This window comes from Bacillus sp. EU52 (genome assembly GCF_037964975.1).
Taxonomy (GTDB): domain Bacteria; phylum Bacillota; class Bacilli; order Bacillales; family Bacillaceae; genus Bacillus; species Bacillus subtilis.
Genome location: NZ_CP150177.1, coordinates 2,681,306 through 2,738,976, shown reverse-complemented (window position 1 = coordinate 2,738,976; position 57,671 = coordinate 2,681,306). Strand labels below are relative to the sequence as shown.

Here is a 57,671-nt window from a genome sequence, read left to right as displayed (position 1 = left end):
AGGCGCCAGTGTTATCAATCTTCCGGACACTGTCGGCTACCTGGCCCCGGCGGAATACGGAAATATCTTTAAATACATGAAAGAAAACGTTCCGAACATTCACAAAGCAAAGCTTTCAGCCCACTGTCATGATGATTTGGGAATGGCAGTCGCAAACTCTCTTGCTGCGATTGAAAATGGCGCTGATCAAATCGAATGCGCTGTGAACGGGATCGGTGAAAGAGCCGGAAACGCGGCATTAGAGGAAATTGCCGTAGCCCTCCATACCAGAAAAGATTTCTACCAAGTCGAAACAGGTATTAGACTGAACGAGATTAAGAGAACAAGTGATTTAGTAAGCAAACTGACAGGCATGGCTGTCCCGCGCAACAAAGCGGTTGTTGGAGATAATGCATTTGCTCATGAATCAGGCATCCATCAGGACGGCTTTTTAAAGGAAAAATCGACTTATGAAATTATTTCACCGGAGCTTGTCGGCGTAACCGCAGATGCGCTTGTCCTAGGTAAACATTCCGGACGCCACGCATTTAAAGACCGGCTGACTGCTTTAGGATTCCAATTTGACAGTGAAGAGATTAATAAATTCTTTACGATGTTCAAAGAGTTGACTGAGAAGAAAAAAGAAATCACTGATGAGGATCTTGTTTCTCTTATTTTAGAAGAAAAAGTAACAGATCGCAAGATTGGGTATGAATTTCTTTCTCTGCAAGTACATTACGGAACAAGTCAGGTCCCTACGGCTACTCTATCTTTGAAAAATCAAGAAAACGCAGAGCTTATTCAGGAAGCTGCAACTGGAGCTGGAAGCGTGGAAGCAATCTACAATACGCTTGAGCGCTGCATCGATAAGGACGTGGAGCTCTTAGACTACCGCATTCAGTCTAACAGAAAAGGCGAAGATGCATTTGCCCAGGTGTATGTAAGAGTTTTGGTGAACGGAAAAGAATCAGCAGGGCGGGGCATAGCGCAAGACGTATTAGAAGCATCAGCGAAAGCCTATTTGAACGCAGTCAACCGTCAATTGGTTTTCCAGTCGAATATGAGCGGATTGAAAAACCACACAGCTGTCGGATCATAAAAGAAAGGAGAACGGTTAACTTGAAGAAACGTATTGCTCTATTGCCCGGAGACGGGATCGGCCCTGAAGTATTAGAATCAGCGACAGACGTACTGAAAAGTGTTGCCGAACGCTTTAACCATGAATTTGAATTTGAATATGGCCTGATTGGAGGGGCGGCTATTGATGAACATCATAACCCCCTCCCGGAGGAAACCGTTGCTGCTTGTAAAAATGCAGACGCGATATTGCTTGGTGCTGTCGGCGGACCGAAATGGGATCAAAATCCTTCGGAACTGAGACCGGAAAAAGGGCTGCTCAGCATCAGAAAACAGCTTGATTTGTTTGCGAATTTGCGGCCTGTGAAGGTATTTGAAAGCCTTTCTGACGCTTCGCCTTTGAAAAAAGAATATATAGATAATGTTGATTTCGTTATCGTTCGTGAGCTCACAGGCGGCTTGTATTTCGGCCAGCCGAGCAAACGTTATGTAAACACTGAAGGTGAGCAGGAAGCAGTAGATACACTGTTTTATAAGCGAACGGAAATTGAACGAGTGATCAGAGAGGGCTTCAAAATGGCGGCAGCCAGAAAAGGCAAAGTGACCTCTGTAGATAAAGCGAATGTTCTTGAATCAAGCCGGCTGTGGCGTGAAGTGGCTGAGGACGTTGCACAAGAGTTTCCTGATGTGAAGCTTGAGCACATGCTTGTGGATAACGCGGCCATGCAGCTAATTTATGCACCGAATCAATTTGATGTCGTGGTGACTGAAAATATGTTCGGTGATATTTTAAGCGATGAAGCGTCCATGCTTACAGGCTCGCTCGGAATGCTCCCGTCAGCCAGCCTATCAAGCTCTGGCCTTCATCTGTTTGAACCTGTTCATGGCTCCGCGCCTGATATTGCCGGTAAAGGGATGGCAAATCCGTTCGCAGCCATATTGTCAGCGGCAATGCTTTTGAGAACATCTTTCGGGCTTGAAGAGGAAGCGAAAGCTGTAGAAGATGCGGTAAACAAAGTCTTGGCTTCCGGAAAAAGAACAAGAGACTTGGCACGGGGTGAAGAGTTCAGCAGCACTCAGGCCATTACAGAGGAAGTTAAGGCAGCAATCATGAGTGAAAATACAATTTCTAATGTGTGACAGCTTACGTTAAGCGGTCTTAGCTCTAGGTAGAGGGAGGAAATAAAAGATGATGCCTCGAACAATCATCGAAAAGATTTGGGATCAGCATATTGTAAAACATGGTGAGGGAAAGCCGGATCTTCTCTATATTGATTTGCACCTCATTCATGAGGTGACGTCTCCTCAGGCATTTGAAGGCTTGAGACAAAAGGGAAGAAAGGTCAGAAGACCCCAAAACACATTTGCGACAATGGACCACAACATCCCGACTGTCAATCGTTTTGAGATAAAGGATGAAGTTGCGAAACGCCAGGTAACGGCGCTTGAAAGAAACTGTGAGGAATTTGGCGTGCGCCTTGCCGATCTTCACAGCGTGGATCAAGGGATTGTCCATGTCGTCGGCCCTGAACTGGGCTTAACGCTTCCAGGGAAAACGATTGTGTGCGGTGACAGTCATACATCAACACATGGCGCTTTCGGCGCTCTTGCATTTGGAATCGGGACGAGTGAAGTTGAACATGTCCTTTCCACACAGACACTTTGGCAGCAGCGCCCAAAAACACTTGAAGTGCGCGTAGATGGAACGTTGCAAAAAGGGGTAACGGCAAAGGATGTCATCCTTGCTGTCATCGGCAAATACGGTGTGAAATTCGGCACGGGCTACGTCATTGAATACACTGGGGAAGTATTCAGAAATATGACGATGGATGAACGAATGACTGTTTGTAACATGTCAATTGAAGCAGGAGCAAGAGCTGGTTTGATTGCACCTGACGAGGTGACGTTTGAATATTGCAAAAATCGCAAGTATACGCCAAAAGGCGAAGAATTTGACAAGGCCGTAGAGGAATGGAAGGCGCTGCGCACAGACCCGGGCGCTGTTTATGATAAATCTATCGTCCTTGACGGCAACAAAATTTCCCCTATGGTGACATGGGGCATTAACCCGGGAATGGTTCTTCCTGTCGATTCTGAAGTTCCTGCGCCGGAAAGCTTTTCTGCAGAAGATGATAAAAAAGAAGCGATTCGCGCTTATGAATATATGGGACTGACTCCTCATCAGAAAATTGAAGACATTAAAGTGGAGCACGTATTTATCGGTTCCTGCACGAATTCCCGCATGACTGACCTTCGACAGGCTGCTGATATGATCAAAGGGAAGAAGGTAGCTGACAGCGTAAGGGCCATCGTCGTGCCCGGATCCCAAAGCGTGAAGCTTCAGGCTGAAAAAGAAGGGCTTGACCAGATTTTCTTGGAAGCTGGATTTGAATGGAGAGAGTCAGGCTGCAGCATGTGTTTGAGTATGAATAATGATGTTGTTCCTGAGGGAGAGCGCTGTGCATCAACCTCTAACCGCAACTTTGAGGGCAGACAAGGAAAAGGTGCAAGAACACATCTCGTCAGCCCGGCAATGGCTGCGATGGCTGCCATTCACGGACACTTCGTTGATGTCAGAAAGTTTTATCAGGAAAAAACAGTTGTGTAAGGAGTGCGCGAGATGGAACCTTTGAAATCACATACGGGGAAAGCGGCCGTATTAAATCGGATCAATGTGGATACAGACCAGATTATTCCTAAGCAATTTTTGAAGAGGATTGAAAGAACAGGCTACGGGCGTTTTGCATTCTTTGACTGGAGATATGATGCGAATGGTGAACCGAACCCTGAATTTGAATTAAACCAGCCTGTTTATCAAGGAGCTTCCATTTTAATAGCAGGAGAAAACTTCGGCTGCGGGTCATCGCGTGAACACGCTCCGTGGGCACTTGATGATTATGGGTTTAAAATTATCATTGCGCCGTCATTTGCTGATATTTTTCATCAGAACTGCTTTAAAAACGGCATGCTTCCGATCCGCATGCCATATGACAATTGGAAACAGCTTGTCGGCCAGTATGAAAACAAGTCATTGCAAATGACTGTTGACCTTGAAAATCAGCTGATTCATGACAGTGAAGGCAATCAAATTTCATTTGAAGTTGACCCGCATTGGAAAGAGATGCTGATCAACGGATATGATGAAATTTCATTAACGCTGCTGCTGGAAGATGAAATCAAGCAATTTGAATCACAAAGAAGCTCTTGGCTTCAAGACTGAAAAAGCGGCCGGTATTTGTCCGGCGGCTTTTTTTGCCTGGTGAAACCTTTCATTTCTTGTGTTTGTTCACAGGTGTTGATACACTTGAACAAAATAAATGCCTGAAAGGAATATAGGTATGACGCATGACAAGAAAAACGCAAAAATTATTCCTTTTCCTCATCTGAAAGACCGCCTTGTGGAAAAAGGGATGTCATCACTCAAGGAAAAAAAGTATCAAGAAGCGCTTGAACTGTTTTCAGAAGCGATGAAATATGATGATACTGAATCCGATCTTCACTTAGGGATGGCCATCTGCTTTTTAGAGCTGGGCGAGCTGGAAGAGGCAGAAAGCGTGTGCGAGAAGATGCTCAAAGAAGGTTATGGCCATTATTTTACGGTTTTGCAGGTGTACATGACCATCTTAATTCAGCTCAAAAAATACGAGGAAGTCAAAAGCACCATTGAAGCCGTTTTGGAAGAAAATCAGCTGCCTGCAGAAAGCGCCGAGCAATTTTATAAGCTGCTGGATTTCAGCCGGAAAATGACCGATCCGGATCGTGAGGACGAGGCTTGGGCCGAAGAATATGAGGATACAATTGACACCGAGAAAGTGCTGGCAAGCCCTGAGGAGCAAATGAATCTCATTCATTCCTTAAAAGACCGTAACGTAGCAAAGTATACAGGATTGCTCAAAACAATCCTCCAAGACCCCTCAGCCCATCCGATTATCAAAACGATGATTGTCATGCTGTTGGCTGAGCATGAGTACAGTAAACCTGTACACATTAGTAAATTTGGCGAGTCGTTGACAATTGAACCGTCTGAGATTGTTCCGCCTGATGCCGCGCCGATTCTTCACCGTGTTCTCAGGGTGCTGGATGAGACACTTGGAAATGAAAATCCAACCTTATATGCGGCAGTAGAAGAATTGTGGAGAAGACATTTGTACGTTTTATATCCGTTCCAGCCGAAATTGCTGTCGGCTGACCTTTGGGCGGCTGCCCTTCATAAAGTCGGTTACGAGATGCACGGGATTGAAATTGAAAGCGAAGAACTTCATATGATGTATGAATTTACAGACAGAGAACTCGATGAAGCTTGCACAATGTTAAAAGATATTGAAGAAATTTCTTATTTGTAAATCGCGCCATATAGTTGAAAGCGCTATGTGTTATGTTATAATATAGTGGTTGTATTTGTGTATAACGGGTTATAAGAAATACGGTTGGACAGGCTTTGCAGTTCATTATTAACATCTATACATAATGATTCTGATCTTTGGCAGCTTTGTTTTTGTTGGACGAAGCCGAATGATTGCTTTAGAATGGAAGACCGACACAACCTGAATAGATTTTTGGAGGGAAACACATGTCTGTAAAATGGGAAAAACAAGAAGGCAACGAAGGCGTTTTAACGGTTGAAGTTGATGCTGAAACGTTTAAAACAGCACTTGATGATGCATTTAAAAAAGTAGTAAAACAAGTTTCAATTCCTGGATTCCGTAAAGGTAAAATTCCTCGCGGATTATTCGAACAGCGCTTTGGCGTAGAAGCTCTTTACCAAGATGCTTTGGATATTCTTCTTCCTGTAGAATACCCTAAAGCGGTTGAAGAAGCTGGAATCGAGCCTGTAGACCGTCCTGAAATCGATGTTGAAAAAATCGAAAAAGGCGAAAGCTTAATCTTCACTGCGAAAGTAACAGTAAAACCTGAAGTGAAGCTTGGCGAATACAAAGGCCTGGGCATTGAAAAAGACGACACAACTGTAACTGACGAAGATGTTCAAAACGAACTAAAAGCCCTTCAAGAGCGTCAAGCTGAGCTTGTTGTAAAAGAAGAAGGCACCGTTGAAGAAGGAAACACAGTTGTTCTTGATTTCGAAGGATTCGTTGACGGCGAAGCATTCGAAGGCGGAAAGGCTGAAAACTACTCTCTAGAAGTAGGATCTGGCTCATTCATCCCTGGCTTCGAAGATCAATTAGTTGGCCTTGAAGCAGGTGCTGAGAAGGATGTTGAAGTGACATTCCCTGAGGAGTACCACGCTGAAGATCTTGCAGGCAAACCAGCTGTGTTCAAAGTGAAAATTCACGAAATCAAAGCGAAAGAGCTTCCTGAGCTTGACGATGAATTCGCAAAAGATATCGATGAAGAAGTGGAAACACTTGCTGAATTAACTGAAAAAACAAAGAAACGTTTAGAAGAAGCAAAAGAAAACGAAGCTGACGCTAAATTGCGTGAAGAGCTTGTTCTGAAAGCTTCTGAAAATGCTGAAATCGATGTTCCGCAAGCAATGGTCGACACTGAGCTTGACCGCATGCTGAAAGAATTCGAACAGCGTCTGCAAATGCAAGGCATGAACCTTGAGCTTTACACTCAATTCTCAGGTCAAGATGAAGCTGCGCTTAAAGAGCAAATGAAAGAAGATGCTGAAAAACGCGTAAAATCTAACCTGACTCTTGAGGCGATTGCGAAAGCGGAAAACCTTGAAGTATCAGATGAGGAAGTTGATGCTGAGCTTACTAAAATGGCTGAAGCATACAACATGCCTGTTGAAAATATTAAACAAGCCATCGGTTCTACTGACGCGATGAAAGAAGATTTAAAAGTTCGCAAAGCAATTGATTTTCTTGTAGAAAACCGTTAATATGGTGCATAATAATAGTACTAATAAAACAGGGCGCGAATCATTCGTGCCTTGTTTTGTACAATTATGAGTTATCTCTTTTTCTTGGGGCAATATAGTTAATGCAGGGCAGTTTTTTGTCATACATATAGAATGTGCAAGTCAGAAACACATTGTTACCGTCTTTTTGGAAAGTATGGTAAAATGCAATACATACTCGTTCGTTTCAAGAATCATTTTCTTTTGCTCTGCCGGTAAAAGAAAAAGTGAGACAAGATTAAGGGGTGAAAGAATGTTTAAATTTAACGAGGAAAAAGGACAATTAAAATGCTCGTTCTGTGGAAAAACACAAGATCAGGTTCGTAAGCTTGTAGCTGGACCTGGTGTATATATATGTGACGAATGTATCGAACTCTGCACTGAAATTGTAGAGGAAGAACTCGGAACAGAAGAAGAAGTAGAATTTAAAGACGTACCAAAGCCTCAGGAAATTCGTGAAATTTTGAATGAATATGTCATCGGCCAAGATCAAGCGAAGAAATCACTTGCTGTTGCTGTGTATAACCACTATAAGCGCATTAACTCTAACAGCAAAGTTGATGATGTTGAGCTTTCAAAAAGTAATATTTCATTAATCGGCCCTACGGGAAGCGGTAAAACCCTTCTGGCGCAAACATTGGCTCGCATTTTAAATGTGCCGTTTGCGATTGCAGACGCTACATCTTTGACTGAAGCTGGATACGTGGGTGAAGATGTAGAGAATATTCTCTTGAAGCTCATCCAAGCTGCTGATTATGATGTGGAAAAAGCCGAAAAAGGCATTATCTATATTGATGAAATCGATAAAGTGGCTAGAAAATCTGAAAACCCGTCTATCACACGTGATGTGTCAGGTGAGGGTGTACAGCAGGCATTGCTTAAAATTCTTGAGGGTACAGTGGCAAGCGTGCCGCCTCAAGGTGGACGTAAGCATCCTCATCAAGAATTCATTCAAATTGACACAACAAATATTTTGTTCATTTGCGGCGGAGCTTTCGATGGTATCGAACAAATCATCAAACGCCGTTTAGGCCAAAAAGTGATTGGATTCGGTGCCGACAATAAAGCTGCTGATCTTGAGAAAGAAGATCTTCTTTCAAAAGTGCTTCCTGAAGATTTGCTCCGTTTCGGGTTAATTCCTGAATTTATCGGACGTCTTCCGGTTATTGCAAGCCTTGAAAAGCTTGACGAAGAAGCATTGGTTGCGATCTTAACAAAACCGAAAAACGCTCTTGTTAAGCAATTCAAGAAAATGCTTGAGCTTGATAACGTTGAGCTTGAGTTTGAAGAAGAAGCGCTTTCTGAAATTGCTAAAAAAGCAATTGAACGCAAGACTGGAGCACGCGGACTCCGTTCTATCATTGAAGGCATCATGCTTGATGTGATGTTTGAGCTGCCTTCTCGTGATGACATTGAAAAATGTGTAATTACCGGGGCAACTGTGACACACGGAGAGCCTCCTCGCCTCTTATTAAAAGACGGCACTGAGGTAAGCCAAGATAAAACATCTGCATAAAGATAAGCACAAACCTCCTGAGTGGTAACACTCAGGAGGTTTTTTTTGCATGCAAACTCTTCCGGAAAAACGTTTATTCCCGCCTCCTATGGGAGATACTAGCAATCAGAGGAATGAATTGGATACATAAATTGTTTTTCAGGAGGGACCACCATGAGTTGGACAGGGATTGCGTTATTTATTCAGCTGTTTTTTGGGATCATCATCGGTTTGTATTTTTGGAATTTGCTTAAAAATCAAAGGACACAAAAGGTCACGATAGATAAAGAATCAAAGAAGGAAATGGAGCAGCTTCGGAAAATGCGCGCTATCAGCTTGTCCGAGCCATTATCTGAGAAGGTCCGCCCCAAAAGCTTTCAAGATATCGTCGGACAGGAAGACGGCATAAAAGCATTAAAGGCGGCTTTATGCGGGCCAAATCCTCAGCATGTGATTGTCTATGGGCCACCGGGAGTTGGGAAAACGGCTGCTGCGCGGCTTGTGTTGGAAGAAGCAAAAAAACATAAACAATCACCGTTTAAAGAGCAGGCTGTCTTTGTGGAACTCGATGCGACAACAGCCCGTTTTGATGAAAGAGGAATTGCCGATCCGCTCATCGGCTCTGTCCATGACCCGATATATCAAGGGGCCGGAGCGATGGGACAGGCTGGGATTCCGCAGCCGAAGCAGGGAGCTGTCACCCATGCCCATGGCGGTGTGCTGTTTATTGATGAAATAGGGGAGCTGCATCCTATTCAAATGAATAAAATGCTGAAGGTGCTTGAGGACAGAAAAGTCTTTTTAGACAGTGCGTATTACAGTGAGGAAAATACACAAATTCCGAATCATATTCATGATATTTTTCAAAATGGGCTGCCGGCTGATTTTCGCTTGATTGGCGCGACCACGAGAATGCCAAACGAAATTCCGCCAGCTATCCGGTCCCGCTGTTTGGAGGTTTTTTTCCGCGAGCTTGAAAAGGATGAGCTGAAAACGGTTGCTAAAACAGCAGCGGATAAAATTGAAAAAAATATCTCCGAAGAAGGACTGGATCTTTTGACCAGCTACACGCGGAACGGGCGGGAAGCCGTCAATATGATTCAAATCGCAGCGGGGATGGCTGTAACGGAGAATCGGAAGGACATTACGATTGAGGATATTGAATGGGTCATTCACTCCAGTCAGCTTACTCCAAAGCACGAGCAAAAAATCGGTGTTGAACCACAGGTTGGCATTGTAAATGGGCTTGCAGTCTATGGGCCTAACAGCGGATCGCTTCTGGAAATCGAAGTAAGTGTAACCGCGGCTCAAGATAAAGGATCAATTAACATCACAGGAATAGCTGAAGAAGAAAGCATCGGCAGCCAATCAAAATCGATCAGGCGAAAAAGCATGGCGAAGGGTTCGGTTGAAAATGTATTAACCGTGCTCCGGACAATGGGAATGAAGCCTTCTGATTATGATATTCACATCAATTTCCCAGGAGGGATTCCGATTGATGGGCCGTCAGCAGGCATTGCGATGGCGGCGGGGATTTTCTCGGCGATACACAAAATTCCTATTGACAATACCGTTGCGATGACGGGCGAAATCAGCCTGAACGGTCTTGTGAAACCCATCGGAGGCGTCATTCCGAAAATAAAAGCGGCCAAGCAGTCCGGTGCGAAAAAGGTGATTATCCCATATGAAAATCAGCAGGCGATCTTAAAGCAGATTGACGGGATCGAGATTATTGCAGTGAAGACGTTCCAAGAAGTGCTTGATGAAATTTTGGTGAATCCGCCAACGGAACAAAAACCGTTTCATATCGAAATCAATAAAGAATCCGTTTAAACCCTATTTTGATAATAGGGTTTTTTTCATGAAGGACATCTTTTCCTTTTTCATATCAGAAAGAAAGGGTATACTACGAGGAGACTGTTTTATAGAAAATGGAACCATGCCGTTTATTGTACAAGGATGAAAAAGTTGTATTATAATGGTTCATACTAAAGTCACGGAGGTGTCAGTCACATGGCAGAAGAATTAAAACGCAGCATCCCGCTCCTCCCTTTAAGAGGTTTATTAGTGTACCCGACGATGGTTTTGCATTTAGATGTAGGACGTGACAAGTCGGTTCAGGCTCTTGAACAGGCAATGATGCATGATCATATGATATTTTTAGCCACTCAGCAGGATATTTCGATAGACGAACCTGGTGAAGACGAGATTTTCACTGTCGGCACCTATACAAAAATTAAGCAAATGCTGAAGCTTCCGAACGGTACGATTCGTGTGTTGGTGGAGGGCCTCAAGCGCGCCCATATCGTCAAATACAATGAACACGAGGATTACACGTCGGTCGACATTCAACTTATTCATGAAGATGATTCAAAAGATACAGAAGACGAAGCATTGATGCGGACTTTGCTAGACCACTTTGATCAGTACATAAAAATTTCTAAAAAAATCTCGGCCGAAACGTACGCCGCGGTTACTGATATCGAAGAGCCGGGGAGAATGGCAGACATCGTTGCTTCTCACCTGCCCCTTAAACTAAAGGATAAGCAGGATATTTTAGAAACGGCTGATGTCAAAGACAGGCTGAACAAGGTCATTGATTTTATTAATAATGAAAAAGAAGTGCTGGAGATTGAGAAAAAAATCGGCCAGCGCGTCAAACGTTCGATGGAGCGTACGCAGAAGGAATACTACTTACGGGAACAAATGAAGGCGATCCAAAAAGAGCTTGGCGATAAAGAAGGCAAAACTGGCGAAGTTCAGACGCTGACGGAAAAAATCGAAGAAGCAGGCATGCCTGATCATGTGAAGGAAACAGCGCTTAAAGAATTAAACAGATATGAAAAAATTCCGTCAAGTTCTGCGGAAAGCTCCGTGATCCGCAACTATATCGACTGGCTGGTTGCTCTTCCGTGGACGGATGAAACAGATGATAAGCTTGATTTGAAAGAAGCAGGACGTCTCTTGGACGAAGAGCACCACGGGCTTGAAAAAGTAAAAGAACGTATTTTAGAATATTTGGCTGTCCAGAAGCTGACCAAATCCCTGAAAGGCCCGATTCTCTGTTTGGCAGGACCTCCAGGTGTCGGAAAAACGTCTTTAGCCAAATCAATTGCAAAAAGCTTGGGACGCAAATTCGTCAGAATCTCACTCGGAGGAGTTCGGGACGAATCAGAGATACGCGGACACAGACGGACCTATGTCGGAGCAATGCCTGGACGTATTATTCAAGGGATGAAAAAAGCGGGCAAGCTGAATCCGGTCTTCTTATTAGACGAAATTGACAAAATGTCATCTGATTTTAGAGGAGACCCATCATCCGCTATGCTTGAAGTGCTTGATCCAGAGCAAAACAGCAGCTTCAGTGATCACTATATTGAAGAAACCTTTGATTTATCCAAAGTGCTGTTTATCGCAACGGCGAACAATTTGGCCACAATCCCGGGCCCGCTCAGAGACAGAATGGAAATTATTAATATCGCAGGCTACACAGAAATAGAAAAACTTGAAATCGTAAAGGATCACTTGCTTCCAAAGCAAATCAAAGAACACGGGCTGAAGAAAAGCAATCTTCAGTTGCGTGATCAGGCGATTCTTGATATTATCCGCTACTATACGAGAGAAGCTGGTGTGAGAAGCCTTGAACGCCAGCTTGCCGCGATTTGCCGTAAAGCTGCAAAAGCCATTGTTGCTGAAGAGCGAAAACGGATTACGGTTACTGAGAAGAACCTTCAAGACTTTATCGGAAAACGTATTTTCAGATATGGACAAGCTGAAACAGAGGATCAGGTTGGTGTAGTGACAGGGCTTGCTTATACAACCGTTGGCGGAGATACGCTGTCGATTGAAGTATCGCTTTCTCCGGGGAAAGGGAAATTAATCCTGACAGGAAAGCTCGGAGATGTTATGAGAGAGTCTGCTCAGGCTGCATTCAGCTATGTGCGATCCAAAACAGAAGAACTTGGCATTGAACCTGACTTTCATGAGAAGTATGATATTCATATACATGTACCAGAGGGTGCGGTGCCAAAAGATGGTCCGTCAGCCGGTATTACGATGGCAACAGCGCTTGTTTCTGCTTTAACGGGACGGGCGGTTTCGCGTGAAGTCGGCATGACTGGGGAAATCACGCTTCGCGGGCGCGTGCTGCCGATCGGCGGCTTAAAGGAAAAAGCGCTTGGCGCACATAGAGCGGGATTAACGACCATTATTGCGCCTAAAGATAATGAAAAAGATATAGAGGATATTCCTGAAAGCGTCAGAGAGGGGCTGACATTTATATTGGCGTCCCACTTAGACGAGGTTTTGGAACATGCCTTAGTAGGAGAGAAGAAATGAAAGTCACAAAGTCAGAAATCGTGATCAGTGCAGTAAAACCGGAACAGTACCCTGAAGGAGGGCTACCGGAAATTGCATTGGCTGGAAGATCAAACGTAGGAAAATCGTCTTTTATCAATTCATTAATCAATCGCAAAAATCTTGCGAGAACATCGTCAAAGCCTGGAAAAACACAAACGCTTAATTTCTACATTATCAATGATGAACTGCATTTTGTGGATGTGCCGGGGTACGGTTTTGCCAAAGTGTCAAAGTCTGAGCGTGAAGCTTGGGGCAGAATGATTGAAACCTATATCACGACACGTGAGGAATTAAAAGCAGTGGTACAGATCGTTGATTTGCGGCATGCGCCATCCAATGATGATGTGCAGATGTATGAATTCTTAAAGTATTACGGCATTCCTGTTATTATTATCGCTACAAAGGCGGATAAGATCCCGAAAGGAAAATGGGACAAACACGCGAAGGTTGTCCGACAAACATTAAATATTGATCCGGAAGACGAGCTGATTCTCTTTTCTTCAGAAACGAAAAAGGGGAAAGACGAAGCTTGGGGAGCGATCAAAAAAATGATAAACCGGTAGAGAATCCTCTACCGGTTTTATTTATCGTATAGATTTTTTCCGTTTTATCAATAATAACAATAAACTGATTCCAATAAAGACAAACGGCCAATACTCCTTCAGAAGTGCTGTTGGAATATGCGCAGACTCAAGCCATGCCATTATTTGTTTGAAAAAGTACAAAAACAGGGAAAAACAAATCATCGACACAGCTTCATATACATATTCTTTTTTTTGAACGGTTGAAACGAGAAGTGAGAAGCCGATCATAAAGAGGAGCATTTCAAAATCATCCGGCCACCATACCCATTTCGGCTTGGCAAAAAAGTGTAAACCGATCCCGAAGAGAAGCAAACCGATAAAAAAATGGGGTGTGACGGCTTCTTTTTTTCCTTGATATACAAAGGCTGCGCCTAACAGCATGAGGAGAACAGGCCATTGATCCTGCCCTGAAAACAGTTCGGCTTGGCCGCTTTCTAGCCATGCATATACAGAAGCGGCAAGCAGCAGACAAGGGAATAAAATTGATTTTTGTTTCATGATATCACCTTCTTGTTTTTTAGAGCTGATGTGTAGTAAATTTCTGCTGTTTTTGGTATTGTCAATAGGAATGCTTCTTTTCCCTGAAGCTTTTTCTAATATAGCATAAGAATTTTAAAATCTGTTCACATTTTGTGAAAGAAACTATGTTATAATTATTATAAATAATGAGTTCTATGTTAGAATGATTATAAATTAAGATTGGGTGTTGGGGGTGTAATTAGAGCGATGCATATACTTGTTGTGGGAGTAGATTATAAATCCGCCCCTATTGAGATACGTGAAAAAGTAAGTTTTCAGCCGAATGAGCTGGCAGAAGCAATGGTGCAGCTGAAAGAAGAGAAAAGCATTCTTGAAAACATCATTGTCTCAACCTGCAACCGCACTGAAATTTATGCGGTAGTCGACCAGCTCCATACCGGCCGTTATTATATAAAAAAGTTTTTAGCTGATTGGTTTCAATTAAGCAAAGAAGAGCTGTCACCGTTCTTAACGTTTTATGAGAGCGATGCCGCTGTTGAGCATTTATTCCGTGTAGCCTGCGGACTTGACTCTATGGTGATTGGCGAAACGCAGATTCTCGGACAGGTACGCGACAGCTTTAAAACAGCTCAGCAAGAAAAAACGATCGGGACTATTTTTAATGAGCTGTTTAAGCAGGCGGTTACAGTGGGCAAACGGACTCACGCCGAAACAGACATTGGCTCAAATGCGGTGTCAGTAAGCTATGCTGCAGTTGAACTTGCCAAAAAAATCTTCGGAAATCTTTCAAGCAAGCACATATTGATTCTCGGTGCGGGAAAAATGGGCGAGCTTGCTGCGGAAAACCTGCACGGACAGGGAATCGGCAAGGTCACTGTCATTAACCGAACATACTTGAAAGCGAAGGAGCTTGCAGACCGTTTCTCAGGTGAAGCGAGAAGCTTGAATCAGCTTGAAAGCGCGCTTGCGGAGGCTGATATTTTAATCAGTTCAACCGGTGCAAGTGAATTTGTCGTGTCCAAAGAGATGATGGAAAACGCGAATAAGCTTCGCAAGGGACGTCCGCTGTTTATGGTCGACATTGCCGTGCCTAGAGATCTTGATCCGGCGCTGAATGATCTTGAAGGTGTTTTTCTTTATGATATCGACGATCTGGAAGGCATTGTAGAAGCGAACATGAAAGAGCGGAGAGAAACAGCTGAAAAAGTTGAACTGTTAATTGAAGAAACCATTGTGGAATTTAAACAATGGATGAATACACTTGGTGTTGTGCCGGTTATTTCTGCATTGCGCGAAAAGGCGCTTGCCATCCAGTCAGAAACGATGGACAGCATTGAGCGTAAGCTGCCTCACTTAAGCACAAGAGAGAAAAAACTGTTGAATAAACACACCAAAAGTATTATTAACCAAATGCTTCGTGATCCGATTTTAAAGGTGAAAGAGCTTGCGGCAGATGCTGATTCTGAAGAAAAGCTCGCGTTGTTTATGCAGATTTTTGATATTGAAGAAGCTGCGGGCCGTCAAATGATGAAAACCGTTGAAAGCAGCCAGAAGGTCCACTCTTTTAAGAAGGCTGAATCAAAAGCGGGCTTTAGCCCACTTGTAAGTGAGTGAAAGCTGAATGATTGATACTGCAATGGCAAGACTTAATGAGGGGACAATCGTCATTTACGCGTTAAGTGTACTCTTTTATTTTATAGATTTTCTTCAACACAACCGGAAGGCTGGAAAAATGGCCTTCTGGTTGCTTTCTATTGTCTGGACTCTGCAAACCGTGTATTTGGCCTATTTTATGTGGGTGACGGGGCGGTTTCCGGTATTAAATGTGACGGAGGCGCTTTATTTTTATGCCTGGGTGCTTGTCACGCTGTCACTTGTACTGACAAAGCTTTTACGTGTTGACTTTATCGTGTTTTTTACAAATGTTATAGGATTTTCTATGATCGCCATTCACACATTTTCACCGACAGAGCAGCAGTCAGCTGCTTTTTCCGGGCAGCTTGTATCCGAGCTTTTGGTGATTCATATTACAATGGCGATTCTTTCATACGGCGCTTTTTCCCTTTCTTTCGTTTTTTCTGTGCTATATATGTTTCAATATCATCTGCTGAAAAAGAAAAAGTGGGGAAAATGGCTGTTGAGAATAGAAGATTTATCTAAGCTTGATTATATGGCGTATGTTTTAAATGTCATCGGGGTTCCGATGCTGCTGCTGAGTTTGATTCTCGGCGTCATATGGGCATATGTCTCACTAGAAACGCTGTATTGGTTTGACGCCAAAGTGCTTGGTTCGTTTGTCGTCCTGCTGCTGTACAGCTATTATCTTTATATCAGGCTGATTAAAGAGCTGCAAGGAAAGGTCGCTGCACTGTGGAATACGGCTTGTTTTCTGGTGCTGATGATCAATTATTTCCTGCTTGGAAGCCTGTCGCAATTCCATTGGTTCAGTTAAACGATGTCCCAAGCAGATTCGGGAGGAAAGAAATGATGAGAACGATTAAAGTAGGTTCCAGACGAAGCAAACTCGCTATGACTCAAACAAAATGGGTTATTCAAAAACTGAAGGAAATCAATCCTTCGTTTGCTTTTGAAATTAAAGAGATCGTGACAAAGGGCGACCGGATTGTAGATGTTACACTCTCAAAAGTGGGTGGAAAAGGGCTGTTTGTCAAAGAAATTGAACAGGCGCTTTTAAACGAAGAGATTGATATGGCAGTGCACAGCATGAAGGACATGCCTGCTGTTTTGCCTGAAGGTCTTGTGATCGGCTGTATTCCTGAACGGGAGGACCCGCGTGATGCCCTTATTTCAAAGAATCGCGTAAAGCTTTCAGAAATGAAGGAAGGTGCTGTCGTTGGCACAAGCAGTTTAAGAAGAAGCGCGCAGCTTTTGATTGAGCGCCCTGACCTTACAATTAAATGGATTAGAGGTAATATAGATACAAGACTTCAAAAGCTGGAAACAGAGGATTATGACGCAATTATTTTAGCGGCTGCCGGCCTTTCTAGAATGGGTTGGAAGCAAGATGTCGTAACCGAATTCCTTGAGCCTGAGCGCTGTTTGCCTGCTGTGGGGCAGGGAGCACTGGCGATTGAGTGCCGAGAATCGGATGAAGAGCTGTTGGCGTTGTTTTCTCAGTTTACAGATGAATATACAAAACGGACTGTCTTAGCGGAACGTGCTTTTTTAAACGCGATGGAGGGCGGCTGCCAGGTTCCGATCGCAGGCTACTCCGTGTTAAATGGACAGGATGAAATTGAAATGACAGGTCTTGTCGCTTCACCTGACGGCAAAATCATTTTTAAAGAAACCGTCACCGGAAACGATCCGGAGGAAGTAGGAAAGCGCTGTGCCGCTCTTATGGCTGACAAAGGAGCAAAAGATTTAATTGATCGTGTAAAACGGGAGCTTGATGAGGATGGAAAATGATTTTCCGTTGAAAGGAAAAACAGTGCTTGTCACCCGGAATAAGGCACAGGCAACATCATTTCAGCAAAAAGTGGAGGCGCTTGGCGGTAAAGCGGTTTTAACCTCTTTGATTACGTTTCGCCGCGCTTTGCCGAATGATGTTGCGGAACAGGTAAGAGAGGATCTTGCCGCGCCAGGCTGGCTTGTTTTTACAAGTGTGAATGGGGCAGACTTCTTTTTTTCTTATCTGAAGGAAAATCAGCTTATTCTCCCTGCGCATAAAAAAATTGCAGCCGTTGGTGAAAAAACCGCCCGCCGTTTAAAAACGCATAACGTATCGGTTGATGTGATGCCACAGGAGTATATTGCTGAACAATTGGCTGACGCTCTTAAGCAACATGCTGAACCGGGGGAGCCCATTACCGTGATGAAAGGGAATTTGTCACGTGATGTGATAAAACAAGAGCTTGTCCCGCTCGGTTTTGAAGTAAAGGAATGGGTTCTCTACGAAACGATTCCGGATGAAGAAGGCATTGAGGCACTGAAAGACGCTGCGGGTCAATATTCCTTTGACTATGTAACATTTACGAGTTCATCAACCGTACATACGTTTATGCATGTCTTGGGAGAAGAATTAAAAAAGTGGAAGGCGAATGGGACGGCCTGTATCAGCATTGGACCTTTAACAAATGATGCCCTTCTGAAGTACGGCATCACATCGCATACGCCTGATACATTTACAATAGATGGCATGCTTGAATTAATGTGCAGCATGTCAAGAGAGGAAGAGAGAATATGAGTCAATCATTTAATAGACACCGCCGCCTGCGAACATCAAAAGCAATGAGAGAAATGGTAAAGGAAACACGTTTGCATCCATCAGATTTTATTTATCCGATTTTTGTCGTTGAAGGGCTGGAAGGCAAAAAAGCTGTTCCGTCAATGCCTGATGTTTACCATGTATCATTAGATTTATTGAAGGATGAAGTAGCGGAGCTGGTCAAACTGGGCATTCAATCTGTTATCGTGTTCGGCATCCCGGAAGAAAAAGATGATTGCGGAACACAAGCGTACCATGATCACGGAATTGTCCAAAAAGCCATCACAGAAATTAAAGAACACTTCCCTGAAATGGTTGTTGTCGCTGACACGTGCCTGTGCGAATATACAGACCACGGCCATTGCGGACTTGTCAAAGACGGAGTCATTCTCAATGATGAATCGCTGGAGCTTTTGGCGCAGACAGCTGTCAGCCAAGCGAAAGCAGGTGCGGATATCATTGCGCCATCAAACATGATGGACGGATTTGTTACAGTGATCAGAGAAGCACTTGATAAAGAAGGATTCGTCAATATTCCCATCATGTCTTACGCTGTTAAATATTCAAGTGAGTTTTACGGTCCGTTCCGTGATGCAGCAAACAGCACACCGCAATTCGGAGACCGCAAAACATATCAGATGGACCCTGCCAACCGTATGGAGGCACTCCGCGAAGCACAATCAGATGTTGAGGAAGGCGCGGACTTTTTGATTGTCAAACCTTCGCTTTCTTATATGGATATCATGCGTGACGTAAAAAATGAGTTTACTTTGCCGCTCGTCGCTTATAATGTAAGCGGAGAGTATTCAATGGTGAAGGCTGCAGCGCAGAACGGCTGGATCAAAGAAAAAGAAATTGTGTTGGAAATTTTGACAAGCATGAAGCGCGCGGGTGCCGACCTGATTATTACGTATCATGCGAAAGACGCAGCGAAATGGCTTGCGGAGTAATTTTATTCAGTTGACAGGAGTTGAGGCAGATGAGAAGCTATGAAAAATCAAAAACGGCTTTTAAAGAAGCGCAAAAACTCATGCCGGGCGGTGTGAACAGTCCCGTTCGCGCATTTAAATCGGTAGACATGGACCCGATTTTTATGGAGCGCGGAAAAGGCTCGAAAATCTTTGATATTGACGGGAATGAATATATTGACTACGTCTTGTCATGGGGGCCTTTAATTTTAGGGCATACAAATGACCGCGTCGTAGAAAGCCTCAAAAAAGTGGCTGAATACGGGACAAGCTTTGGTGCTCCGACTGAAGTAGAAAATGAACTGGCTAAGCTCGTCATTGATCGTGTGCCATCTGTAGAAATTGTACGAATGGTAAGCTCCGGAACAGAGGCTACAATGAGTGCCCTCCGTTTGGCAAGGGGCTATACGGGCCGCAACAAGATTTTAAAATTTGAGGGCTGCTACCACGGACACGGCGATTCTCTCTTGATTAAAGCTGGTTCAGGTGTTGCCACTCTCGGTCTGCCTGACAGCCCGGGGGTGCCTGAAGGCATTGCGAAAAACACCATCACCGTTCCGTACAATGATTTAGAAAGTGTAAAGCTTGCTTTCCAGCAATTCGGTGAAGACATTGCGGGAGTCATTGTAGAGCCAGTTGCCGGAAATATGGGTGTTGTTCCGCCGCAAGAAGGTTTCCTTCAGGGTCTGCGTGATATCACTGAGCAGTACGGCTCCCTGCTGATTTTTGATGAAGTGATGACTGGCTTCCGGGTCGATTATAACTGCGCTCAAGGCTACTTCGGCGTAACGCCTGATCTGACTTGTTTAGGAAAAGTAATCGGGGGCGGACTTCCTGTCGGCGCTTATGGCGGAAAGGCAGAAATCATGGAGCAGATCGCTCCAAGCGGTCCGATCTATCAAGCTGGTACATTGTCAGGCAACCCGCTTGCGATGACGGCTGGCTTAGAGACATTGAAACAGCTGACACCTGAATCCTACAAGAATTTCATCAAAAAAGGCGACAGACTGGAAGAAGGAATTTCAAAAGCCGCCGGGGCTCATGGCATTCCGCATACCTTTAACCGTGCAGGTTCGATGATCGGTTTCTTCTTTACAAACGAACCAGTCATCAATTATGAAACAGCGAAATCATCTGATTTGAAGCTGTTCGCAAGCTATTATAAAGGGATGGCAAATGAAGGGGTATTCCTTCCGCCATCACAATTCGAAGGTCTTTTCCTCTCAACGGCCCATACTGATGAAGATATTGAAAACACAATCCAGGCAGCTGAGAAAGTATTTGCTGAGATCAGCCGCAGATAAGAGTGAAAACCGGTATCAAGGACTCCTTGTGCCGGTTTTTTCGTGCTCTCCCACTCATATTTTCTCCAGTTCATACATACACCTTTAGTGACATCTAATTTTAAGGATTAGATGAAAGGAGGATATGAACTTGCCGCAAAATCATCGATTGCAATTTTCTGTAGAAGAATCGATCTGTTTCCAAAAAGGACAGGAAGTTTCTGAACTGCTTTCTATTTCATTAGATCCTGATATTAGGGTTCAGGAAGTAAATGATTATGTATCAATCATAGGATCGCTTGAACTTACAGGTGAGTACAACATAGATCAAAACAAACATACCGAAGAGATTTATACAGATAAGCGGTTTGTTGAACAAGTCAGAAAGAGAGAGGATGGAAGTGCGGAACTGACTCACTGTTTTCCTGTGGATATTACCATTCCGAAAAATAAAGTGAGCCATTTACAGGATGTCTTCGTCTTTATTGACGCATTTGACTATCAATTGACGGATTCGCGCATTTTAACAATTCAAGCTGATTTAGCGATTGAAGGGCTTTTGGATGATACGCAAGACAAAGAGCCGGAGATACCTTTATATGAAGCTCCTGCGGCATTCAGGGAGGAAGAGCTTTCAGAGCCGCCGGCACATAGTGTAGTAGAAGAACCGGGTGCATCATCGGCAGAGGAAGCAGTTCTTCAGCATGAACCGCCAGCCGAACCGCCAGAACTTTTTATCTCAAAAGCGGGGCTCCGTGAAGAACTGGAGACAGAAAAAGCAGAATCTGAGCCGCCTGAATCGGTTGCTTCAGAACCAGAGGCCAGAGAAGATGTAAAAGAGGAAGAAGAGTCAGAAGAGCTTGCTGTGCCGGAAACGGAGGTTCGTGCTGAATCGGAAACAGAAGAATCTGAGCCAGAACCTGATCATTCAGAAATAGAGATTCAAGAGATCGTTAAAGCAAAAAAAGAAACGGCAGAGCCGACAGCTGCAACAGCGGATGTTCGTGAAGAAGCAGACTCTCCAGCGGAGACTGAGCTTCGTGAACACGCTGGAGCAGAAGAATCGCCTGCTTTGGAAGCTGAGCTTCATTCAGAGACTGTGATTGCAGAGGAAAAAGAGGAAACAACAGTGTCTCCTAATCATGAATATGCGCTGCGCCAAGAGGCTCAAAATGAAGAAGCAGCTCAATCGGATCAGGCTGATCCTGCGCTTTGCCATGAAGAGGCGGAACCGGATGAAGCTTTGGAGAGTGTATCAGAGACCGCTCTCTCCATAGAAGATAGCAGAGAAACAGCTTCAGCTGCATATGTGGAGAATGACAAAGCCGATTTACATTTCCATTTCAATCAAAAAACAAGCTCGGAGGAGACATCTCAAGAAGAATTGCCTGAACCGGCATACCGTACCTTCCTGCCTGAACAAGAAGAGGAAGATTCTTTTTATTCAGCGCCTAAGCTGCTGGAGGAGGAAGAACAAGAGGAAGAGAGCTTCGAAATTGAAGTGAGAAAAACACCATCAGCTGAAGAGCCTAAGGAAGAAACACCTTTTCAATCCTTCCAGCTGCCTGAATCTTCTGAGACTGAAAGGAAGGAAACGGATGCTGTTCCTAGGGTTGCTCCTGCTCCTGAAACGAAGGAACCTCAAACAAAGGAAAGTGATAATTCTCTTTATTTAACAAAACTCTTTACAAAAGAAGCGGATGAGTTTTCGAGAATGAAAATATGCATTGTACAGCAGGAAGATACGATCGAGCGTTTATGCGAACGGTATGAAATTACATCCCAGCAGCTGATCAGGATGAATTCTTTAGCATTGGATGATGAATTAAAAGCAGGACAGATTCTCTATATTCCTCAATATAAAAATAGCCATGTGTAAACCGTAAGCGATCGGAAAATGTGGTGAATGAAATGGAAGATACCCAATCGGTTCTTCGGGAATACGGACTGACTGCTCAATTTATTGAGCCTGTCAGTCCTCTTGTTTGGAAAGTGTATACAGACTACGGCGTATTTGCCCTGAAAAAATTGAAAGAGGGTCGCGGCAAGCATTTTACAGATCATATGGTGGCGATTGAGGAAAAAGGCTTTCGTTCATTCGTTCCTGTTTACAGAACAAATAGCGGTGAGTTTTTCTCAGCAGGCATACAATACGGAGATACCTACTATTTAATGCCTTGGCTCCAATTTGACCAAGAGGAAGAACGGGATCAGAAACATGCTTATTTATTTAGAGAAACAGCCCGTCTTCACGAGAGAACCGCGCAGGAACTAAAGGTTAGACGTGATGAGATTGAACGTTATTACGGGCAAACGAAAAAAAAGTGGGAACAAGATAAAATTTTCTATGAGCAGTTTGTGGATAGAGCGGAGAAGGAATGGTACCTTTCTCCCTTTGAACTCCAGGCCATAACCTATTTTTCTGAAACCATTTCCGCGGTGAACTTTGCGCTGGAACGGCTGGAGGACTGGTATGAGTCCGCAAAGGAAAAGGACGTTTCAAGGGTTGTAATGAACCACGGCAGCCTGTCTATACACCATTTTCTGTATAATGATGCCGGGACCGGATATTTTACAAACTTCGAAAGAGCATCTGTCGGTCCTCCGCAAAACGACCTGCTCGGCTTTTATACAAAAATGTTCAGAGGCTTTCCGAAAGCTTGTCCGGAATGCGTCGAATGGTTTTATGGATATACGAAATCATTCCCTTTGCGTGAAGCGGAAGTCAGCCTTTTCCTCAGCTATATGGCATATCCGGCAGCCATGTACAAGGTGCTGAACGGTTATCAAACTGGGAAACGACAGCATGAAAAAGAGGAATGTACACAATTATTAAAGGCTTATTGGCAAATGAAAAATATAGAGACGTTTGTGATGAAAATTCATCAGATTGAACAAGAGAAAAAATTTCAGGCTGAAAACGAGTCCACGTCTTAATGGCGCGGACTTGTTTGTTTATATCCATTCTAAATGAAGGGCGCAAGCTAAAAAGATTAGGATTGCGAGCAGCAAAACATCAAAGGTTGTCGGAAAGAAAATGGTTCTGATTCCTTGAAAAATCGTAATGGGAATAATCACTTGTGCGGATACAAGCCGAATTTGCCTTACCCATGGCGGCAGTGAATAAGAGCTGAAACGTTTCTTCACGGTGCATCCTCCTCTACGCATTTACAAGCATCATATGTAAACTTGGGCAATAGGTGCCTGCCCATCTGTATAGAAAGCGGTGTTTTTGGAAAAGATGATTGACGAATCAAAAACACTTTTACTATAATAAAGAACATAAATAATGTATACAATGAGCTGATAAATACACCTGCTTAGAACGGGAAGAGTACAAAAAAGGCGCATGCAGAGAGAGAAGCCGTTTGCTGAAAGGCTTCTTATGTTGTCTGATTGGAAGGTCGCCCGGGAGCATAATTTCTTGAAAGAAGAGTAGAGAAATTCGGGAAACACCCGTTATCCGTTATAAGTGCATGAACTGATAGAGTTCATGAAAAAAGGTGGTACCGCGAAAGAGCTTTTCGTCCTTTTACAGGGATGAAGAGCTCTTTTTTCGTTCTCAGCCATTTTTAAACATGCTGGAGGGTTATGATGGAAACGAATGAACAAACAATGCCGACGAAATATGATCCGGCAGCGGTTGAAAAAGACCGATATGATTTTTGGCTAAAAGGCAAATTTTTTGAAGCGGGCAGTGACCAGACAAAAGAGCCATACTCTGTTGTCATCCCGCCGCCAAACGTAACAGGAAGACTTCACCTTGGCCACGCATGGGACACAACGCTGCAAGACATTGTAACGAGAATGAAACGCATGCAGGGCTATGATGTGCTGTGGCTTCCTGGCATGGACCACGCCGGCATCGCGACACAGGCTAAAGTAGAGGCGAAACTTCGTGAAGAAGGCAAATCCCGCTACGATTTAGGCCGTGAAAAATTCCTCGAAGAAACGTGGAAGTGGAAGGAAGAATATGCTGACTTTATTCGCAGCCAGTGGGCGAAATTAGGTCTTGGCCTAGATTATTCCCGTGAACGTTTTACGCTGGATGAAGGCTTGAGCAAAGCGGTAAGGGAAGTATTCGTTAAGCTTTATGAAAAAGGCCTGATCTACAGAGGCGAATATATTATTAACTGGGACCCAGCGACAAAAACAGCCCTATCCGACATTGAGGTGATTTACAAGGATGTTCAAGGCGCATTCTATCATATGAGCTATCCGCTTGATGACGGTTCAGGCTCAATTGAAATTGCGACGACACGTCCTGAAACAATGCTCGGTGATACAGCTGTTGCCGTTCACCCTGAAGACGAGCGCTATAAACACCTTATCGGAAAAACGGTGATCCTGCCGATTGTAAATCGTGAAATTCCGATTGTCGGTGATGACTATGTTGATATGGAATTTGGTTCAGGTGCCGTGAAAATTACACCTGCTCATGATCCGAACGACTTCGAGCTTGGCAACCGCCACAATTTAGAACGCATCCTTGTCATGAATGAAGATGGCACGATGAATGAAAATGCGCTCCAATATCAAGGTATGGATCGTTTTGAATGCCGCAAAAAGCTCGTGAAAGATTTACAGGAGGCGGGAGTTCTCTTCAAGATCGAGGATCATATGCACTCTGTCGGCCATAGTGAACGAAGCGGGGCTGTTGTGGAGCCTTATCTTTCTACACAATGGTTTGTGCGCATGCAGCCGCTTGCTGATGCAGCGATTGAGCTGCAAAAGAAAGGAGAAAAGGTCAACTTTGTGCCTGACCGTTTCGAAAAAACGTATTTACACTGGATGGAAAATATCCGCGACTGGTGTATCTCCCGTCAATTGTGGTGGGGACATCGTATTCCTGCCTGGTATCATAAAGAAACAGGCGAGCTATATGTTGGGCTTGAAGCGCCGGAAGACAGCGAAAATTGGGAACAGGATACAGACGTACTGGATACATGGTTCAGTTCTGCGCTATGGCCTTTCTCCACAATGGGCTGGCCTGATGTAACTGCTGAAGACTTTAAACGCTACTATCCGACAGATGTTCTCGTGACAGGGTACGATATCATTTTCTTCTGGGTATCACGCATGATTTTCCAAGGCATTGAATTTACAGGCGAGCGCCCGTTCAAAGATGTTTTAATCCACGGCTTAATCCGTGACGAGCAAGGCCGGAAAATGAGTAAATCTCTTGGCAACGGTGTCGACCCGATGGATGTGATTGACAAGTACGGAGCCGATTCTCTGCGTTATTTCCTTGCGACTGGAAGCTCTCCTGGTCAGGATCTGCGCTTCAGCTATGAAAAAGTGGAATCGACCTGGAATTTTGCCAATAAAATTTGGAACGCCTCCCGTTTTGCATTAATGAATATGGATGGCATGACGTACGATGAGCTTGATCTGTCAGGCGAAAAATCAGTCGCTGACAAGTGGATTTTAACGCGGTTAAATGAAACGATCGAGCACGTGACCCAGCTTGCTGATCGATATGAATTTGGTGAAGTAGGACGCCATTTATATAACTTTATTTGGGATGATTTCTGTGATTGGTATATTGAAATGGCGAAGCTTCCGCTTTATGGAGAAGACGAAGCGGCTAAGAAAACTACCCGTTCCATCCTTGCTTACGTACTTGATCAAACGATGCGTCTGCTCCATCCGTTTATGCCATTCTTAACGGAGGAAATTTGGCAGCACCTTCCTCACCAAGGGGAATCGATTACAGTAAGTCAATGGCCTGTAGTAGTGCCGGAGCATACCGATACTGAAGCGGCAGCTGACATGAAGCTTCTTGTTGAGCTGATCCGTTCTGTGCGCAATATCCGCAGTGAAGTCAATACGCCAATGAGCAAGCAGGTTGAACTGTACATTAAAACAAGCACAGACGAAATAGCAGCCCGCCTCGAAGCAAACCGTTCATATGTTGAACGCTTTACGAATCCGAGTGTGCTTAAAATTGGCACCGATATTGAGGCTGTTGATAAGGCGATGACGGCCGTTGTCTCAGGAGCAGAGGTTATTCTTCCGCTTGAAGGCTTAATCAATATTGATGAAGAAATTGCCCGTCTGCAAAAAGAATTTGATAAACTGACAAAAGAAGTTGAGCGTGTCCAAAAGAAACTTGGAAATGAAGGATTTATGAAAAAAGCGCCTGCACACGTAATTGATGAAGAACGTGAAAAAGAAAAAGATTATGTGGCGAAGCGTGACGCTGTTCAAAAACGAATGGCTGAGCTGAAGGGTTAATGAAAAGCCGGGGCGGTTTCTAGAGAAACCGCCTTGTCTTATAAAAGAGGGGATTATCATTGTTTACTGCATATCAAGATGCGCGCAGCTGGATTCACGGGAGGCTGAAATTCGGGGTGAAGCCCGGACTTGGCCGAATGAAACAGCTGATGGCGCGGTTAGGACATCCTGAAAAAAAAATCCGAGCGTTCCACGTTGCAGGAACAAACGGTAAAGGATCAACTGTCGCTTTTATCCGTTCTATGCTGCAGGAAGCCGGATATACGGTTGGAACATTTACATCGCCTTATATTATTACGTTTAATGAACGGATCAGCGTAAACGGGATACCGATTTCTGATGAGGAATGGACAGCACTCGTCAATCAAATGAAACCGCACGTTGAAGCCCTTGATCAAACGGAATACGGACAGCCGACAGAATTTGAAATTATGACAGCTTGTGCATTTTTATATTTTGCAGAGTTTCATAAGGTCGATTTTGTTATTTTTGAAACAGGTCTGGGCGGTAGATTCGATTCTACTAATGTGGTTGAACCGCTCTTAACTGTGATTACAAGCATCGGACACGATCATATGAACATTTTGGGAAACACCATTGAAGAAATTGCAGGAGAAAAGGCCGGTATTATTAAAGAAGGTATTCCAATCGTTACAGCAGTTACCCAGCCGGAAGCGTTACAGGTCATCCGCCACGAAGCCGAACGGCATGCTGCGCCGTTCCAGTCATTGCATGATGCATGTGTTATTTTCAATGAAGAGGCTCTGCCTGCAGGAGAACAGTTTTCATTCAAAACGGAAGAGAAATGCTATGAAGATATTCGGACATCTCTGATTGGCACCCATCAAAGACAAAATGCTGCTTTGTCCATTTTGGCTGCGGAGTGGCTCAATAAGGAGAATATCGCCCATATCAGTGACGAAGCGTTAAGGAGCGGGCTTGTGAAGGCTGCTTGGCCGGGACGGTTAGAGCTTGTTCAGGAGCATCCTCCGGTATATTTAGACGGTGCGCATAACGAAGAAGGTGTTGAAAAGCTGGCGGAAACGATGAAGCAGCGTTTCGCCAATTCACGCATTTCTGTGGTGTTTAGCGCGTTAAAGGACAAACCGTATCAGAACATGATTAAAAGACTGGAAACCATTGCTCATGCGATTCATTTTGCTTCTTTTGATTTCCCGCGTGCTTCTCTTGCAAAAGATCTCTATGATGCAAGTGAAATCAGCAATAAAAGCTGGAGTGAAGATCCAGACGATGTGATCAAATTCATAGAAAGCAAAAAGGGCTCAAATGAAATTACGCTGATTACCGGATCTCTTTACTTTATTTCTGACATTCGAAAAAGGTTGAAATAAAAGCATCCGGCTCCGGCAGAATCAAAAAAAGATTCTGCCGTTTTTTTCATGTGTAAAATTGAATATTCCCAATTGGAGCTCAGGATGTCCATTTTGCTACAATCCATACCAGAACTCAATGAATAAAGGTGTGTTGTCTATGCTATCCATTCTTTTTATCTTCGGGCTTATCCTTGGTTCTTTTTACTATACGGCCGGGTGCCGTATCCCCTTACATCTATCTATTATTGCGCCCCGTTCATCATGCCCGTTTTGCCGGCGAACATTAACTCCTGCAGAATTAATTCCCATCCTGTCATTCCTATTTCAAAAAGGTAAATGTAAAAGCTGCGGGCATAGGATTTCTTTTATGTATCCCGCAGCAGAGCTTGTGACAGCGTGTTTATTTGCCGCCGCAGGAATACGCTTTGGCACATCGCTGGAACTGTTTCCCGCTGTGGTGTTTATCTCTCTTCTCATTATTGTTGCAGTGACAGATATTCATTTTATGCTGATTCCAAATCGAATATTGATTTTCTTTCTTCCCTTTTTGGCGGCCGCGAGATTGATTTCTCCGCTTGATTCCTGGTATGCAGGCCTGTTAGGTGCGGCAGCCGGATTTTTGTTTCTGGCTGTAATTGCCGCAATCACCCATGGGGGAGTAGGGGGAGGAGATATTAAATTATTTGCGGTGATTGGCTTTGTGCTTGGTGTGAAAATGCTGGCAGCTGCCTTTTTCTTTTCAGTTTTGATAGGTGCATTATATGGAGCGGCAGCTGTTCTGACTGGTAGACTCGCTAAAAGGCAGCCGCTTCCCTTCGCCCCCGCTATAGCCGCAGGGAGCATTTTAGCCTATTTATACGGTGACTCTATCATTTCTTTTTATATCAAAATGGCATTGGGCTGACTGCTGAAAAATTTGACGAACGTTTTTTGGACAAGGCGACAAAAGTCTTGTTCTTTTTTTCTTTGCCTGTGCTAAAGTGTGTAGCATGAAAAGCCGACAAAAACGGTCAAGCAAATGAAGGGAGGAAGCGGAATTGAAAAAAAGAAAGAATAAAAAAAACAGTAAAGCCGCAGAAAAAGCCCTCAAGGTGACGATTAATGGAAAAGAAGAGACGGTTTACGAACAAGAGACGCCTGAGACAGAGGCGAATAAAAGCATGACATTTTCAAATTGGGAGGAAAAAAGACAGGCAGAACAAGAGGTTGCGGCATCCCAGGAACACCCTGATGAAGATGAATTCAATTGGGATTCCGAGGAGGACAAGGTGTTTAAAGAGGACCCTAAAGTTGTTCCTCCTTTTCAAAAGAAAAAAACAAAGCTTTACGCAAAAGGAAAGACCGGGGCTGCCAAACCGGTAAAAAGAGTGGCCGCGACGATTGCCTTCGCGGCTGTCATTGGCACTGGATTAGGGTTATTCGCGTTAAACATATCGGGGAATAAAGAAGCGTCAGCACCGGCCTCTTTAGAGGATTCTTTAGGCAGCCAAACGGCAAAAGCAGGGGATACTTCTGCTGATAAACAAACCTCAGGCGCAGAAAAACAAGCGGCACAAACTGAAGGTACATACAAAACATACGCTGTGCAAGCCGGAAAATTTTCAAATGAAAAGGGCGCCGAAACGTTAACAGAACAATTGACCGAAAAAGGATATTCCGCCGTGTCACTGTCAAAGGATGACGGGTATACGTATGTCATCGCGGGCTTAGCCAGTGATAAGGAGGTCTCACAGCAGTTAGGACAGGTTTTAATCGACAGTGATTTTGAAGCCTGGGGAGGCAAGGAGCTTTCCTTATCAATAGAGTCAGATATGACAGATTCTTTTAAGGAAACAGCGGAGCTTGCAGCAAAGGCGATTCTCGGCGAAGACATTACAAAAGCGAGTGTAGAGAAAATAGAAAAGTCGCTTGGTGAAACAAAAGCGTCAGAAACAGGAGAGAAAAAAGCGATTTTGCAGGCTTTAAAGGAATTAGAGGATCCAAGTGCTGAAGCCGGGTGGAAGGCTCAGCAGGAGCTGTTAGCCGTCGTAAAATAAGAGATAGTGCCCTGAGCCTTCGTCCTTTAGTGACAGGCTTTTTTTATTTTGTCATGAAAAAGTTATTTTTCTGAAATTGTGACAAGCCTCGTGATTTGGTAGGATAAACGAGTATCTTTTTTTCTTAAGCAAACCCTGAAAGGATGACGAACATGACAAAACCGCTAATACTTGCATCACAATCTCCGCGCAGGAAAGAACTCCTCGATCTTCTCCAGCTGCCCTACTCCATTATTGTCAGTGAAGTAGAAGAAAAATTAAATCGAAACTTTTCACCAGAAGAAAACGTCCAATGGTTGGCAAAACAAAAAGCTAAGGCTGTAGCTGATCTCCACCCGCATGCAATCGTTATCGGTGCTGATACAATGGTATGCCTTGACGGCGAATGTCTTGGCAAACCGCAGGATCAAGAAGAAGCTGCTTCTATGCTGCGGAGGCTTTCAGGCCGAAGTCACTCAGTAATAACCGCGGTCAGCATTCAAGCTGAAAATCACAGCGAGACTTTTTATGATAAGACAGAAGTTGCGTTTTGGTCCCTCAGTGAAGAAGAGATTTGGACATATATTGAAACAAAAGAGCCGATGGATAAAGCAGGTGCATACGGCATCCAAGGAAGAGGCGCGCTTTTTGTAAAGAAAATAGACGGAGATTATTATTCAGTCATGGGCCTTCCTATATCAAAAACAATGAGAGCTCTTCGCCATTTTGATATAAGGGCATGACGGTTCTATAAACGGGAAGGGAAAGAAAAGGAGTGCTTGGTCATACACGATCTGCCATTAAAACTCAAAGATTTCCCAATGAAAGAAAAGCCAAGAGAACGGCTCCTGAAAGTCGGAGCCGAGAACTTAGCGAATCATGAACTTTTGGCTATATTATTGCGGACAGGGACTAAACACGAATCTGTTTTGGACCTGTCAAACCGGCTGCTGCGCTCATTTGACGGGCTGCGCCTGCTCAAGGAAGCATCGGTTGAAGAGCTGTCAAGCATCCCGGGAATCGGTATGGTAAAAGCGATTCAAATACTGGCTGCAGTTGAGCTTGGAAGCCGGATTCATAAATTAGCCAACGAAGAACATTTCGTTATTCGCTCCCCGGAAGACGGCGCTAATCTTGTCATGGAGGATATGCGCTTTTTAACCCAGGAGCATTTTGTCTGTTTATACTTAAATACAAAAAATCAAGTCATCCATAAACGCACCGTATTTATCGGAAGCCTGAATTCATCTATTGTCCACCCGCGAGAGGTGTTTAAAGAAGCGTTTAAACGATCTGCCGCTTCCTTTATCTGTGTTCATAATCATCCTTCTGGAGATCCGACGCCGAGCAGGGAAGATATTGAAGTGACAAGACGGCTGTTTGAATGCGGAAACCTGATTGGCATCGAGCTGCTTGACCATTTGGTGATCGGGGATAAAAAATTTGTGAGTTTAAAGGAAAAAGGATATTTGTAACACTTTTTTTTTCGTCGAATTAAGCTATAATAGAGTTTATGAGTTTTTCCCTTTAGGGTATTTTTGCTTTAAGAAAGGAAGATACATACATATGTTTGGAATTGGTGCTAGAGACCTTGGTATAGATCTTGGAACTGCGAATACGCTTGTTTTTGTAAAAGGAAAAGGAATTGTTGTGAGAGAGCCGTCAGTTGTCGCTTTGCAGACGGATACGAAATCGATTGTCGCTGTCGGAAATGATGCGAAAAATATGATTGGACGGACACCGGGCAACGTGGTGGCTCTTCGCCCGATGAAAGACGGCGTTATCGCTGATTATGAAACAACGGCGACGATGATGAAATATTACATCAATCAAGCCATAAAAAATAAAGGCATGTTTGCCAGAAAACCATATGTAATGGTATGTGTCCCATCAGGCATTACAGCTGTTGAAGAACGCGCTGTTATCGATGCGACAAGACAGGCGGGAGCGCGTGACGCGTATCCGATTGAAGAGCCTTTTGCCGCAGCAATCGGAGCCAATCTGCCAGTTTGGGAACCGACTGGAAGCATGGTTGTTGATATCGGGGGCGGTACGACAGAAGTTGCGATTATTTCCCTCGGAGGCATCGTAACGTCTCAGTCAATCCGTGTAGCCGGTGATGAGATGGACGACGCAATTATCAACTACATCAGAAAAACGTACAACCTGATGATCGGTGACCGTACGGCTGAAGCGATTAAAATGGAAATCGGATCTGCAGAAGCTCCTGAAGAATCCGACAACATGGAAATCCGCGGACGCGATTTGCTCACAGGTCTGCCGAAAACAATTGAAATTACAGGAAAAGAGATTTCTAATGCTCTACGCGACACTGTATCTACAATTGTCGAAGCAGTGAAGAGCACACTCGAAAAAACACCGCCTGAGCTTGCAGCAGATATCATGGACAGAGGTATAGTGTTAACCGGCGGCGGAGCGCTTTTGCGCAATTTAGACAAAGTCATCAGCGAAGAAACAAAAATGCCGGTCCTTATCGCCGAAGACCCGCTTGATTGTGTAGCGATCGGAACAGGGAAAGCACTGGAGCACATCCATCTTTTCAAAGGGAAAACTAGATAATCGGGAGTTCAATAGAAGAGGTGTAACACGATGCCGAATAAGCGGTTAATGCTATTACTTCTGTGTATTATCATATTGGTGGCTATGATTGGATTTTCGCTGAAGGGCGGCCGCAATACCACCTGGCCTGAGAAAGTGATCGGCGATACGACGGGAGTATTTCAAAATATTTTTCATACGCCTGCCGAATTTTTTGCAGGAATATTTGAGAACATCAATGATTTAAAAAACACATACAAAGAAAACGAGCGTCTAAGAGAAAAACTTGACGGACAGACACAATATGAAGCCAAGCTTCAAGAGCTTGAAGAAGAAAACAAATCCTTGCGTGACGAGCTTGGCCATGTCAAATCGATTAAAGATTACAAGCCGATTTTAGCAACGGTCATCGCCAGAAGCCCTGATAATTGGGCCAAACAGGTCACCATTAACAAGGGGACTCAGCAAAACGTAGCGAAAGATATGGCCGTTACAAACGAAAAAGGCGCATTAATCGGCAAGATCAAAAGCTCCGGACTTAACAATTTTACGTCTACTGTTCAGCTTTTAAGCGATACTGACCGCAATAACAGAGTCGCGACAAAAATTTCCGGAAAAAAAGGCAGCAAAGGCTACGGCTTGATCGAAGGATATGACAAAGAGAAAAAACGTCTTAAGATGACAATTATTGAGCGTAAGGATAAACAAGACGTGAAAAAAGGCGATCTTATTGAAACATCAGGGACAGGCGGTGTTTTCCCAGAAGGGCTGACAATCGGTGAAGTGACTGATATCGAGTCAGATTCCTATGGACTGACAAAGGTTGCTTATGTAAAACCTGCGGCTGACCTTACAGATTTAAATAATGTGATCGTTGTTAACCGTGACGTGCCGACTGTCGATACAGAGGAGGAAGGATCGTGAAACGTTTCCTTCTCCCTTTCGTTATGATGCTTGTTTTTTCTGCGGAAAGCATTTTTACAGATTTGGTGCATTTTCCTTTCGTTACAGATGACCAAGTGCTCGCCCCGCGTTTTTTGATGCTTGTATTGATATTCATGTCGGCTTTTATCAACCAAAAACACGCGATGATTTACGGATTTATTTTTGGTTTTCTATATGACATGAACTATACAAGTCTATTAGGCGTTTACATGTTTGGTTTTGCAGGGCTATGCTATTTGGCTTCAAAAGCGTTTAAAGTGTTACATACAAACGCATTTGTAGTGATATTGATAGCAGTTCTGGCTGTCTGTCTGCTCGAATTTTACGTATTCGGCATTCAGTCTTTGATTCATAAAGATATTATGACGTTTAACGGATTTGTGCTTGACCGGTTTATACCGACAATTTTATTAAATATTGCAGCAGCTCTTATTCTTGTTCTGCCATTTAGATTGTTTTTTATGAGTCTAAAGAAAGAATTGAGAGATGAGTAAAAAGGATTTTATCTTTTTTTGACGAAATGAGTATGTTGTTGAGGTGAATATTGTGAAGACCAAAAAGCAGCAATATGTAACAATAAAAGGAACAAAGAATGGACTAACATTGCATCTGGATGATGCGTGTTCTTTTGATGAGCTTCTCGATGGTCTTCAGAATATGCTGTCAATTGAACAATATACCGATGGAAAAGGCCAGAAAATCAGCGTTCATGTTAAGCTGGGAAATCGCTTTTTATATAAGGAGCAAGAGGAACAGCTAACCGAATTGATTGCGTCAAAGAAAGATTTGTTTGTTCATTCTATTGACAGTGAAGTCATTACTAAAAAAGAAGCACAGCAGATAAGAGAGGAAGCCGAAATTATTTCTGTTTCAAAAATTGTCCGTTCAGGCCAAGTGCTGCAGGTAAAAGGCGACTTGCTCCTGATCGGTGACGTGAATCCCGGCGGAACAGTCAGGGCCGGAGGGAACATTTTTGTTCTGGGCTCACTGAAAGGAATCGCGCATGCCGGGTTTAATGGAAATAATCAAGCGGTCATCGCCGCCTCTGAAATGCTTCCGACACAATTAAGAATCAATCATGTGTTAAATCGCTCCCCAGACCACATTCAAAAAGGGAACGAAATGGAATGTGCTTATTTAGATACAGACGGAAATATGGTCATTGAACGCCTTCAACATTTGGCTCATTTAAGACCTGATCTAACAAGGCTTGAGGGAGGAATGTGAATTGGGTGAGGCTATCGTAATAACTTCGGGAAAAGGCGGAGTAGGTAAGACAACAACATCTGCGAACCTCGGTACCGCCTTAGCCATTTTAGGGAAGCGCGTATGCTTAGTAGATACTGATATAGGACTGCGCAACCTTGATGTTGTAATGGGTCTTGAAAATAGAATTATTTACGATCTGGTAGACGTTGTAGAGGGCAGATGCAAAATGCATCAGGCGCTCGTAAAAGACAAACGTTTCGATGATCTGCTCTATTTAATGCCCGCTGCTCAAACGAGCGATAAGACAGCTGTTGCTCCTGAACAAATTAAAAACATGGTCCAAGAGCTCAAACAGGAATTTGACTATGTCATCATAGACTGTCCTGCCGGAATCGAGCAAGGGTACAAAAATGCCGTTTCCGGAGCTGATAAAGCGATTGTGGTCACTACGCCTGAAATCTCAGCTGTTCGTGATGCTGACCGTATTATAGGGCTGCTGGAGCAAGAGGAAAATATTGAACCGCCGCGGCTCGTTGTTAACAGAATCAGAAATCACCTGATGAAAAACGGTGACACGATGGATATCGACGAAATCGTACAGCATTTGTCGATCGATTTGCTAGGAATCGTGGCTGATGATGATGAAGTCATCAAAGCTTCCAACCATGGTGAACCGATTGCGATGGACCCGAAAAATCGCGCTTCTATTGCATATCGCAATATTGCCCGCCGCATCTTAGGTGAATCTGTTCCTTTACAGGTGCTTGAAGAGCAAAATAAAGGAATGATGGCTAAGATTAAGTCATTTTTCGGCGTAAGATCTTAATGTGATAGAATTAAAGAGAAGAATCTGACAAAGCAAATGCTGTGTCAGGTTTTTTTGTTTTTGCCTGCTTTGTTCCTGACTAAACCGAATATTTGCCATGGACAAGACATATGATGTACAAACCCAACGAATGCAAAGGATGATGGCAATGAGTCACAGAGCAGATGAAATCAGAAAACGATTAGAGAAAAGAAGAAAGCAGCTTTCCGGCTCAAAACGTTTCTCTACTCAGACAGTTTCTGAAAAGCAGAAACCCCCGTCCTGGGTGATGGTAACGGATCAGGAAAAGCATGGAACACTTCCGGTCTACGAAGATAACATGCCAACATTCAACGGAAAACACCCATTGGTGAAAACAGATTCAATTATCCTGAAATGTCTTCTGTCGGCCTGCCTTGTTCTCGTTTCAGCTATAGCCTATAAAACAAACATTGGACCCGTCAGTCAGATTAAACCCGCCGTAGCCAAAACCTTTGAAACTGAATTTCAATTTGCTTCAGCAAGCCATTGGTTCGAAACCAAATTCGGAAATCCGCTTGCTTTCCTGGCTCCTGAACACAAAAATAAGGAACAGCAGATTGAAGTAGGCAAAGATCTGATCGCGCCTGCATCCGGGAAAGTACAGCAGGATTTTCAGGACAATGGGGAAGGAATTAAAGTCGAAACAAGCAGCGATAAGATTGATAGTGTAAAAGAAGGCTATGTGGTTGAAGTCAGCAAAGACAGCCAGACGGGACTGACGGTTAAGGTGCAGCATGCTGACAACACCTATAGTATCTATGGCGAGCTCAAAGATGTTGATGTTGCTTTATATGATTTTGTGGATAAAGGCAAAAAACTCGGTTCGATTAAGCTTGATGATCATAATAAAGGGGTCTATTATTTTGCCATGAAAGACGGCGATAAATTTATTGATCCGATTCAGGTGATTTCATTTGAATAAATGGCTCGACCTTATCTTAAAGATCCATGTGCATCCTTTTCTTTGGATTATCGCGGCGCTGGGATTGCTCACAGGCCATATGAAAGCATTATTATGTCTGCTCCTGATTGTATTGATTCATGAGCTGGGGCATGCTGCTCTGGCCGTATTTTTTTCTTGGAGAATCAAGCGTGTTTTTTTGCTGCCGTTTGGGGGAACGGTCGAAGTGGAAGAGCACGGGAATCGGCCGTTAAAGGAAGAGTTTGCGGTCATTATTGCCGGCCCTCTTCAGCACATCTGGCTTCAGTTTGCCGCCTGGATGCTTGCTGAAGTCTCAGTGATTCATCAGCATACCTTTGAACTCTTCACCTTTTATAATCTTTCTATCTTATTTGTCAATTTACTGCCGATCTGGCCGCTGGATGGAGGAAAACTGTTATTTTTGTTGTTTTCCAAACAGCTGCCTTTTCAAAAGGCTCACCGGCTTAATCTAAAAACGTCGCTCTGCTTCTGCCTGTTGCTCGGGTGCTGGGTTTTATTCGTGATTCCTCTGCAAATCAGCGCATGGGTTTTGTTTGTCTTTCTGGCTGTTTCCTTGTTTGAGGAATATCGGCAAAGGCACTATATCCATGTGAGATTTCTCCTCGAAAGGTATTACGGAAAAAACAGGGAGCTTGAGAAACTTCTGCCGCTGACAGTAAAGGCGGAGGATAAAGTCTATCATGTGATGGCCGAGTTCAAACGTGGCTGTAAGCATCCGATTATTATAGAAAAATCAGGCCAAAAGCTCAGCCAGCTTGACGAGAATGAAGTGCTGCACGCTTACTTTGCCGATAAGCGGACGAATTCTTCCATGGAGGAACTGCTTCTGCCCTACTAAAACTGATTGACAAACGCCTTGTATTTTGGTATATTTTTTAATGTTATGGATGTAGCACCATTGCTACAACCGCTCAGTACAGGTGTTAAGAGCTTTTACAGCCCCCTGGTATCTGGCGAGTCTTAGTCTAATAGGAGGTGCAGAGAATGTACGCAATCATTAAAACAGGCGGTAAACAAATCAAAGTTGAAGAAGGCCAAACTGTTTACATCGAAAAACTTGCTGCTGAAGCAGGTGAAACAGTTACTTTTGAAGACGTTTTGTTTGTTGGCGGAGACAACGTGAAAGTCGGCAACCCTACAGTTGAAGGCGCAACAGTAACGGCTAAAGTTGAAAAACAAGGCCGCGCGAAAAAAATCACTGTTTTCAGATACAAACCAAAGAAAAACGTTCATAAAAAACAAGGTCATCGTCAGCCTTACACTAAAGTGACGATCGAAAAAATCAACGCGTAAGCATGATTCAGGCAACAATCAGAAGGTCTCATGATAAAGGCATATTGTCTTTTGAAATGACGGGCCATGCGAATTTTGCTGAACATGGACAAGATCTTGTTTGTGCCGGAGTGACAGCCGTTGTGTTTGGAGCCGTTAACGCGGTCATTGTGCTCGCGGGCTTCGAGCCGCTTCTTGATATAGGGGAGGACGGGGGTTATTTTTATTTTGAATTCCCTGAATCTCTTGATCCAGAGGCACGCCAAAAAGCTCAGCTGCTGATTGAAGGCATGATTGTTTCGCTGGAGACAATCGAACGGGATTACAAAGACAACTTGCGTGTGACCACAAACATAATATAGGAGGTGAGCTACATGCTTAGATTAGATCTTCAGTTTTTCGCTTCTAAAAAAGGAGTAGGTTCTACAAAGAACGGACGTGACTCTGAGGCTAAACGTTTAGGTGCTAAACGTGCTGACGGTCAATTCGTAACAGGCGGTTCTATCCTTTACCGTCAACGCGGAACAAAAATTTACCCAGGTGAAAACGTGGGCCGCGGCGGAGATGACACTCTATTTGCGAAAATCGACGGAACTGTTAAATTCGAACGTTTCGGCCGTGACCGCAAAAAAGTGAGCGTATATCCTGTAGCTCAATAATGATTCAAAAAACTCCGGTCGATGATGACTGGAGTTTTTTTTGCAATATGCGGAGTAAACACCTAGAATGAAATGCAGAGTATGTGCGAGCAGACCCCGCCAAGAATGAGAATAAACATCTCAAACCCACTGGATATGTTCCCCAAGCAGTAATACATAAAATGTTCTGCCTGGCTGCAAATCAACCAAAGCCAGAAAAAAGGAACATGATATTTCTGGGAAAAACAATTGTTTTTCTAACAAAGCCTTCTCTGTTATAATTCATAATACACACTTATACAGACTCCTAAATAAGAAATTAAATGATTGGGAGTGCGAAAATGAAGGATGTTTCAAAAAATCAAGAAGAAAATATAAGCGACACGGCATTAACAAACGAACTGATTCATCTGCTTGGCCATTCCCGGCATGATTGGATGAATAAGCTGCAGCTGATTAAAGGAAACTTAAGCTTACAGAAGTATGACCGTGTCTTTGAAATGATTGAAGAAATGGTTATAGACGCAAAGCACGAATCAAAGCTCTCAAACCTGAAAACACCGCATTTGGCGTTTGATTTTCTTACGTTTAATTGGAAAACCCATTATATGACGCTTGAATATGAAGTTCTCGGAGAAATTAAGGATTTGTCGGCTTATGATCAAAAGCTGGCGAAACTGATGAGAAAGCTGTTTCATCTGTTTGATCAAGCAGTCAGCAGAGAGAGTGAAAATCATTTAACGGTTTCGCTTCAAACGGATCATCCTGACAGACAGCTGATTCTGTACCTTGATTTTCACGGTGCCTTTGCCGATCCATCTGCTTTTGATGATATTCGGCAGAATGGATATGAGGACGTTGATATTATGCGTTTTGAAATCACGAGTCACGAATGTCTGATTGAAATTGGGTTGGACTAGCGGAGTTTTTAACGGTTTAGAACGGAGGACATTATGTTTGTAGATCAGGTCAAAGTATATGTAAAAGGCGGCGACGGCGGCAACGGTATGGTTGCGTTTCGCCGTGAAAAATATGTGCCGAAAGGCGGCCCTGCCGGCGGTGACGGAGGAAAGGGAGGAGACGTCGTTTTTGAAGTAGATGAAGGTCTCCGCACCCTGATGGATTTTAGATACAAAAAACACTTTAAAGCGATTCGCGGCGAGCATGGCATGTCCAAAAACCAGCACGGACGAAATGCTGATGATATGGTTATTAAAGTTCCGCCGGGCACCGTTGTGACAGACGATGATACAAAACAGGTCATCGCTGATTTAACAGAGCACGGACAGCGGGCTGTCATTGCAAGAGGCGGAAGAGGCGGAAGAGGAAATAGCCGCTTTGCTACACCGGCTAATCCCGCGCCTCAGCTTTCAGAAAACGGCGAGCCGGGAAAAGAACGCTACATTGTTCTTGAATTAAAAGTGCTTGCAGATGTCGGACTTGTCGGGTTCCCGAGTGTGGGAAAATCTACTTTGCTGTCTGTTGTCTCATCTGCAAAACCGAAAATTGCGGACTATCACTTTACAACGCTTGTCCCGAATCTCGGCATGGTTGAAACGGATGACGGACGCAGCTTTGTCATGGCTGATTTGCCGGGGCTGATTGAAGGCGCACACCAAGGCGTCGGACTTGGCCACCAGTTTTTGCGCCATATTGAACGGACAAGGGTTATTGTTCACGTCATTGACATGTCAGGCTTAGAAGGCCGTGATCCATATGATGATTATCTTACGATTAACCAGGAGCTGAGCGAGTACAATCTGCGTCTCACTGAGCGTCCGCAAATTATCGTTGCAAATAAAATGGACATGCCGGAGGCTGCGGAAAATCTCGAAGCCTTTAAAGAAAAGCTGACGGATGATTATCCGGTATTCCCGATCAGTGCGGTGACAAGAGAAGGTCTGCGTGAGCTTCTGTTTGAAGTCGCCAATCAGCTTGAGAACACACCGGAGTTCCCGCTGTATGACGAGGAAGAGCTTACACAAAACCGTGTCATGTACACGATGGAAAATGAAGAAGTGCCATTTAACATTACACGCGATCCAGACGGTGTATTTGTGCTTTCAGGAGACAGCCTTGAGCGGTTATTCAAGATGACTGATTTCTCACGTGATGAATCGGTTAAACGGTTTGCAAGACAGATGCGCGGAATGGGTGTTGATGAAGCACTCAGAGAACGCGGAGCCAAGGATGGAGATATAATCAGGCTTCTGGAATTTGAATTTGAATTTATTGATTAATGAATGTTGGCTGAAAAGAGAGCCTGGTGTCAGGCTCTCTATTTTAAAGGGGGGATGCAAATGAAAGAGGAGACATTTTATCTTGTCCGTGAAGATGTATTGCCCGATGCAATGAGAAAAACATTGGAAGTCAAAAAGCTGCTTGATCGAAAAAAAGCAGATTCAGTAGCAGATGCCGTTCAAAAGGTCGATTTAAGCAGAAGTGCGTTTTATAAATACAGGGATGCTGTTTTTCCATTCTACACCATGGTAAAAGAACAAATTATCACACTTTTCTTTCATTTGGAGGATAGGTCAGGTGCGTTATCTCAGCTTCTTCAGGCGGTAGCTGATTCTGGAAGCAACGTTCTTTCCATTCACCAGACCATCCCGCTTCAAGGCAGAGCAAATGTGACACTGTCTATCAGTACGTCGGCAATGGAAGAAGACATTCATACATTAATGAATAAGCTCAGGAAGTTTGATTTTGTAGAAAAGGTTGAAATATTAGGTTCAGGTGCATAAGGGAGAGAAAATCGTCATGAAAGTCGGTTATTTAGGTCCAACAGCTACATTTACACATCTAGCAGTCAGTTCTTGTTTTCAAAACGGCGCCGAACATGTTGCTTACCGCACCATTCCGGAGTGTATAGATGCAGCCGTTGCAGGCGAAGTTGATTTTGCTTTTGTTCCTTTGGAAAATGCATTAGAAGGATCTGTTAATCTAACAATAGACTATTTAATACATGAACAGCCCTTGCCAATCGTGGGTGAAATGACGTTGCCGATTCATCAGCACTTGCTCGTCCATCCCTCTAGAGAGAATGCATGGAAAGAGCTCGACAAAATTTACTCACATTCACACGCGATTGCGCAATGCCATAAATTTCTTCATCGACATTTTCCTTCCGTTCCATATGAATACGCCAATTCTACCGGGGCGGCAGCAAAGTTTGTCAGTGACCATCCCGAGCTGAATATCGGGGTCATTGCCAATGATATGGCAGCTTCTACATACGAATTAAAAATCGTGAAACGGGATATACAGGATTATAGGGACAATCATACAAGATTTGTTATCCTGTCTCCTGATGAAAACATATCTTTTGAAGTGAATTCAAAATTGAGTTCTAGGCCCAAAACGACCTTAATGGTCATGCTGCCGCAGGATGATCAGTCCGGGGCGCTGCATAGAGTGCTGTCTGCATTTTCTTGGAGGAATTTAAACTTGTCAAAAATTGAGTCACGTCCGACTAAAACCGGATTAGGCCATTATTTCTTTATTATTGATATTGAGAAAGCGTTTGATGATGTATTGATTCCAGGGGCCATGCAGGAGCTTGAAGCGCTCGGCTGCAAAGTGAAGCTCCTGGGTGCATACCAGTCTTACCAATTATAAAAAAGCCCTCTAGAGGGCTTTTTTTAGTCTTTAATTAAAATGCCGGCTTCTTCGAGGGCTTGGCAAGCTTGATCGATGCGATGTTCATCAGGTGCTGTCAGTGTATGCAGGTGCACGCCGTCGGTCAGCTGTGATAAGTAGGCAGCATTCGTAGAATTGATTTTTTTAATGAAATGGCTAACTTCCTTCCGGGTGCCTACTTGGATGGCTGCAGTTAAATCTCCATACACGGGATGCTCGATTTTTACGTCTTTTACTGTAACGCCTTCGTCGACGATGAGCTGCAGTTCCTCTTCTGTCCGTTCAGGACCGTGCAGACATGCTATGATTCTTTCTGCCTGCTGGTGCTGCTGAGCGGCTGCATCCATGTATACATATCCTTGGCTTGTGGCGATAATCGGTACATTTTTCGCTTTCAAGAGCGATATATCCTGTACAATAACCTGTCTTGAAACGTTCGCTTTTTTTGCGAGTTCTCCTCCTGTCAGCGGTGATTTAGATTCCTTCAGCCACAGAAGAAGCTGGTCACGCCTGTTGGCGCCCATTAGCTTTAATTCTTCGGTCAATATCAAATTCTCCTTTCTTTTGTTCCCAAAGCACTGTAAACGTATGTAATAACTGTTCCAGCTGTTCAGCTGTTGTATGCCTGCCAAAAGAGATGCGGATAAATTGCAGAGCTTCTTGTTCGGTTTTTCTTAATGCTTTCATTGTTTCAGACGGACCGTGGTAACCTGCAGAACAAGCGCTGCCGGTTGAAATGCAAATATTACTCCGATTACATTCTAACATAACATATTGTCCTTCAAATGAGTGAAAAAAACACCCTATAATATGCGGAAGACATTCTGCTTGCGAAGTGTCTGCCGCAAGGGTTACAGGGAGAGACCGAATACGGATTTGGTCTAGAAAGTATGTTCTTAATGCCTCATTGCGGGATATCTGTTTTTCCATTTCGCTTACGATCAATTCTGCAGCGGCAGTGAAGGCACCGATCCCGGGAACATTTACGGTGCCGGCTCTGAATCCGTATTCGTGAGTAGTCAGAGGATAAACGGGTTTCCAAGGGACATCCGGACGGATATAGACCGCCCCTACTCCTTTTGGACCGTGGATTTTATGGCTGGACATTGAGAGTGCATCTACTCCCAGATTTTTTGTATTGATCGGGATCTTTCCAAACGTTTGAACAGCGTCGCAATGAAGAAGAATGCCCTTATTGTGCAGGTATGAAGACAGGCGGTGAATGGGCTGAATGATCCCGGTTTCAGAATTTGCATGCTGAATAGATACAAGGCCTGTTTCCGGCCGGATATGGGCTAGTAATATTTCCTCGGTAATAAGCCCGTATTCATTCGGTTCAATGACTGTTACATCATATCCCTGCTGTTCCAAAAAAGCAGCGCAATTATGAATGGACTGATGCTCCATGGCAGTCGTAATAAAATGTCTTTTCGTTTTTGGCAGGCCGTTTAGCAATGATTGAATGGCCAGAAAATTGGATTCAGTGCCGCCGCTTGTAAAATAGATGCCGCTTGCTTCTCCGCCAATGATGTTGGCGATTTTTTCACGGCAGTACTCCAGTATGTGCTTTGCTTTTCCTCCTGCATCATGCAGGCTGCTGGCATTTCCGTACATATCCATACTAAGCTTCTGATATACAGTAAGGGCTTCCTCACAAATAGGCGTTGTCGCTGCATAATCTAAATAAATCATCCGGTCTTCCTCCATCCGTTCTCCATAAAAAACTCTTGAGTTTATTTTATCCTTGTGTAAATATAGGTGTCAAGACAGGTGTAAACAACAGGAGGATGGCATATGTCTAAAAAGACGATTGCAGTCATCGGTTCAGGGGCGGCGGCACTTTCCTTAGCTGCAGCTTTCCCGCCCTCATACGAAGTGACTGTTATCACAAAAAAAAGCGTCAAAAACAGCAATTCTGTCTATGCACAAGGCGGGATTGCTGCGGCCTATGCAAAAGATGACTCGATTGAAGCCCATCTGGAGGATACGTTATACGCAGGGTGCGGCCATAATAATCTAGCTATTGCAGCAGACGTATTACATGATGGAAAAATGATGGTTCAAAGCCTATTGGAGCTTGGATTTCCATTCGACCGCAATGAACGAGGCGGTGTTTGTCTTGGAAGAGAAGGGGCCCACTCATACAACCGCATATTTCATGCAGGCGGAGACGCAACAGGCAGGCTGCTTATCGATTATTTGCTCAAACGGATCAACAGCAAAATCAAGTTAATCGAGAATGAAACGGCAGCAGATTTGCTTATAGAGGACGGACGATGTATCGGCGTCATGACAAAAGACAGCAAAGGGCGGCTCAAGGTAAGGCACGCAGACGAAGTTGTGCTGGCTGCCGGCGGCTGTGGAAACCTGTTTCTTCACCATACGAATGATCTCACTGTCACAGGTGACGGTCTTTCTCTGGCTTACCGGGCCGGGGCGGAATTAACGGATTTGGAGTTTACTCAGTTTCACCCGACACTGCTTGTGAAAAATGGTGTTTCCTACGGACTTGTTTCAGAAGCTGTCAGAGGGGAAGGCGGATGTTTAGTAGACGAAAACGGCCGCAGGATTATGGCTGAACGGCATCCTTTAGGTGACCTGGCTCCAAGAGATATTGTCTCACGGGTTATTCACGAAGAAATGGCAAAAGGAAATCGCGTTTATATAGACTTCAGTGCGATTTCTGATTTTGAAACGCGTTTCCCTACCATCACCGCTATTTGTGAAAAAGCAGGGGTTGATATCCACAGCGGAAAAATTCCTGTTGCTCCGGGAATGCATTTCTTAATGGGAGGTGTTTCAGTTAATCGCTGGGGAGAAACGACAGTGCCGGGGCTTTATGCGATTGGCGAGACAGCATGCTCCGGTTTACATGGAGCAAACCGGCTTGCAAGCAATTCTTTATTGGAAGCGCTGGTATTTGGAAAAAGGGCAGCAGAGCATATTATCCAAAAATCGGTTTATAACAGGCAATATCAATCAGGGCTAGAAACCAGTGTCGTCTACGAGGTGCCGGATATAGAGGTGTATGAACTGCAAAGCAAAATGACAAGCCACATGTCTATTCTGCGGGAACAAAGCAGTTTGATTGAGCTTAGCATCTGGCTTCATACGCTGCCTTTTCAGGAAGTAAATGTGAAGGATATCACAATTCGGCAGATGGAGCTTTCTCATCTATGGCAAACTGCAAAGCTGATGACGTTTTCTGCGCTTTTGCGGGAGGAAAGCAGAGGGGCTCACTTCCGAACCGATTTTCCTCATGCTGAGGTGAGCTGGCAAGGAAGACAAATTGTCCATACAAAAAAAGGAACGAAGATCAGAAAAAACGAGGGGATTTGGAACAATGAATCATTTACAGCTGAAAAAATTACTGAATCACTTTTTTCTTGAGGATATTGGGACAGGGGATCTTACATCACAGTCTATTTTTGGAGAACAGAGCTGTGAAGCGGAGATTGTTGCAAAGTCAGAGGGTATTTTTGCAGGAGCAGCGATCATAAAAGAAGGCTTTTCGTTATTGGACGAAAATGTTCAAATCATTTTAAACAAAAAAGATGGGGACATGTTGCATAAAGGTGAAGTGATTGCCGAGTTACACGGTCCCGCACCTGCGCTCCTTTCAGGAGAGCGGGTCGTATTAAATCTTATTCAGAGGCTGTCAGGAATTGCGACAATGACAAGAGAGGCTGTTCGGTGTCTGGATGATGAACAGATTAAAATTTGTGACACGAGAAAAACAACACCGGGGCTCAGAATGCTGGAGAAATATGCTGTCAGAGCCGGCGGCGGGTATAATCATCGATTCGGTTTGTATGACGGCATCATGATTAAAGATAATCATATCGCAGCATGCGGCTCTATTTTAGAGGCGTGCAAAAAAGCCCGTCAGGCCGCGGGGCACATGGTAAATATCGAGGTGGAAATTGAAACGGAGGAACAGCTGCGGGAAGCAATTGCAGCTGGAGCGGATGTTATTATGTTTGACAACTGTCCGCCTGATACGGTCCGTCATTTTGCAAAGCTCACACCGGATCATATAAAAACTGAAGCCTCCGGCGGGATTACGTTAGAATCTTTGCCTGCTTTTAAAGGGACGGGTGTGAATTATATTTCATTAGGATTTTTGACTCATTCCGTCAAAAGTTTAGATATCAGCATGGATGTTGCGTTATCAAATGAATCTGTGGAGGAATGCCGTTATGTCAATTCTTGATGTGATCAAACAATCGAATGATATGATGCCCGAAAGTTATAAAGAACTATCGAGAAAGGATATGGAAACGCGCGTTGCCGCCATTAAGAAAAAGTTCGGCAGCAAGCTCTTTATACCAGGCCATCATTATCAAAAGGATGAAGTGATACAATTTGCTGACCAAACAGGCGACTCCCTGCAATTGGCCCAAGTAGCGGAAAAAAACAAAGAAGCGGATTATATCGTATTTTGCGGCGTTCACTTTATGGCAGAAACCGCCGATATGCTGACAAGCGAGCAGCAAACGGTCGTCCTGCCAGATATGAGAGCTGGATGTTCTATGGCTGACATGGCTGACATGCAGCAGACCAATAGGGCATGGAAGAAGCTTCAGCATATATTTGGAGATACGATCATACCTTTAACTTATGTGAACTCCACTGCGGAGATCAAGGCATTCGTCGGAAAGCATGGCGGAGCAACTGTGACTTCTTCGAATGCGAAAAAAGTGCTTGAATGGGCGTTTACACAGAAAAAAAGAATTTTATTTTTGCCTGATCAGCATTTAGGGAGAAATACGGCTTATGATCTGGGCATTGCGCTTGAAGATATGGCTGTGTGGGACCCGATGAAAGATGAATTAGTAGCTGAATCCGGGCATACGAATGTGAAAGTGATTTTGTGGAAAGGGCATTGCTCTGTTCACGAGAAATTCACCACTAAAAATATCCATGATATGAGAGAGCGAGACCCCGACATTCAGATCATTGTGCACCCGGAATGCTCACACGAAGTCGTGACACTAAGCGATGATAATGGATCAACGAAATATATTATCGACACAATCAATCAGGCTCCGACGGGAAGCAAGTGGGCAATCGGGACAGAAATGAATCTTGTTCAGCGGATCATTCACGAGCATCCAGATAAACAAATCGAATCACTCAACCCTGACATGTGCCCTTGCCTGACAATGAACCGAATTGATTTGCCGCATTTGTTGTGGTCGCTGGAACAAATTGAAAAAGGAGAACCTTCAGGCGTCATCAAGGTGCCAAAAGCCATTCAGGAAGATGCACTCCTTGCTCTGAATCGAATGCTTTCGATCACGTAGATCAGAAATATTTTCCCTTCCTTTACTCATAACTTCTTTTGTTCAGGCATATGTTGTGAAGAAACATATTGTAATCACAGCTGAACTGTTCACGTTTTGCATAGGAGGGGAAAACGTTGAAAATCCATATCGTTCAAAAAGGCGATTCGCTCTGGAAAATAGCTGAAAAGTACGGAGTCGATGTTGAGGAAGTGAAAAAACTCAATACACAGCTTAGCAATCCAGACTTAATCATGCCTGGAATGAAAATAAAAGTGCCGTCAGAAGGAGTCCCGGTCAGAAAAGAGCCAAAAGCGGGCAAAAGTCCTGCGGCCGGGAGTGTGAAGCAAGAACATCCATATGCGAAAGAGAAGCCTAAATCCGTTGTCGATGTAGAAGACACAAAGCCGAAAGAAAAGAAGTCCATGCCGTATGTCCCGCCGATGCCTAATTTGCAGGAAAATGTGTACCCTGAAGCTGATGTGAACGATTATTATGATATGAAACAGCTTTTCCAGCCTTGGTCGCCTCCTAAACCGGAGGAGCCGAAAAAACATCATGACGGAAATATGGATCATATGTATCATATGCAAGACCAATTTCCACAACAGGAGGCTATGAGTAATATGGAAAATGCAAATTATCCGAATATGCCTAATATGCCAAAGGCGCCAGAGGTAGGCGGTGTAGAAGAGGAAAACGTTCATCACACAGTTCCGAATATGCCGATGCCGGCTGTTCAGCCTTATTATCATTATCCGGCTCATTTCGTACCGTGTCCGGTGCCTGTTTCGCCAATTCTTCCAGGATCAGGATTATGCTATCCGTACTATCCGGCACAAGCTTATCCAATGCATCCGATGCATGGATACCAGCCAGGCTTTGTATCGCCTCAGTATGACCCGGGTTATGAAAACCAGCATCATGAAAACACCCATCACGGACATTACGGTTCATACGGTGCGCCGCAATACGCATCTCCGGCTTATGGATCTCCGTATGGACATATGCCGTATGGCCCTTATTACGGCACTCCCCAAGTAATGGGAGCATACCAGCCTGCTGCGGCTCATGGTTACATGCCATACAAAGATCATGACGACTGCGGCTGTGACGGTGATCATCAGCCATATTTCTCTGCGCCTGGCCATTCGGGAATGGGGGCTTATGGAAGCCCTAATATGCCATATGGCACAGCTAACCCAAATCCAAACCCATATTCGGCAGGAGTTTCTATGCCAATGACGAACCAGCCTTCTGTAAACCAAATGTTTGGCCGGCCGGAAGAAGAAAATGAGTGATCGTTCGGAACGATGTAAATCGTTCCTTTTTTTATTTTCAAGCTGATCACTGCCAAATGGAGAGAACTGACACGCTTAACATGCCCCCCATACGCACATGATAAAAGCGAGCAAACATGCTCAATTCGTCCACGGGGGGTTTTTCCATTGGGTAAAAAAATGACGATCGCTAGCCTGATTCTAATGACAGCCGGCTTAACAGCATGCGGAGCAAACGATAATGCTATGAATGATACGCGCAATAACGGCAATACCCGTCCAATCGGATATTATACAAATGAAAATGACGCCGATAGACAGGGAGACGGAATCGACCACGATGGTCCTGTTTCTGAATTAATGGAGGATCAGAACGACGGTAACCGAAACACCACGAATGTAAATAACCGTGACCGTGTTACTGCTGACGATCGTGTTCCTTTGGCAACTGACGGAACATATAACAACACGAATAACCGAAACATGAATCGGAATGCAGCGAACAACGGGTATGACAACCAAGAAAACAGAAGACTGGCTGCAAAAATTGCCAACCGTGTGAAACAAGTGAAAAACGTCAATGACACACAAGTTATGGTATCGGATGACCGAGTAGTTATCGCAGTCAAAAGCCACAGAGAGTTCACAAAGTCTGACAGAGATAATGTCGTAAAAGCAGCGCGCAACTATGCAAATGGCCGTGACGTCCAGGTATCAACAGATAAAGGGCTCTTCAGAAAACTTCATAAAATGAACAACCGCTAGGAAGGAAGGGCTGCCGGAAGTGATATTCGGCAGCCTTTTTCTTTGCATCAGCGAACATTTCCCATTAAAGTGTACATAGAAAATGTAAAAGAAGGTGAAAACATGGCAGGCCATTCCAAGTGGAAAAACATTCAAAAAAGAAAAAATGCACAGGATGCAAAGCGCGGGAAAATATTTATGAAGCTGGCAAAAGAAATCTATGTGGCAGCGAAAGAAGGCGGAGCGGATCCAGAAGCAAATTCAGCATTGCGTCTTGTCATCGAAAAAGCAAAAGGCGCCAATATGCCGAATGAAAATATAGATCGGGCCATTAAAAAAGCTGCGGGAGGCCAAGACGGAAGCAGCTATGAAGAAATCACCTATGAAGGCTACGGCCCTTCAGGGATTGCCGTCATGGTTGAATGCGTAACAGATAATAAAAACCGAACGGCGTCAAATGTGCGGACAGCCTTTAATAAAAATGGCGGAAGTCTGGGAGAAAGCGGATGTGTAGCCTTTTTATTTGAACGAAAGGGGTTCATTACGATAGACCGTACTGAACGGCAAATAGAAGAAGATGAGCTCATGCTTGATGTGCTTGAAGCAGGAGGAGAAGAGCTGCGAATTGAAGAAGACCTATATGAGGTTTTCACAGAGCCTGAGCATTTTGAAGAGGTGAAAACAGCCCTCGAATCGAAATATCTAATTTCTTCGGCGGAGGTGACCATGCTTCCCAATACCTATGCAGAAGCCGATGATCAGGCTGTTGAGAAGCTGGAAACATTAATAGACGTCCTTGAAGATGACGATGATGTTCAAGAAGTGTATACAAACTATCGTTCATAAAAAACCGGCACGAGGTCATATCGGGCCGGTTTTAGTATGTTCAGGAGACACGTTCACTTTCATGAGTGTATTCTTTCTCCCAGAAATCAGCGTTTTTGATACCCAGCGCTTTTGGATCAAAGATCGGGTCTAAGCCCTGCTTCTTTTGGCGCTCATAATCCTTTAAAGCAAGGAGCGCCGGCTTGGCAAGCAGCACAATGGCAATGACGTTCAGCCATACCATAATGCCAAGCCCTGCATCCCCTAATGCCCAAGCAAGTGAAGCTGTTTTCACAGTACCATAGAACGTGGCGGCTAAAATAATCAGTTTTAAGCCAAGCATCGCCCATTTGCTTTCTCTGCCTCGTGCTAAATAGGCGATATTTGTTTCTGCGATGTAGTAGTACGCCATAATTGTTGTAAAAGCGAAGAAGAATAAAGCGATGGCAACAAAGCCTGCACCGAATCCGGGAAGAACACTGTCAATTGCCGCTTGTGTGAAACCAGGTCCTGCTTCTACGCCTTTAAGCTGGTGAACGATAAAGGAACCATCTGCAGCCTGGGTATTGTACATGCCGGTAAACAAGATCATGAAAGCTGTAGCGGAACATACAAACAAGGTGTCAATATAAACAGAAAATGCCTGAACCAGTCCCTGCTTGACCGGATGAGAAACCTCTGCAGCAGCTGCCGGATGCGGGCCTGTTCCCTGGCCGGCTTCGTTTGAATAAATGCCACGTTTAACGCCCCAGGAAATCGCCATGCCGATCAAGCCGCCAAAAGCGGAATCCAATGCAAAGGCGCTTTTGAATATTAATGAGATCACAGCAGGCAATTCAGACACATTCATGACAATAATAATCAAAGACAGCAGGATATATCCAATGGCCATAAATGGAACAATCATTTGCGCCGCATTGGCAATTCGTTTGACGCCGCCAAAAATAATGAACCCTAATAATAAAACCAGACCACACCCTGTGACGAAAGGAGAGATGCCGAATGCATTTTGGATCCCAGCCGCAATGGAGTTGGACTGTACGCCCGGCATTAGAAAGGCCATTGCAATAAGGGCAGCAGCGGCAAATAAGACGGCAAACCACTTAATGCCTAAGCCTTTTTCTATATAATAAGCAGGGCCGCCCCGATATTGACCGTCTTGTTTTACTTTGTAAATTTGAGCAAGCGTTGATTCTACAAAGGCACTCGCCGCCCCGATAAAGGCAATTGCCCACATCCAGAACACTGCACCGGGTCCGCCGAATGCAATTGCTGTCGCCACTCCCGCGATGTTTCCAGTGCCCACACGGCCGGACAGCGCAATCGATAACGCTTGGAAAGATGAAACGCCGGCTTCAGAGCTCTTGCCTTTGAACATCTGAACAATCATTTCTTTTAAATGTCGGACTTGTAAAAAACGGGTCATAATTGAAAAGGCGAATCCAATTCCCAATAAAATATAAATGACGGGCGTACTCCATAAGACCGCATTCAAACTAGCAACAAAATCTGCCATCAAGCTTCCCCCTCACTTCAAATTCGAATACATGTATAAAAAGGATTTTGGTCTAATCGAACTATTTCTACAATCGATTTGTCACATTATATGACCTGTAATTATCAATAAGAAGAGGAAGGGAAAAAGAAAAAACGCGGCGTATCGACTACGCTGCGTTTTTCTACAGAGGCAAACTTATGGCAATTGTTATAAAATCCTTCAGCAACAAATAGCCTAGTTCAGTCAAACCGTATATAAAGGATAAAGCAATCACAAAATGATTGAAATGCTTGTCATCATTTGTTCCGTTCATCTTATTCATGTTTCATCACCTCACTGACGCCTGCGGCGGTTCTTCACGGATCCAATGATCATCTTTTCGCCAATCATATGTTTCATCAGTATCAAGATGTAAAGTCTGATTGCCGATTTTCACTGTATTGTGATTGACCCACGTCACTGCTGGGCGGCTGTCCGGGTAATTCCAGTAGATTGTTCTCTTGACAAGTGTTTTTTCATTTACAAGTTCACCTCTGGCTGCATCTAAGCTCAGGGTGTTTTCGGATACATAAGTGTTTAACGTATAGCTGCCGTCCGGCGATTCAACCGATTGGACGAGATTGCCTTTCGGAACGTTTTTTAGTGAAAATAACATCCAATAGATGGCGCCGCCGAAGAAGACCAGCAGGGCAAACATAATAAGCGGGATGTTGCTGCGTGTCTTAATGTGACTCTCTCCCTTTTTTTCTCTCATTTTACTATATATCGGATTCATATGATCTTTACATTTCTTTAAAATTACCTTAATAAAGCAATGATAAGATGAAATAAAGCCAATAAAGGGTGAGGGGAGACAGAAATGGAAAAAACGTATTGTCATTCCGGCGAGAAGGACCCAGAAGCGGTCTACTTAACTGTGAGAGGCTATCGAATTAAGCTGTCGCCTGAACAAATGAAACTGATTTCTGCCGTCAGAAAGTAAAAAATACATGATAAAGGCAGCCGCTTGTGCGGCTGCCTTTTTGATTTAAGAATATTTTCTTTTCCGCTGTGCGAAATGCTTTTGAAACCAATCTTTCTTATATAAAAATGCGATGATCTCCAGCCAAAAACCCGGAATCTTTTTGGGGAATATCGGTTTTTTGTAGAGTGCATGATACGCTGATTTTAAATCATTCCACTGCGTGCACGTTTTTGTCTGTTCAAATCTCGCAACATCAATCACCCGCACTGCTCCGGTTTCTGTCAGAATCAGATTCCGTAAATGGATATCTGACGGGTTCAGGCCGGCAGCCCGGGCGTCAGAAAGTGCTTCTTCAACCTGCTGAATCATGTCATCACTGATTGCAATGCCTTTCTTCAGACAGTTATAAAAGGTTTCACCTTTAATATATTCCATGAGAATAAATGAATCGCCAGTTTCGTAAATGTCAGGATAGAATGCGGACCCGGCTAATTTTTCATAGATCGCTGCTTCTTTGACTGCTGTCGCTTGATATTCCGGAAAAAATACTTTCAGCGCCATTTTTCGACCGCCTTCTGTTAAGGCAAACACATAGGCGCTTCTTCCCTTGCCGATTAGTGTTAATTCCTCGGATTTCTCTTTGACTTTATCAAATCTGCTGTTCTTACGGTATATGACGGAATGGGCCAGTGCCTCTGCTTTTGTCAGCATTTCATTCACCTTCTTTGCTCTATTTTATGCAGCTGTTTATAGGAAAATCATAAACTGTTCAGGAAAAAGAGCCTAATTCTAGTGTATCTGGTCTTGAAGAAGAAGGCTACTTATAAGCATGAATTGTGATAAAAGAGACATAGAACGTTTAATTTCCATTCTTGAAAAGCGCTTACAAATGGGATAGTATTAATTTTAAATAAAGCGCTTTCGTGAATGATCAAGGGGGAAGAAGCCATGACAAAACAGATTGTGACAGGGATTATCGGTGCAGGCCGCATCGGCAAACTTCATGTTCAAAATATAAGCCGGATTCCTCACATGAAAATAAAAGCAGTCTCTGACATTCAGGCAAGCCGTATAAAAAGCTGGGCCGACAGTCATCAGATTGAATACATAACCTCTGATTATCGTGATTTATTACATGATCCTGATATTGATGCTATTTTTATTTGCTCTCCTACAGCCGTACATGCACAGATGATCAAAGAAGCAGCCGAGGCGAAAAAGCATATATTTTGTGAGAAGCCCGTTAGTTTCTCTCTGGACGAAACGAGTGAAGCGCTTGCGGCTGTCCGGAAACACGGGGTAACACTTCAAGTCGGATTTAACCGCCGCTTTGATCCTCATTTTAAGAAAATCAAAACGATTGTTGAAAATGGTGAAATTGGTACACCTCATTTATTAAAAATCACGTCCCGGGACCCAGAACCCCCGAATATAGATTATGTCCGTACGTCAGGCGGGTTGTTTATGGATATGTCGATCCATGATTTTGATATGGCCAGATATATTTTGGGGAGCGAAGTGACGGAAGTGTATGCCAAAGGGGCGGCTTTGGTGAATCCTTCTTTTGCGGAACTGGGTGATATTGATACAGCTGTTATTACACTGACTTTTGAAAACGGTGCCATGGCTGTGATTGATAACAGCCGCCAAGCTGTGTACGGATATGACCAGCGGGTTGAGGTTTTCGGGACGAAAGGCTCTGCAGCGGCTGACAATAGCAGGCCGACAACGGTTGAGGTGTCAACAGCTGATTTTGTGATGAAGGATAAACCGCATTTCTTTTTCCTTGAACGCTATAAGGATTCATATGAGGAGGAGATTCTCCGTTTTGCAGAAGCGATCGGCACAAACCAGGAGACTCCCTGCACCGGCAATGACGGTTTACAGGCCGGAAGGATCGCCAGAGCAGCACAGCAATCGCTTGCTTTTGGCATGCCTGTCAGCATTGAGCACACTGAAAAAATCGCTTTTTAATCTAACAGGATTACAATTCAGCAAGCTTGGGTATATACTCCATTGATACTTTAAGTAGGCGGTGGAGAAAATGAATACAGTACATGCTAAAGGAAATGTTTTGAACAAAATCGGAATTCCTTCTCACATGGTTTGGGGTTATATTGGCGTTGTCATCTTTATGGTTGGAGACGGCCTCGAACAAGGCTGGCTGTCTCCTTTTCTCGTTGATCATGGTCTCAGTATGCAGCAATCCGCATCGTTATTTACCATGTACGGCATTGCTGTCACCATCTCAGCTTGGCTTTCAGGAACGTTTGTCCAAACTTGGGGGCCGAGAAAAACGATGACTGTCGGATTGCTTGCATTTATCCTCGGTTCGGCCGCTTTTATCGGCTGGGCGATTCCTCATATGTATTATCCGGCTCTCTTGGGCAGCTATGCTCTTAGAGGCTTGGGATATCCGCTGTTTGCATACTCTTTTCTCGTATGGGTGTCATACAGCACCTCTCAAAATATTCTCGGCAAAGCCGTCGGCTGGTTTTGGTTTATGTTTACGTGCGGCCTTAACGTGCTGGGCCCGTTCTATTCCAGCTATGCAGTTCCGGCCTTTGGAGAAATCAATACGCTTTGGAGCGCTTTACTGTTTGTGGCGGCAGGCGGAATTCTTGCCTTATTTTTTAACAAAGATAAATTTACTCCGATACAAAAACAAGATCAGCCGAAATGGAAAGAACTGTCGAAGGCATTTACGATTATGTTTGAAAACCCTAAGGTAGGCATCGGCGGAGTGGTCAAGACGATTAATGCGATAGGACAATTTGGATTTGCCATCTTTCTTCCTACTTATTTAGCACGATACGGGTATTCGGTTTCGGAATGGCTGCAAATATGGGGGACGCTGTTTTTTGTGAATATTGTGTTTAATATCATTTTCGGTGCAGTCGGAGATAAACTTGGCTGGCGCAATACGGTCATGTGGTTTGGCGGTGTCGGATGCGGTATTTTTACGCTGGCGCTGTATTACACGCCTCAGCTGATCGGGCATCAGTATTGGGTGCTCATGATTATCGCCTGCTGCTACGGCGCGGCTTTAGCAGGGTACGTTCCATTAAGCGCGCTTTTGCCGACGCTTGCACCTGATAATAAAGGTGCTGCCATGTCAGTGTTGAATTTGGGATCTGGTTTATGTGCGTTTATCGCGCCGGGCATCGTGAGTCTTTTCATTGGGCCGCTCGGTGCAGGCGGCGTGATTTGGATCTTTGCGGCATTGTATTTTTTCAGTGCCTTTCTGACGCGATTCTTGACAATTTCTGAGCAAAGCACAGATGTGTATACGGAGGAACGGTTTGTCAGGGAAAATGTGCAGACAAATTTTGATAAAACGGTTAAGCAGTAGCCTCTTTGGTCAAACTAATCATAAACGTGTGCAAAGAGGTGTAGAGGGTGAAACGATTCAGCACGGCGTATCTTTTGCTGGGCATTCTTTGCTCAGCGGCAGTATTTTTAATAGGAGCTCCTTCCCGCGCACTTGGCGCGGAAGTGGAGCACTATGAGCCGCTGCAGGTGCATGTGCAGCTTGAAAAGGTGTATTTGGACGGCGATGTCAGCATTGAGCATAAGCATGAAAAAGTGTTTTCTATGGATGATTTTTGGGCAGCTTATGCCGGATGGACGCTTGTGGAACAAAAAAAGGGATATGTGCTCTTCCGGAAGCAAATGGACGATATTTCTCCGCTCAGCAAGGTCAACGGGTATATCGGTGTATCGGATAATGGAGTGATTTCTACTTTTCATGGGCGGCCTGAGCCAGCTTCCGAACCAATTCAGTCTTTTTTTCAAATTGATTTAGAAAGGCTGGAAAGCCATATGCAAAAAAATCTGCTGAAAGGCATTCCATTTCGGACAAAAGCGGAGTTTGAGGATGTCATCGAACATATGAAGACATACAGCGGGTAACGTCCGCTGATTGAAGACATGTATTCATGTCTTTTTTTTCGTGAAAGAATGAGAGAGAAGCGAACATATGTTAACTTTTCTATAAGACTTTGGCTGTTTTTATGGTACAATGAAGAACAGTCAAAGAGGTGAATTTGCGTGATTGAATTTGTTAAAGGGACGATTGATTATGTATCTCCCCAATATATTGTCATAGAGAACGGCGGCATCGGCTATCAGATTTTCACGCCGAATCCGTTTATATATAAGGAGAGAAGCCAGGAAACGATTTTTACATACCATCATATCAGAGAGGATGCTTTTTCGCTTTACGGTTTTTCAACAAGAGAGGAGAAGGCGCTCTTTACAAAGCTGTTAAACGTGACCGGAATTGGCCCGAAAGGAGCACTTGCCATCTTGGGCTCGGGTGATCCCGGAGCGGTCATCCAAGCAATTGAAAATGAAGATGAAGCTTTTTTGGTCAAGTTTCCTGGAGTAGGAAAGAAAACCGCACGCCAGATTATTCTAGATTTAAAAGGAAAGCTGGCAGATGTTGTGCCTGAAATGATTGAAAATCTGTTTAATCATGAAGAAAGGCTTGAAAAGCAAACAGCGGAAACGGCTCTTGAAGAAGCACTTGAAGCCCTCAGGGTTCTCGGATATGCTGAAAAAGAAATCAAAAAGGTGCTTCCTCACCTTAAAGAAGAAATTGGGCTGACAACAGACCAATATGTGAAAAAAGCATTACAAAAACTATTAAAGTAAGGTGATGTTCATGGATGAACGGCTCGTCTCAAGTGAAGCAGACAACCATGAATCAGTGATAGAGCAAAGCCTGAGGCCGCAAAATCTGGCACAGTATATCGGGCAGCATAAGGTAAAAGAAAATTTGCGCGTGTTTATAGATGCGGCGAAAATGAGACAGGAGACGCTGGATCATGTTCTTCTGTACGGGCCGCCCGGACTCGGAAAAACAACGCTTGCTTCGATTGTTGCTAATGAAATGGGAGTGGAATTGCGGACGACATCAGGGCCTGCGATTGAAAGGCCTGGTGATTTGGCTGCTATATTAACGGCGCTGGAACCGGGAGATGTATTATTTATTGATGAAATACATAGGCTGCACAGATCGATCGAAGAGGTGCTTTATCCTGCAATGGAAGACTTTTGCCTGGACATTGTGATTGGCAAAGGCCCATCTGCCCGCTCGGTTCGCCTCGACCTTCCGCC

At 44.1% G+C, this 57,671-nt stretch carries 59 protein-coding genes, 1 pseudogene and 2 other annotated features (2 of these 62 running past the window's edge); of the genes and pseudogenes, 50 read left to right on the top strand and 10 right to left on the bottom strand.

The annotated features are described in order from the left end of the window. From NSU05_RS14110 to yihA, 10 genes are all read left to right on the top strand, one after another. On the top strand, nucleotides 1-1,078 hold the 3' portion of the coding sequence (locus NSU05_RS14110; RefSeq protein ID WP_038429410.1) for a 2-isopropylmalate synthase. Its footprint begins 479 nt before the window's first position; 1,078 of the gene's 1,557 nt are visible here — the last part of the coding sequence; its start codon lies beyond the left edge, outside the window; its stop codon occupies nucleotides 1,076-1,078. Nucleotides 1,079-1,098: 20 nt separating this feature from the next. Continuing rightward, nucleotides 1,099-2,196 carry a 3-isopropylmalate dehydrogenase gene (gene leuB / locus NSU05_RS14105; protein ID WP_015251530.1) on the top strand — a complete coding sequence of 366 codons (1,098 nt, stop codon included), beginning with the start codon at nucleotides 1,099-1,101 and terminating at the stop codon, nucleotides 2,194-2,196. A 49-nt stretch (nucleotides 2,197-2,245) separates the two neighbouring features. Further along, complete coding sequence (gene leuC, locus NSU05_RS14100; RefSeq protein WP_003229604.1) at nucleotides 2,246-3,664, top strand: 3-isopropylmalate dehydratase large subunit; 1,419 nt, start codon at nucleotides 2,246-2,248, stop codon at nucleotides 3,662-3,664. Nucleotides 3,665-3,676: 12 nt separating this feature from the next. Beyond that, nucleotides 3,677-4,276 carry a 3-isopropylmalate dehydratase small subunit gene (leuD, locus tag NSU05_RS14095; protein ID WP_038429409.1) on the top strand — a complete coding sequence of 200 codons (600 nt, stop codon included), beginning with the start codon at nucleotides 3,677-3,679 and terminating at the stop codon, nucleotides 4,274-4,276. Between the two features lie 118 nt (nucleotides 4,277-4,394). Further along, the gene (gene ddcA, locus NSU05_RS14090; RefSeq protein WP_003229609.1) at nucleotides 4,395-5,399 is read left to right on the top strand and encodes a DNA damage checkpoint antagonist DdcA; all 1,005 of its coding nucleotides are present in this window, start codon (nucleotides 4,395-4,397) and stop codon (nucleotides 5,397-5,399) included. A 227-nt stretch (nucleotides 5,400-5,626) separates the two neighbouring features. Further along, a complete protein-coding gene (tig, locus tag NSU05_RS14085) occupies nucleotides 5,627-6,901 on the top strand; it encodes a trigger factor (RefSeq protein ID WP_015714466.1) in 1,275 nt (424 codons plus the stop codon). A gap of 271 nt (nucleotides 6,902-7,172) precedes the next feature. Beyond that, nucleotides 7,173-8,435 (top strand): ATP-dependent protease ATP-binding subunit ClpX, encoded by a 1,263-nt coding sequence (clpX, locus tag NSU05_RS14080; protein WP_003229613.1) that lies wholly within the window; start codon nucleotides 7,173-7,175, stop codon nucleotides 8,433-8,435. 153 nt (nucleotides 8,436-8,588) lie between these two features. Next, nucleotides 8,589-10,247 carry an ATP-dependent protease LonB gene (gene lonB, locus NSU05_RS14075; protein ID WP_014477564.1) on the top strand — a complete coding sequence of 553 codons (1,659 nt, stop codon included), beginning with the start codon at nucleotides 8,589-8,591 and terminating at the stop codon, nucleotides 10,245-10,247. 180 nt (nucleotides 10,248-10,427) lie between these two features. Then, nucleotides 10,428-12,752: an endopeptidase La gene (gene lon, locus NSU05_RS14070; protein ID WP_003229618.1), complete on the top strand. Its 2,325-nt coding sequence runs from the start codon at nucleotides 10,428-10,430 to the stop codon at nucleotides 12,750-12,752. Beyond that, nucleotides 12,749-13,336, top strand: coding sequence for a ribosome biogenesis GTP-binding protein YihA/YsxC (gene yihA / locus NSU05_RS14065; protein ID WP_014114673.1), 588 nt, complete (start codon nucleotides 12,749-12,751; stop codon nucleotides 13,334-13,336). Before lon ends, yihA begins: the two co-directional genes overlap by 4 nt. Nucleotides 13,337-13,357: 21 nt before the next feature. On the opposite strand, the gene NSU05_RS14060 is transcribed toward yihA, so the two are convergent. Further along, on the bottom strand, nucleotides 13,358-13,855 hold the full coding sequence (locus tag NSU05_RS14060; protein WP_003229624.1) for a hypothetical protein: 498 nt from the start codon (nucleotides 13,853-13,855) through the stop codon (nucleotides 13,358-13,360). A 228-nt stretch (nucleotides 13,856-14,083) separates the two neighbouring features. Here NSU05_RS14060 and hemA point away from each other — a divergent pair, with 228 nt between their 5' ends. The 8 genes from hemA to cotN all read left to right on the top strand — a co-directional run bounded on the left by hemA (nucleotide 14,084) and on the right by cotN (nucleotide 23,253). After that, nucleotides 14,084-15,451, top strand: a complete 1,368-nt coding sequence (gene hemA / locus NSU05_RS14055; RefSeq protein ID WP_004399038.1) for a glutamyl-tRNA reductase — start codon at nucleotides 14,084-14,086, stop codon at nucleotides 15,449-15,451. 7 nt (nucleotides 15,452-15,458) lie between these two features. Next, on the top strand, nucleotides 15,459-16,289 hold the full coding sequence (locus NSU05_RS14050) for a cytochrome c biogenesis protein (RefSeq protein WP_003222575.1): 831 nt from the start codon (nucleotides 15,459-15,461) through the stop codon (nucleotides 16,287-16,289). 32 nt (nucleotides 16,290-16,321) lie between these two features. After that, nucleotides 16,322-17,266, top strand: a complete 945-nt coding sequence (hemC, locus tag NSU05_RS14045; protein WP_080263035.1) for a hydroxymethylbilane synthase — start codon at nucleotides 16,322-16,324, stop codon at nucleotides 17,264-17,266. Beyond that, nucleotides 17,256-18,044, top strand: coding sequence for a uroporphyrinogen-III synthase (gene hemD / locus NSU05_RS14040; protein WP_038429408.1), 789 nt, complete (start codon nucleotides 17,256-17,258; stop codon nucleotides 18,042-18,044). The genes hemC and hemD overlap by 11 nt, the downstream gene beginning before the upstream one ends. After that, complete coding sequence (hemB, locus tag NSU05_RS14035) at nucleotides 18,041-19,015, top strand: porphobilinogen synthase (protein ID WP_015483525.1); 975 nt, start codon at nucleotides 18,041-18,043, stop codon at nucleotides 19,013-19,015. Before hemD ends, hemB begins: the two co-directional genes overlap by 4 nt. A gap of 29 nt (nucleotides 19,016-19,044) precedes the next feature. Further along, a complete protein-coding gene (hemL, locus tag NSU05_RS14030) occupies nucleotides 19,045-20,337 on the top strand; it encodes a glutamate-1-semialdehyde 2,1-aminomutase (protein ID WP_003229633.1) in 1,293 nt (430 codons plus the stop codon). A gap of 130 nt (nucleotides 20,338-20,467) precedes the next feature. Continuing rightward, nucleotides 20,468-22,195 carry a spore coat morphogenetic protein SpoVID gene (gene spoVID, locus NSU05_RS14025; RefSeq protein ID WP_038429407.1) on the top strand — a complete coding sequence of 576 codons (1,728 nt, stop codon included), beginning with the start codon at nucleotides 20,468-20,470 and terminating at the stop codon, nucleotides 22,193-22,195. A gap of 32 nt (nucleotides 22,196-22,227) precedes the next feature. Next, a complete protein-coding gene (gene cotN / locus NSU05_RS14020; RefSeq protein WP_038429406.1) occupies nucleotides 22,228-23,253 on the top strand; it encodes a spore coat protein CotN in 1,026 nt (341 codons plus the stop codon). A gap of 18 nt (nucleotides 23,254-23,271) precedes the next feature. Here the strand turns inward: cotN and NSU05_RS14015 are convergent, their stop codons facing one another. Then, on the bottom strand, nucleotides 23,272-23,463 hold the full coding sequence (locus NSU05_RS14015) for a hypothetical protein (RefSeq protein ID WP_003222590.1): 192 nt from the start codon (nucleotides 23,461-23,463) through the stop codon (nucleotides 23,272-23,274). 165 nt (nucleotides 23,464-23,628) lie between these two features. Next, nucleotides 23,629-23,851 (top strand) — a binding site (T-box leader). A 59-nt stretch (nucleotides 23,852-23,910) separates the two neighbouring features. Between NSU05_RS14015 and valS the strand changes: the two genes are divergently transcribed. The 16 genes from valS to rpmA all read left to right on the top strand — a co-directional run bounded on the left by valS (nucleotide 23,911) and on the right by rpmA (nucleotide 38,336). After that, nucleotides 23,911-26,553, top strand: coding sequence for a valine--tRNA ligase (valS, locus tag NSU05_RS14010; RefSeq protein ID WP_038429405.1), 2,643 nt, complete (start codon nucleotides 23,911-23,913; stop codon nucleotides 26,551-26,553). 59 nt (nucleotides 26,554-26,612) lie between these two features. Further along, complete coding sequence (locus NSU05_RS14005; protein ID WP_038429404.1) at nucleotides 26,613-27,905, top strand: folylpolyglutamate synthase/dihydrofolate synthase family protein; 1,293 nt, start codon at nucleotides 26,613-26,615, stop codon at nucleotides 27,903-27,905. Between the two features lie 139 nt (nucleotides 27,906-28,044). Further along, nucleotides 28,045-28,791 carry an A24 family peptidase gene (locus NSU05_RS14000; RefSeq protein WP_072592551.1) on the top strand — a complete coding sequence of 249 codons (747 nt, stop codon included), beginning with the start codon at nucleotides 28,045-28,047 and terminating at the stop codon, nucleotides 28,789-28,791. A gap of 133 nt (nucleotides 28,792-28,924) precedes the next feature. Further along, nucleotides 28,925-29,923, top strand: coding sequence for a stage II sporulation protein SpoIIB (gene spoIIB, locus NSU05_RS13995; RefSeq protein ID WP_038429403.1), 999 nt, complete (start codon nucleotides 28,925-28,927; stop codon nucleotides 29,921-29,923). Between the two features lie 152 nt (nucleotides 29,924-30,075). Beyond that, nucleotides 30,076-30,645: a Maf family nucleotide pyrophosphatase gene (locus NSU05_RS13990; RefSeq protein ID WP_004398496.1), complete on the top strand. Its 570-nt coding sequence runs from the start codon at nucleotides 30,076-30,078 to the stop codon at nucleotides 30,643-30,645. Between the two features lie 36 nt (nucleotides 30,646-30,681). Continuing rightward, nucleotides 30,682-31,377 (top strand): DNA repair protein RadC, encoded by a 696-nt coding sequence (radC, locus tag NSU05_RS13985; RefSeq protein WP_003246034.1) that lies wholly within the window; start codon nucleotides 30,682-30,684, stop codon nucleotides 31,375-31,377. Nucleotides 31,378-31,468: 91 nt separating this feature from the next. Continuing rightward, nucleotides 31,469-32,482 (top strand): cell shape-determining protein MreB, encoded by a 1,014-nt coding sequence (gene mreB, locus NSU05_RS13980; protein ID WP_003229650.1) that lies wholly within the window; start codon nucleotides 31,469-31,471, stop codon nucleotides 32,480-32,482. Between the two features lie 30 nt (nucleotides 32,483-32,512). Then, nucleotides 32,513-33,385: a rod shape-determining protein MreC gene (gene mreC, locus NSU05_RS13975; protein WP_003222609.1), complete on the top strand. Its 873-nt coding sequence runs from the start codon at nucleotides 32,513-32,515 to the stop codon at nucleotides 33,383-33,385. Further along, nucleotides 33,382-33,900: a rod shape-determining protein MreD gene (mreD, locus tag NSU05_RS13970; protein WP_004398811.1), complete on the top strand. Its 519-nt coding sequence runs from the start codon at nucleotides 33,382-33,384 to the stop codon at nucleotides 33,898-33,900. The genes mreC and mreD overlap by 4 nt, the downstream gene beginning before the upstream one ends. A 52-nt stretch (nucleotides 33,901-33,952) precedes the next feature. Then, nucleotides 33,953-34,633, top strand: coding sequence for a septum site-determining protein MinC (gene minC / locus NSU05_RS13965; RefSeq protein WP_004398901.1), 681 nt, complete (start codon nucleotides 33,953-33,955; stop codon nucleotides 34,631-34,633). A gap of 1 nt (nucleotide 34,634) precedes the next feature. After that, nucleotides 34,635-35,441 carry a septum site-determining protein MinD gene (gene minD, locus NSU05_RS13960; RefSeq protein WP_004398624.1) on the top strand — a complete coding sequence of 269 codons (807 nt, stop codon included), beginning with the start codon at nucleotides 34,635-34,637 and terminating at the stop codon, nucleotides 35,439-35,441. Nucleotides 35,442-35,589: 148 nt separating this feature from the next. Continuing rightward, a complete protein-coding gene (gene spoIVFA / locus NSU05_RS13955; protein ID WP_004398684.1) occupies nucleotides 35,590-36,384 on the top strand; it encodes a stage IV sporulation protein SpoIVFA in 795 nt (264 codons plus the stop codon). Then, nucleotides 36,377-37,243, top strand: coding sequence for a stage IV sporulation intramembrane metalloprotease SpoIVFB (gene spoIVFB / locus NSU05_RS13950; protein WP_004398649.1), 867 nt, complete (start codon nucleotides 36,377-36,379; stop codon nucleotides 37,241-37,243). The genes spoIVFA and spoIVFB overlap by 8 nt, the downstream gene beginning before the upstream one ends. A 57-nt stretch (nucleotides 37,244-37,300) precedes the next feature. Further along, nucleotides 37,301-37,376: a sequence feature (ribosomal protein L21 leader region), on the top strand. A 13-nt stretch (nucleotides 37,377-37,389) separates the two neighbouring features. After that, nucleotides 37,390-37,698, top strand: a complete 309-nt coding sequence (rplU, locus tag NSU05_RS13945) for a 50S ribosomal protein L21 (RefSeq protein WP_003229668.1) — start codon at nucleotides 37,390-37,392, stop codon at nucleotides 37,696-37,698. A gap of 2 nt (nucleotides 37,699-37,700) precedes the next feature. Further along, nucleotides 37,701-38,039, top strand: a complete 339-nt coding sequence (locus tag NSU05_RS13940) for a ribosomal-processing cysteine protease Prp (protein WP_003229669.1) — start codon at nucleotides 37,701-37,703, stop codon at nucleotides 38,037-38,039. Between the two features lie 12 nt (nucleotides 38,040-38,051). Next, nucleotides 38,052-38,336, top strand: coding sequence for a 50S ribosomal protein L27 (gene rpmA, locus NSU05_RS13935; protein ID WP_003222623.1), 285 nt, complete (start codon nucleotides 38,052-38,054; stop codon nucleotides 38,334-38,336). A 120-nt stretch (nucleotides 38,337-38,456) separates the two neighbouring features. Here the strand turns inward: rpmA and NSU05_RS13930 are convergent, their stop codons facing one another. Further along, nucleotides 38,457-38,579: a hypothetical protein gene (locus tag NSU05_RS13930; RefSeq protein WP_003229671.1), complete on the bottom strand. Its 123-nt coding sequence runs from the start codon at nucleotides 38,577-38,579 to the stop codon at nucleotides 38,457-38,459. A gap of 77 nt (nucleotides 38,580-38,656) precedes the next feature. Here NSU05_RS13930 and spo0B point away from each other — a divergent pair, with 77 nt between their 5' ends. Genes spo0B through pheA form a run of 4 tightly spaced genes read left to right on the top strand, consistent with a single transcriptional unit; the run spans nucleotide 38,657 to nucleotide 41,933 of the window. Continuing rightward, entirely contained in the window at nucleotides 38,657-39,235 is a 579-nt protein-coding gene (gene spo0B / locus NSU05_RS13925; protein ID WP_004399131.1) for a sporulation initiation phosphotransferase Sop0B, read from the top strand. A gap of 33 nt (nucleotides 39,236-39,268) precedes the next feature. Next, nucleotides 39,269-40,555 (top strand): GTPase ObgE, encoded by a 1,287-nt coding sequence (gene obgE / locus NSU05_RS13920; RefSeq protein ID WP_003246161.1) that lies wholly within the window; start codon nucleotides 39,269-39,271, stop codon nucleotides 40,553-40,555. 60 nt (nucleotides 40,556-40,615) lie between these two features. After that, nucleotides 40,616-41,059: a transcriptional regulator ThrR gene (gene thrR / locus NSU05_RS13915; protein ID WP_003222630.1), complete on the top strand. Its 444-nt coding sequence runs from the start codon at nucleotides 40,616-40,618 to the stop codon at nucleotides 41,057-41,059. A gap of 16 nt (nucleotides 41,060-41,075) precedes the next feature. After that, nucleotides 41,076-41,933 (top strand): prephenate dehydratase, encoded by an 858-nt coding sequence (gene pheA, locus NSU05_RS13910; RefSeq protein WP_032722265.1) that lies wholly within the window; start codon nucleotides 41,076-41,078, stop codon nucleotides 41,931-41,933. Nucleotides 41,934-41,956: 23 nt separating this feature from the next. Here the strand turns inward: pheA and NSU05_RS13905 are convergent, their stop codons facing one another. Both NSU05_RS13905 and nifS read right to left on the bottom strand, forming a co-directional pair. After that, nucleotides 41,957-42,499, bottom strand: a complete 543-nt coding sequence (locus NSU05_RS13905) for a transcription repressor NadR (protein WP_004398582.1) — start codon at nucleotides 42,497-42,499, stop codon at nucleotides 41,957-41,959. After that, a complete protein-coding gene (gene nifS, locus NSU05_RS13900) occupies nucleotides 42,459-43,646 on the bottom strand; it encodes a cysteine desulfurase NifS (protein WP_029727121.1) in 1,188 nt (395 codons plus the stop codon). Before nifS ends, NSU05_RS13905 begins: the two co-directional genes overlap by 41 nt. Before the next feature lie 102 nt (nucleotides 43,647-43,748). On the opposite strand from nifS, the gene nadB reads away from it, so the two are divergent. The 6 genes from nadB to NSU05_RS13870 all read left to right on the top strand — a co-directional run bounded on the left by nadB (nucleotide 43,749) and on the right by NSU05_RS13870 (nucleotide 50,109). Further along, nucleotides 43,749-45,344, top strand: coding sequence for an L-aspartate oxidase (gene nadB, locus NSU05_RS13895; protein ID WP_032722264.1), 1,596 nt, complete (start codon nucleotides 43,749-43,751; stop codon nucleotides 45,342-45,344). Beyond that, a complete protein-coding gene (gene nadC, locus NSU05_RS13890) occupies nucleotides 45,298-46,167 on the top strand; it encodes a carboxylating nicotinate-nucleotide diphosphorylase (RefSeq protein ID WP_339204048.1) in 870 nt (289 codons plus the stop codon). The genes nadB and nadC overlap by 47 nt, the downstream gene beginning before the upstream one ends. Then, the gene (gene nadA / locus NSU05_RS13885) at nucleotides 46,154-47,260 is read left to right on the top strand and encodes a quinolinate synthase NadA (protein WP_032722262.1); all 1,107 of its coding nucleotides are present in this window, start codon (nucleotides 46,154-46,156) and stop codon (nucleotides 47,258-47,260) included. Before nadC ends, nadA begins: the two co-directional genes overlap by 14 nt. A gap of 116 nt (nucleotides 47,261-47,376) precedes the next feature. Next, nucleotides 47,377-48,540, top strand: coding sequence for a spore coat assembly protein SafA (gene safA / locus NSU05_RS13880; protein ID WP_032722261.1), 1,164 nt, complete (start codon nucleotides 47,377-47,379; stop codon nucleotides 48,538-48,540). Nucleotides 48,541-48,687: 147 nt separating this feature from the next. Further along, nucleotides 48,688-49,284 (top strand): spore germination protein SgpA, encoded by a 597-nt coding sequence (gene sgpA, locus NSU05_RS13875; protein ID WP_003245996.1) that lies wholly within the window; start codon nucleotides 48,688-48,690, stop codon nucleotides 49,282-49,284. 102 nt (nucleotides 49,285-49,386) lie between these two features. After that, nucleotides 49,387-50,109 (top strand): YebC/PmpR family DNA-binding transcriptional regulator, encoded by a 723-nt coding sequence (locus tag NSU05_RS13870; protein WP_004398802.1) that lies wholly within the window; start codon nucleotides 49,387-49,389, stop codon nucleotides 50,107-50,109. Nucleotides 50,110-50,149: 40 nt separating this feature from the next. Here NSU05_RS13870 and NSU05_RS13865 read toward each other — a convergent pair whose 3' ends face one another. The 4 genes and pseudogenes from NSU05_RS13865 to NSU05_RS13850 form a co-directional block, all read right to left on the bottom strand. Beyond that, nucleotides 50,150-51,604 (bottom strand): alanine/glycine:cation symporter family protein, encoded by a 1,455-nt coding sequence (locus NSU05_RS13865; protein WP_004398698.1) that lies wholly within the window; start codon nucleotides 51,602-51,604, stop codon nucleotides 50,150-50,152. Between the two features lie 163 nt (nucleotides 51,605-51,767). Continuing rightward, the gene (locus NSU05_RS13860) at nucleotides 51,768-51,908 is read right to left on the bottom strand and encodes a hypothetical protein (RefSeq protein ID WP_029727127.1); all 141 of its coding nucleotides are present in this window, start codon (nucleotides 51,906-51,908) and stop codon (nucleotides 51,768-51,770) included. A 6-nt stretch (nucleotides 51,909-51,914) separates the two neighbouring features. After that, a complete protein-coding gene (locus NSU05_RS13855; protein WP_021480229.1) occupies nucleotides 51,915-52,283 on the bottom strand; it encodes a DUF5412 family protein in 369 nt (122 codons plus the stop codon). A gap of 3 nt (nucleotides 52,284-52,286) precedes the next feature. Further along, nucleotides 52,287-52,361: pseudogene (locus tag NSU05_RS13850) on the bottom strand (hypothetical protein); the annotation flags it as partial. 84 nt (nucleotides 52,362-52,445) lie between these two features. Between NSU05_RS13850 and NSU05_RS13845 the strand changes: the two are divergent. Further along, nucleotides 52,446-52,568: a hypothetical protein gene (locus NSU05_RS13845; RefSeq protein ID WP_003229707.1), complete on the top strand. Its 123-nt coding sequence runs from the start codon at nucleotides 52,446-52,448 to the stop codon at nucleotides 52,566-52,568. Between the two features lie 45 nt (nucleotides 52,569-52,613). Here NSU05_RS13845 and NSU05_RS13840 read toward each other — a convergent pair whose 3' ends face one another. Then, nucleotides 52,614-53,261 (bottom strand): phosphotransferase, encoded by a 648-nt coding sequence (locus tag NSU05_RS13840; RefSeq protein WP_038429400.1) that lies wholly within the window; start codon nucleotides 53,259-53,261, stop codon nucleotides 52,614-52,616. Between the two features lie 237 nt (nucleotides 53,262-53,498). Here NSU05_RS13840 and iolG point away from each other — a divergent pair, with 237 nt between their 5' ends. From iolG to ruvB, 5 genes are all read left to right on the top strand, one after another. Continuing rightward, nucleotides 53,499-54,524 carry an inositol 2-dehydrogenase gene (iolG, locus tag NSU05_RS13835; RefSeq protein WP_029318179.1) on the top strand — a complete coding sequence of 342 codons (1,026 nt, stop codon included), beginning with the start codon at nucleotides 53,499-53,501 and terminating at the stop codon, nucleotides 54,522-54,524. A gap of 70 nt (nucleotides 54,525-54,594) precedes the next feature. Further along, nucleotides 54,595-55,902 carry an MFS transporter gene (locus NSU05_RS13830; protein ID WP_003246197.1) on the top strand — a complete coding sequence of 436 codons (1,308 nt, stop codon included), beginning with the start codon at nucleotides 54,595-54,597 and terminating at the stop codon, nucleotides 55,900-55,902. A 47-nt stretch (nucleotides 55,903-55,949) separates the two neighbouring features. Beyond that, the gene (gene bofC / locus NSU05_RS13825) at nucleotides 55,950-56,462 is read left to right on the top strand and encodes a sporulation cell-cell signaling protein BofC (RefSeq protein WP_003229715.1); all 513 of its coding nucleotides are present in this window, start codon (nucleotides 55,950-55,952) and stop codon (nucleotides 56,460-56,462) included. A 138-nt stretch (nucleotides 56,463-56,600) separates the two neighbouring features. Then, a complete protein-coding gene (ruvA, locus tag NSU05_RS13820) occupies nucleotides 56,601-57,206 on the top strand; it encodes a Holliday junction branch migration protein RuvA (RefSeq protein ID WP_003229717.1) in 606 nt (201 codons plus the stop codon). Between the two features lie 10 nt (nucleotides 57,207-57,216). Then, a protein-coding gene (ruvB, locus tag NSU05_RS13815; RefSeq protein ID WP_003229718.1) for a Holliday junction branch migration DNA helicase RuvB crosses the window boundary here: on the top strand, nucleotides 57,217-57,671 show its 5' end (the start). It continues 550 nt past the right edge of the window; 455 of the gene's 1,005 nt are visible here — the first part of the coding sequence; it begins with the start codon at nucleotides 57,217-57,219; the stop codon falls past the right edge of the window.

Excerpts from the sequence above, each read along its gene's own strand:
- leuC (WP_003229604.1), top strand. The coding sequence starts at position 2,246 with ATGATGCCTCGAACAATCATCGAAAAGATTTGGGATCAGCATATTGTA.
- leuD (WP_038429409.1), top strand. The coding sequence starts at position 3,677 with ATGGAACCTTTGAAATCACATACGGGGAAAGCGGCCGTATTAAATCGG.
- ddcA (WP_003229609.1), top strand. The coding sequence starts at position 4,395 with ATGACGCATGACAAGAAAAACGCAAAAATTATTCCTTTTCCTCATCTG.
- tig (WP_015714466.1), top strand. The coding sequence starts at position 5,627 with ATGTCTGTAAAATGGGAAAAACAAGAAGGCAACGAAGGCGTTTTAACG.
- clpX (WP_003229613.1), top strand. The coding sequence starts at position 7,173 with ATGTTTAAATTTAACGAGGAAAAAGGACAATTAAAATGCTCGTTCTGT.
- lonB (WP_014477564.1), top strand. The coding sequence starts at position 8,589 with ATGAGTTGGACAGGGATTGCGTTATTTATTCAGCTGTTTTTTGGGATC.
- lon (WP_003229618.1), top strand. The coding sequence starts at position 10,428 with ATGGCAGAAGAATTAAAACGCAGCATCCCGCTCCTCCCTTTAAGAGGT.
- yihA (WP_014114673.1), top strand. The coding sequence starts at position 12,749 with ATGAAAGTCACAAAGTCAGAAATCGTGATCAGTGCAGTAAAACCGGAA.
- NSU05_RS14060 (WP_003229624.1), bottom strand. The coding sequence starts at position 13,855 with ATGAAACAAAAATCAATTTTATTCCCTTGTCTGCTGCTTGCCGCTTCT.
- hemA (WP_004399038.1), top strand. The coding sequence starts at position 14,084 with ATGCATATACTTGTTGTGGGAGTAGATTATAAATCCGCCCCTATTGAG.
- NSU05_RS14050 (WP_003222575.1), top strand. The coding sequence starts at position 15,459 with ATGATTGATACTGCAATGGCAAGACTTAATGAGGGGACAATCGTCATT.
- hemC (WP_080263035.1), top strand. The coding sequence starts at position 16,322 with ATGATGAGAACGATTAAAGTAGGTTCCAGACGAAGCAAACTCGCTATG.
- hemD (WP_038429408.1), top strand. The coding sequence starts at position 17,256 with ATGGAAAATGATTTTCCGTTGAAAGGAAAAACAGTGCTTGTCACCCGG.
- hemB (WP_015483525.1), top strand. The coding sequence starts at position 18,041 with ATGAGTCAATCATTTAATAGACACCGCCGCCTGCGAACATCAAAAGCA.
- hemL (WP_003229633.1), top strand. The coding sequence starts at position 19,045 with ATGAGAAGCTATGAAAAATCAAAAACGGCTTTTAAAGAAGCGCAAAAA.
- cotN (WP_038429406.1), top strand. The coding sequence starts at position 22,228 with ATGGAAGATACCCAATCGGTTCTTCGGGAATACGGACTGACTGCTCAA.
- valS (WP_038429405.1), top strand. The coding sequence starts at position 23,911 with ATGGAAACGAATGAACAAACAATGCCGACGAAATATGATCCGGCAGCG.
- NSU05_RS14000 (WP_072592551.1), top strand. The coding sequence starts at position 28,045 with ATGCTATCCATTCTTTTTATCTTCGGGCTTATCCTTGGTTCTTTTTAC.
- NSU05_RS13990 (WP_004398496.1), top strand. The coding sequence starts at position 30,076 with ATGACAAAACCGCTAATACTTGCATCACAATCTCCGCGCAGGAAAGAA.
- mreB (WP_003229650.1), top strand. The coding sequence starts at position 31,469 with ATGTTTGGAATTGGTGCTAGAGACCTTGGTATAGATCTTGGAACTGCG.
- mreC (WP_003222609.1), top strand. The coding sequence starts at position 32,513 with ATGCCGAATAAGCGGTTAATGCTATTACTTCTGTGTATTATCATATTG.
- spoIVFA (WP_004398684.1), top strand. The coding sequence starts at position 35,590 with ATGAGTCACAGAGCAGATGAAATCAGAAAACGATTAGAGAAAAGAAGA.
- rplU (WP_003229668.1), top strand. The coding sequence starts at position 37,390 with ATGTACGCAATCATTAAAACAGGCGGTAAACAAATCAAAGTTGAAGAA.
- NSU05_RS13940 (WP_003229669.1), top strand. The coding sequence starts at position 37,701 with ATGATTCAGGCAACAATCAGAAGGTCTCATGATAAAGGCATATTGTCT.
- rpmA (WP_003222623.1), top strand. The coding sequence starts at position 38,052 with ATGCTTAGATTAGATCTTCAGTTTTTCGCTTCTAAAAAAGGAGTAGGT.
- spo0B (WP_004399131.1), top strand. The coding sequence starts at position 38,657 with ATGAAGGATGTTTCAAAAAATCAAGAAGAAAATATAAGCGACACGGCA.
- obgE (WP_003246161.1), top strand. The coding sequence starts at position 39,269 with ATGTTTGTAGATCAGGTCAAAGTATATGTAAAAGGCGGCGACGGCGGC.
- thrR (WP_003222630.1), top strand. The coding sequence starts at position 40,616 with ATGAAAGAGGAGACATTTTATCTTGTCCGTGAAGATGTATTGCCCGAT.
- pheA (WP_032722265.1), top strand. The coding sequence starts at position 41,076 with ATGAAAGTCGGTTATTTAGGTCCAACAGCTACATTTACACATCTAGCA.
- nifS (WP_029727121.1), bottom strand. The coding sequence starts at position 43,646 with ATGATTTATTTAGATTATGCAGCGACAACGCCTATTTGTGAGGAAGCC.
- nadB (WP_032722264.1), top strand. The coding sequence starts at position 43,749 with ATGTCTAAAAAGACGATTGCAGTCATCGGTTCAGGGGCGGCGGCACTT.
- nadC (WP_339204048.1), top strand. The coding sequence starts at position 45,298 with ATGAATCATTTACAGCTGAAAAAATTACTGAATCACTTTTTTCTTGAG.
- nadA (WP_032722262.1), top strand. The coding sequence starts at position 46,154 with ATGTCAATTCTTGATGTGATCAAACAATCGAATGATATGATGCCCGAA.
- NSU05_RS13870 (WP_004398802.1), top strand. The coding sequence starts at position 49,387 with ATGGCAGGCCATTCCAAGTGGAAAAACATTCAAAAAAGAAAAAATGCA.
- NSU05_RS13865 (WP_004398698.1), bottom strand. The coding sequence starts at position 51,604 with ATGGCAGATTTTGTTGCTAGTTTGAATGCGGTCTTATGGAGTACGCCC.
- NSU05_RS13860 (WP_029727127.1), bottom strand. The coding sequence starts at position 51,908 with ATGAATAAGATGAACGGAACAAATGATGACAAGCATTTCAATCATTTT.
- NSU05_RS13855 (WP_021480229.1), bottom strand. The coding sequence starts at position 52,283 with ATGTTTGCCCTGCTGGTCTTCTTCGGCGGCGCCATCTATTGGATGTTA.
- NSU05_RS13845 (WP_003229707.1), top strand. The coding sequence starts at position 52,446 with ATGGAAAAAACGTATTGTCATTCCGGCGAGAAGGACCCAGAAGCGGTC.
- NSU05_RS13840 (WP_038429400.1), bottom strand. The coding sequence starts at position 53,261 with ATGCTGACAAAAGCAGAGGCACTGGCCCATTCCGTCATATACCGTAAG.
- iolG (WP_029318179.1), top strand. The coding sequence starts at position 53,499 with ATGACAAAACAGATTGTGACAGGGATTATCGGTGCAGGCCGCATCGGC.
- NSU05_RS13830 (WP_003246197.1), top strand. The coding sequence starts at position 54,595 with ATGAATACAGTACATGCTAAAGGAAATGTTTTGAACAAAATCGGAATT.